This is a genomic window from Shewanella oncorhynchi, assembly GCF_030848765.1.
Taxonomy (GTDB): domain Bacteria; phylum Pseudomonadota; class Gammaproteobacteria; order Enterobacterales; family Shewanellaceae; genus Shewanella; species Shewanella oncorhynchi.
The window spans coordinates 3,806,314-3,863,984 of sequence record NZ_CP132914.1 but is presented as its reverse complement, the minus strand read 5'-3'; the positions used below and the strand labels follow the sequence as shown (position 1 = coordinate 3,863,984).

Genomic DNA, 57,671 nt, shown 5'->3' with positions numbered 1-57,671 from the left:
ACATAACAACAAGGGCCAAGTCAGCACGCCAAGCTGAGTCTGTAGGGTTGAAAAATCAGTTACGGGCATTAAGCCTCTCCAATCTATTAAAAAAGTAGTTTTATATGTAATTTAGTAAAACAAAAATCAAGCTAGTTGTGCGGTGGCTAACATTCCACGAGCTAACTTCCCACTGGCTAACTTTTCAGTGGCAACATTGGGCCTGTTAATTGAGCGCGAAGCGAATAGGCACTCTGACCTTATAATGACTCGCTAGCCTTTGCGCTGGCGCCGCAAATTGCCAGTTTTCAACTGCATCTAACGCGGCTTGATCTAACAGACTGAACCCTGAGCTTTTTACTAACGTCAGTGCCAGTTGCTCACCAAGTTCGTTAAACATCACTTCTATGGTTGCGGTGCCTTCTAGCCCTTTTTTACGCGCTATCTTTGGATAAGTCGGTTGCGGTGGTGCTGCAGCGAACAGCGGTTTGGCTAATTCCACTATGTTAGTTTGGGCACTGTCAGCTGTTGCACTGGCCACATTTGGGGTCGCTTTTGCATCAACTTCGGCTGCGTTAGCGATTAAATCCATTTGTGCAGTTTGGGGTTCTGTTTGTTGTTCAACTTGTTCGAGTCGCTTATGTGCTAAAGCACTTGGGTTTAAAGCACTTGGGTTTAAAGCACTTGGTTCTAAAGCGTTCGTCGCTAAAGGGTCTGTATTCGGATGATTGTTAGCCGTGGGTTTTGTTGCTGAAGATTTTTTGGCGAGTTGGCTGTCAATTCGTTGATCAGCTTTAGTTTTCGGGATAACCGCCTTATCGACAGATTCTGCTGTTGATACTTTTTGCGCTGTACTGTTTTTTTGCACTGTACTGTTCACTGTTGCTACTTTGGCGTCTGCTTGATTGATGGGCTCTGCATTCGTGTTGCTTGTAGCGCTAGTCGCGGTAGAAAAATTAAGGGTGACAGTATTTGCGCTGGGAGTGAGTGATGCTTGGTTTACGCTCGATGATTGGGCGCTTGGCTGCATAGTCATAGCGGGTTGGGAGGCGATAACACCCGTCTGGATGGCAACCGTTAACGCGCCAAAGGCAAGATATCGTTTTGGTGTCACAGCAACCTCTTTTTTCTAATGAAAGCCATTTTCCTAATTAAGATATCTCAATATAAACAAGATCGCAAATGATAATGATTTGCATTTGATCTATTTTGTTATCTCAGGTAGAGTGCCTGCAATAGCTCGAATGAGCGCTTAAAAAAACAGCTAAACCGACAATTTATCCTACTTTATGGGGACTGATTGCCTTGGGCTCGATCTGGAAGAGGCTCAATCTCGAAAGAGCCAAATCTGGAATTGAGCATCTGGAACAGACTCAATCTCGAAAGGATTGACGTCTGGAAGAGAGTCTAGGCTCAGTAATAAATTGTACGGAAACAGCTGAATATCACTTGAGGATGAAGAGATGAAAAAAAAGCCGTTAGTGATCGCCATGGCGATAGCACTGAGTGGTACGGCCCTAAGTTTTACGTTAGCGGCAGAGGAAAGTGTTAAGCCTGTTGTTCAACAGGATGCGAATAAAAAACTAGTCACAACAGAATTTGATGAAGTATTGGTGAGTGCAACACGCATCAGTGAAAAAGCCTCCGAAACCAGCCGTAGCGTGGCAGTGGTGGATGAAGAGCAGCTTACGGTCGCTCAAGCATCATCAGTTGCCAATGCCCTTAAAAATGAGGCGAATATTACGCTGACCAATGGCCCAAGAGCTTCATCTCAAGGGGTTGAAATCCGTGGTTTAAGTGGCGATCGTGTGTTGCAAACAATTGACGGCGCAAGACAAAATACCAGCTCTGGTCACAGAGGGTCCTACTTTATGGACCCTGAGTTGCTCAAATCCATCGAAGTGCTGCGCGGCCCTGCCAGTAGCTTGTGGGGCAGTGGTGCCCTCGGTGGCGTCGTAGCGCAGAATACTAAGTCGGCACAAGATTTTTTAGCACCAGACGAGACCTTTGGTGGCTATTTCAAACAAGGTTATGAGACCAGTGGCTCCCGCACTAAAACCAGTGGCGCTATCTATGGTCAACAAGACAGCATCGATTGGTTACTCAATGGTGCCTATTACGATTCAAACAATATAAAAACCGGTAATGACGAAACTCTAAATAACAGTGCATCCCAAGGCAGCAGTGGTTTAGCTAAATTCGGTTGGCAAGCCGACGAGGCATCACGGTTAGAGTTATCTGCAAGAGCCAGCAAAAACAATGAATTAGTACCTAGCAATCCTTCTGCTGCTGTGAGTAGTTCAGTGCCTTTGGTGCGCCGCAAGACTGACGATCAAAACCTGACCCTAAACTATAGTCTCAATCCTGCTAATAACCCGTATCTGGATACTAAGATGCAAGTGTATTGGAACAGTACCGACTACGATGAAGACCGTATTACGAAAGGTCAGCAAGACAGTACTGAGTTCCGCACTGTGGGGATTAACCTTAATAACAGTTCGCGTTTAGGCAATACTCTGTTGACCTACGGGGTCGATGGTTTTCGCGATACCATAGAAACGACGCGTGATGATTCGGGCCAAGTGGGCCAGCGTCCAGAGAATATCGATGGCGAAACCACAGTATGGGGCGCTTTTACGCGTGCGGATATCGAGCTGACTCAGACGTTAAATCTTGATGCGGGTCTGCGTTATGACAGCTTTAAAAATGACAGCCATAATCTCAACTTATCCTCAGATGACAATGAGTTATCACCATCGCTTGGCTTGGTGTGGCAGACTCAGCCTTGGTTGACCTTAAGTGCCCGTTACGATCAAGCCTTCCGCGCACCTACGGTAGAGGAAATGTTCTCCAGCGGCACCCACTATTGCATCCCGCCAATCCCCGGATTTTTACCCCAAGGTTTATGTAACACCTTCGCGGTGAATTCGGATCTAAAAGCAGAGACTGCGCGCAATAAAGAAATCAAAGCGGACTTACGTTTCAGTGAGTTAGCGGGTGATGATGAACTGGCGCTAACGTTTAACGTTTTCCGTAACGATGTGGACGATTTTATCGTGCAGCAAGTGTCTAATCCTTGGCGTGGCATTCCTGGATTCGAGCAAACGACCTCATGGAATAACGTTGAAGATGCACGTTTAACAGGTTTTGAAATTAGCGGTCGTTACCGTATTGGCCAAACTCGTTTAGCGATGAATTACGGCCAAACCCATGGCGAAGATCGTCAAACGGGCGATGATATAGAAAATATACCTGCCAATAAGTTCAATGTCGATTTATCCCAAGGCATTATGGAAGGCGACATGAAACTGGGCACTCGCGTCACTTATGTGGCGACTCAGTCGAATACGCCTGATGGCTTTAAAGTGGCGAAATACGACGATTACACCCTATGGGATGTGTATGTTGCGTGGGAGCCGACTATGGGCGCGATGGCGGGTGTGAGAGTGGATTTCGCAATCGAAAATATCGGTGATGAGAAGTATCAACAAGCGTGGCAAACCTTGTATCAACCGGGTCGTAATATGAAGTTATCGGCGCGCTATATGTTCTAAGCCACTCAATAGTCACTACCGCTGGAGACAGTAAAATGAAGATGACACTCGATACCGAGCTCGATGTCGTGCCAGATTTAAACTCTGAGCAACGTCAGCTAAGTGAGCAACAGGCGCAATTGCGACAACGATTTGAGCAACAAGCTGATTTAATGCCGGCGCAGCTCGCCAGTGAATTAGGCATTGCCGAGCTTGAAGTGGTCGCTGCATTGCCGCCCGAACAAGTGGTGTTTGTTCCGTTAACTCAGCTCGATACCTTACTGCAAGCCTTACCCAAATGGGGAAAGTTAACCACTATTGTGATGTTATCTGGCAGCGTATTTGAATTTAAAGGGGATTTCCCCGAGGGAAAATACGCCCACGGTTATTACAACCTCTACAGCAAGGGTGACGGTTTGCATGGTCATCTCAAATTAGATGCCATGAGTGGTATCGCCTTGATCAGCAGACCTTTTAGAGGCAGCGAGAGCCATTCGATTAACTTTTTCGGCAGTGAAGGTGAGGTAGTGTTCAAAGTGTATTTAGGCCGTGATAAACAAAGAGCACTGTTTCCTGAGCAAGTTCGCCAATTTAAAGCGCTCGCGACTGCCTTTGCCTCGGTGCAATCACACCTCTGAATTGAGCATTAACAAAAGTATTAAGGAAAACAGTAAATGAAGTCTGAAATTACCGAACAAGAACAGCGTTTAAGAGACAAACTCTTACCCGAAATCGAAGCCTTTAAACAGCAGCGCGAAACTCTGCAACTGGCCACCATTGGTACAGATGGCCAGCCGAATGCGAGCTATGCGCCCTTCGCTCTGGCTGATGATGGTTTTTATATTTTGGTGAGTGACTTAGCCCGTCACGGTCATAATTTAAAGCACTCATCTAAGATCTCTGTGATGTTAGTTGAAGACGAAACTGCGGCCAAATCGGTTTTTGCCCGCAAGCGTTTAACCTTCGATGCGATTGCCGAGGCAGTGCCTCGCGATACGCCCGCCTTCAGTAAAGGTGTTGGTGTGTTATCGGCACGTTTTGGCGAAATGTCCGATAACCTTGCGGCATTAACCGATTTTAACTTATACAAGCTCGCGCCCCATCAAGGTCTTTACGTGAAAGGTTTTGGCCAAGCATTTAGCCTTAGCGGCGCAGAGTTGTTAGATGTGGATTGGAAACGCGATGGCCACCACGGCACGCCAAAAACGCCGGAAAACAAGCAAGTCGCTTAAGCCGCGCTAAGCGATGGCAATAAAACAAACCCGCACTCGCTGCGGGTTTGTTTTATGCTTTTCTTTTGAGTAAAACCACACAGCCCTTGAATTCCACTGCAAGAGGTAGCATCTCACTTATATGCTTTAAGTCATGCTGCGCGGTTAACGGCTGCAGATGATCCCATTCATGCTGATGTTATATTTGAATTGCCTTACCTACCTCAAGGATGCCACCCGTGACCGAGCCGACAGCCGAACTAGCCAAATCATCTGAACCCATTAAAGCGGGGGCTGAGCCATTGCCCGAAAAGTTAATTCCAGTCATGCCTACAACAAGCGCTGATGCATCAAAGGCTAAATGGACCTCGGCGCAGCAAAGATCGGTATTGCCTTGGATTATGGGTTTTCTTAAACCCTACAAACTGAAAGTTGTCGCGGCGATTATCTGCTTGATGATAGGGTCGCTCGCTTGGTTATCATTGGGCCAAGGTGTGCGCTTGATGGTCGATGAAGGCTTTGTAAGGGATAATGCGCAGCGGCTGAATGAAATCATACTGTTAGTGCTCGGAATTACCGCCGTCAGTGGCACAGCGGTGTTTTGCCGCTTCTACTTGATGACTTGGCTTGGCGAGCGGGTCAGCGCCGATATTCGTCTAACGGTTTACAATCAACTGCTTAAACTCTCTCCCGCCTTTTACGCTAAGGTACGCACTGGTGAAGTTATCTCCCGTTTTACCGCCGATTCTACTTTGCTACAAACTGTGGTGGGTTCGAGTCTGTCCATGGCGCTGCGCTCTAGCGTAACTGTTCTTGGTGGTTTAGTCATGATGGGTATCACTAGCGTTAAGATGACATTGCTGGTGTTGTTGGCTGTGCCCTTAGTGTTAGGGCCGGTGATCTTTTTCGGCCGTAAAGTCCGTACGCTGGCGCGAGAAAGCCAAGATAGGGTTGCCGATCTCGGCGCTTATGTTGATGAAACGCTTCATGAAATCCATACGGTGCAAGCCTATGGGCATGAAGATAAAGACCGTAGCTTGTTCAATCGCCGCGTCGAAGATGTCATGTCTGCGGCCAGTGGCCGGATCCGTTACCGTGCCTTGCTGATCTCAACTGTGATGTTTTTAAGTATCGCCGCGATTGCTATGGTGACTTGGGTTGGTGCCCACGATGTGATGGTGGGTAAGATGACGGGCGGTGAGTTATCTGCCTTTATGTTTTACGCTGTGATGGTCGCGGGCGCAGTGGCGACGATTAGCGAAGTGATAGGCGAAATTCAGCGGGCTTCTGGCGCCGCCGAACGTTTAATCGAACTGGCTGAAACACAAGTGGATATTCCCGTTGCAACTCATCCTGTGACTTTGCCCGCCAAGGTCAGTGGCGAGTTAATGATTGAAGGACTCAATTTTGCCTATCCAGAGCATGATGCCTTAGTGCTAAAACAGCTCAATATGGCTATTGCCGCGGGTGAGCGGGTTGCCTTAGTCGGGCCAAGTGGTGCGGGTAAAAGTACCTTGTTCCAGTTATTGCAACGCTTTTATGTGCCTAGCGCTGGCAGTATTCGACTGGAAGGTATTGATATTGCCAATCTTCTGCCACAGGAGTTGCGGTCGCAGTTTGCTCTAGTGCCGCAGGACTCGGTGATTTTTGCGACTAGCGTACTTGAAAACGTGCGTTATGGTCGAGTCGATGCCACCGAGCAAGAAGTGATAGATGCCTGTATTGCGGCCCGTGCCCACGAGTTTATTAGCGAGTTTACTGAAGGTTATCAAACCTATTTAGGTGAGCGTGGTGTGCGGCTTTCTGGTGGACAAAAGCAGCGTATTGCCATTGCGCGGGCGATTTTAGCCAACAGACCGATATTGTTACTCGATGAAGCGACCAGCGCCTTAGATGCGGTGAGCGAGCAGAAAGTGAAGCAAGCGCTGGATGTATTGATGGCGGGTAAAACGACTTTGATTATTGCTCACCGTCTATCGACAGTAATCAATGCCGATAGGATTTTTGTGTTTGATAAGGGTGAGATTGTTGCCTGCGGTCGCCACCAAGAGTTGATGCAATCCAATGCGTTATATCGTGAATTTGCCAGTTTGCAATTGTTAACCGAAGAGGCCAATGCTAGCGCCTTGAATGAGACCGTGTAGGTAAAATAAAAACCAGTCGCTAGCTTAACGCTTAAGCTAGCGACTGGTTTTCTATTGTGCTTTTGTTGCTAAGCTCTGTTACTCAGCTTTGTCTTTAAGTACTGCACTTTAAGTGCGGTCTCTAAGCTTTATCTTTTAGCTCGCGGCGCAGAATTTTGCCTACGGTACTTTTAGGTAATTGCGCCATAAATTCAATCACTTTTGGCAATTTATAGGCGGTTAACTGCTCGCGGCAATAGGCTAGAATGGCCTCTTTTGCCTGTTGATGATCTTGGCTATCATCCTTTAGCACGATAAAGGCTTTAACCGCTTCGCCCGAGTGTTCATCTTTTACTCCCACCACGGCGCATTCGATCACACTTGGATGGCTCGCCAGCACGTTTTCCACCTCGTTGGGATAGACATTAAAACCTGAGACTATGATCATATCTTTTTTACGATCAACTATTTGGTGGAAACCTTCCGCCGTTGCTATGGCAATATCCCCAGTTTTGAAGAAGCCATCTTGAGTCATGGCATTAGCGGTTTCCTGCGGATTATTCCAATATCCCCGCATGACTTGTGGGCCGCGTGCGGCTAATTCTCCGGCCTTACCTAAGGGCACTTCAATGTCGTTTTCATCTAAGAGTTTAACCTCAGTGCCAATCACAGGTTTACCAATAGTGCCTAGTTTTTGATAACCGGGTGCATTGAGTGAAATCACCGGCGAAGTTTCAGATAGCCCATAACCTTCGCTGATCATATTGCCTGTCGTCTGTTGCCAAATGTTGGCCGCCGCTGCCGTCAGTGCTGTGCCGCCCGAGATGGTGATTTTTAAATGGCTAAAGTCGAGTGCTTTAAACTCGGGTTGATGGCATAGGGCGACAAACAGAGTATTGAGTCCTGCAAATCCAGTGAAGGGATATTTGGCAAGTGTCTTAATTAAGCCGCTAATATCCCGTGGATTTGGAATTAATACCGAGCAGCCGCCACACTCGAAATACAGCACTAAGTTCACCATAAACGCATAAATATGGTAAATCGGTAGCGGTGCAACGAAGATATCTTCCCCTTCGGTGATCACGCTCGCGATGCGGGATTTTACCTGCGCCGCATTAGCGAGCATATTGCCGTGGGTCAACATAGCACCTTTAGATAATCCAGTGGTGCCGCCCGTATATTGCAACGCCGAGAGGTCGTCGAGATTTGAGATAAATCGGCTAAAGGGGAGTTCTGCGCCTTGTTTTAAAATTTGGCAAAACTCCACATTCTTCAGGCCTGTCTTAGGCTGTACGTGCGGATCGATCAAATCTAATGGGTGGGTTGAAATGACATATTCTATTTTGGTGCTGTCGATGACTTTGGCTAAGGTCGGTAATAGATCGGATAAAACCACGATCGCTTTGGCACCAGAATCATTGAACTGATGGATGAGCTCACGCTCGGTATATAGGGGATTAGTGTTAACTAAAATAAGCCCAGCCCTGATTGCGCCGTAGGCCGCGATGACAAATTGGGTGATATTAGGCAATTGAATGGCGATGCGATCGCCAGGTTTGAGTGTGGTCTTATTTTGTAAATAGGCGGCAAAGTAACGAGAATCGCGTTCTATCTCGTTAAAACTGCTGGTTTTACCGAGACAGGCATAGGCGGGTTTATCACCGTAACGCAAGCTGGTTTTCTCGATCAGATCGACCAGTGATGAGTAGTTTAGTTTGAGTTGAGAATCTTGATCGTATGCCATGCTGAACTACCTCAAAGATGATGTTTATTAGTTGTTATTATTTTGGAGTTAAACAGGTGTTTAGATTAGAGGGTGTTAGCACCAGAGGTCAATGCTTATCGCGAAAAACATCTTTATGCCAATAACGGTATCTTTATGTAACAAATAGTATTTTTACTCTAAAGCTGAGTGCTTAACTATAGCTTAGTTATCTTAGAAGCTTAGTTATCTAATGAAACACAAAACCTAAATAAGAGTTGAAGGAAAGACAATTTAAAATTTGTAACCGTTATGTTTCTAAGGATTGAGATTGAATGTGCTCAATTTGCTTTGTCTATGCGCCGTTTAACGGGGAAATTTTCAGATTTGTAGGTGTTTAAGGTTTTATTCCGATGTATGAGACGTTAAAGATATGGTTGTCTTTGGGGATGAATTCCTGCCTTTAACCGGCGCTTGAGTTGATTCCTCAAGCGCCGATTGGGTAGTTAATCTGATGATGACCAATGTTACGGTAACTCATATTAAGCGCTAAAAGCCCAGTGCTAAGGACTGAAGAATCCGGTTTCTTGGCTCACTTGTTGTGTTGGTTGTTTAACATCCGTCACCGAGAATTGGATAATTTTGCGCCCCGAGGGGATAGCATCCTTATCGGCTAATACAGTGACGGGATAGTCGACTTGTTCACCCGCTGCCAAGGTAATAATAGGATCGGCAATCAAGCTAAAGGGCATTTCACTGTCGACGGCGAGTTGATATTGCTTAGTATCTTGTGTCTTGTTGCGGATCTTCAGCTGATAGGTATTTTCAACTTTATTATCCGAGGTTTCACGGTACAAGCTTTGGCGATCACGGATCACGTTAAGCTGGATCTCGCTGCGGCTATTTAAGTCTAACCCTATGACGATAAACATGATAATGACCGCTGCACCGTAGCCTAAGAAACGCGGCGAGCGCCAATAGGAGTAATTTACTCCCTTAAGATCATTTTCACTCATATAGCCGATAAGATTCTGCTTGTAATCGAACTTCAACATAGTCTCATTACAGGCATCGACACAGGCGCCGCAGTTGATGCACTCATATTGCAAGCCGTTACGAATATCTATCCCTGTTGGGCAAACTTCGACACACAAATTACAGTCAACACAGTCACCTAAAGTATGGTCATCTTGATTGTTCTCTTGTTTACGTTTGCGAGGGCCACGGGCTTCACCGCGCTGTGCATCATAGGTCACGGTTTTAGTGTTGGCATCGAACATCACAGCTTGGAAACGTGAATAGGGGCAGCAATGTAAGCACATTTGCTCGCGCATCCAGCCCGCATTGAGATAAGTACAAATGGCGAAAAACCACACCCAGCTTGTCACCCAGAAGCTGGCATTACTCGTCAAGATGTCCACATAAAGTTCGCGGGCGGGAATAAAATAACCGATAAAACCACAGCCAGTGAGCAGAGCTGTTAGACCCCAAAGTAAGTGCTTTGCACTTCTTTTACCGATTTTACTGCTAGTCCAAGGGGCTTTATCGAGCTGCTTACGTTTATTACTGCTGCCTTCGATGCGTGTTTCTATCCACACATAGATAAAGGTCCACGCCGTTTGTGGGCAAAGGTAACCGCACCAAACACGGCCCCAAAATACGGTAATGAAAAACAGACCGAAGGCGGCGGCGATAAAAATCCATGCCAGCAAGGTAAAGTCCTGTGGCCAGAGCGTGATACCAAAGAAAAAAAACTGTTGTTGGCTGATATCTAACAGTATTGCTTGGCGGCCATCAATAGAGATAAACGGCAGGGCGAAAAACATCACGATCAATAGGCTATTCATCATGGTTCGCAGGCGCTGAAAATCACCTTTTTGCTCACGAAAATGGATATTGCCAGAGGGGAGACGACTCTTTGCTGCGGTTTCAGTAGAGAGATTTTTAACCGGAATGTGTAGCTCTACTGAGGCAGGTTTTGCGCCCACACTCTTATTTACACTTGGAGAATTTGGGGTAACTTCGCTCTTGGGCATAAAGGGTCCTAACGGCTTAAATAAGATTCGCCTCCCTATAGCAAGCACTAGGCCAAGTTTTAATTAGCTCAACATCATGATATTTATAATTATTTTGTGATTGGAACTAGATGAAGAACACGATATATCACACATTGGCGATATATCGCGTTTTTAGTGTGCTCGTTTTGAATTAGATTTCACTCGATTGACGCTGGATCCCCAGTTTTTTCATTCGTGATCTCAGTGTACTTGCGGGCACACCGAGGACATTCGCTGCGCCGAGTGGGCCGGATATGCGCCAGTTTAAGCGCTTAAGGGTTTGTTCTATATGCAGCGCTTCCGCTTCCGCTAAGGTTTGCCCTTGGGTTTGAGCTAAGGGATTATTGCTCGGCATAGCGTGGATCTGCAGAATATCTCCTTGGGATAGAATGGCTTCGCGTTCGAGGATATTTTGCAGTTCGCGCACATTGCCGGGCCAAGTATAAGCCATGAGTTTTTGTAGCCCTTTTTGGCTCACTCCACGGATTTTTTTACCTAGCTTACGATTCAAGTTGTGCAGAATATGGCTGACGAGTTCGGGAATATCTTCGATTCTTGCGCGCAGTGGTGGTACTTGAATAGGGAATACATTCAAACGGTAATAGAGATCCATCCTAAATAATCCCTGTTCGACTCGCTTGAGTAAATCGTGGTGACTGGCGGCGACTAAGCGAATATCCACTTGAATGGTTTCACTGCCACCGAGACGTTCGAAGGATTGTTCTTGGATGACTCGCAGTAGCTTTGATTGGGCTTCTAAACTGAGTTCAGCGACTTCGTCGAGGAACAGTGTGCCTTGATGAGCAAGTTCGAAGCGACCTTTACGGCGGCTTGTGGCGCCAGTAAATGCTCCCTTCTCGTGACCAAAGAGTTCACTTTCTAGTAAAGATGCCGAAAACGCGGCACAGTTGACACTGATCATGGGTTTATCTTTGCGGCGACTGAGCTGATGTAAGTTACGGGCAACGAGTTCTTTTCCTGTGCCATTTTCACCACAAATGAGCACAGTACTGTCGGTATTGGCCACCATGTGCAATTGCTGGATCATATGGCGGATCACTGTACTGGCACCCGAAATATCCACATCACCCGTTTTATCTGCCAGCTCTGCCTGTAGATAATGATTTTCAGAGGCGAGTCGCTCCGAGAGTGCTTGTACTTGGGCTAGGGCTTGGCGTAATGACTGCTCTGTTTGTTTTTGAATACTAATGTCGCGAAATATCGCGACTACGCCAATCAGTTGATTGTCACGGTAAACAGGGGTGGAACTGTAATGAACGGGGAAGCTACTGCCATCTTTACGCCAAAATACATCGTGGGTAATTTCTCGGGTGATACCATCCTTTAAGGTGTTGTAAATTGGACAATCCTCTTGGGGATAATGACTGCCATCTGCATGGCTGTGATGATGGCAGTTATGGATGTTTTTACCGAGTAGCTCTTCATTCTTCCAACCCGTCATGCGTTCGGCTGCCGGATTGATAAACACCGCATTACCGCTTAAATCAAATCCATAAATACCTTCGCCGACAGCGTTGAGCAGTAACTGGTTTTCCGGTAAGAAATGCTTATCTATCGATTTTTCATTATTGACTGAAATCTTATTGGTCATCTGTCTTACTCTGGTTTTGGCGGTATTTTCTGAGTATACCTTAAGTACTGTGACGCGATATATCGTGTTTTTGATTATGCCCTTTAAGCATTTTTTCTTTGGTAATTTTTCTGCTCACACTTTTTGCCGTTCGAGTACATTTTACTTGATGCCATCCTCTAAAAAATATTTTCATCTAAGAAATTGATATAAAAGATAAATGACTAATATTCATTCAAAAGTCTGATTTAATATTGGATATTGTTTAATTTATGTTATAAAAATGTTTATGTAATGTGATTTTGTGTTGGCCGTGGTAGCAAGGTTTAGGGACGAGAATCGCACAAAGCAGGTCAGGTATTCTAAAAATAATAAGCAGTTGGGATGAATATGATGACCTCAAAGAAGCAGAAGTTTGGATTAAGTGCAGTGAGTTTGGCGATTACTCTAGCCTTGTCTGGTAGTTTAATCAGTCCGCAGGCAATAGCAGAAGAAGATGAGACGGCTGTTAAAAATGAGAACGTTGAAAAAATTGCAGTTGTAGGGTCCCGTGCTGCGCCACGCTCAATCGGCGATTCCCCCGTTCCTATTGATATTATTAGTAGTGACGACCTTAAAAAAAATGGTTCGACTGACATGATTGATATGTTAGTGACTTCGGTGCCATCGTTTAACTCACGCGCTCAACCCATTAGTGATGCAGCAACCTTAGTTCGTCCCGTTAATTTACGGGGTTTGCCATCAGACAGTACGCTAGTGCTAGTTAACGGTAAGCGTCGTCACCGTGCATCTGTGATTGCGTTCCAAGGTGGTGGTATTAACGATGGCGCTCAAGGTCCTGATATTTCGGTTATTCCTGGCTCGGCATTGAAGCAAGTCGAAGTGTTGCGCGACGGTGCTGCTGCGCAGTATGGATCGGATGCGATTGCAGGAGTCATGAACTTTGTTTTAAAAGATAATTCCGAGGGTGGTTCCATCACTGTGACCCAAGGAGAATATTACGAGGGTGATGGTGCTACGACTACGGTAGAAGGTGATGTTGGTTTACCTGTGACTGAAAATGGCTTCGTTAATTTAAGCTTCCAGTATAAAAATGCTGACTCCACTAGCCGTAGTGTGCAGCGTCCTGATGCGGCTAACTTAGCCGAGCAGGGTAATACCGCGATTAATGACCCCGCACAAGTGTGGGGTAATCCTGAGATTAATGATGACTATTCAGTGTTCATCAACTCAGGCTTAGACATTAATGCCAACATGCACGCCTATGCCTTTGGTAATCTGTCTTCCCGTGATGCCGTGGGGGGCTTCTATTATCGTTATCCACAAAATCGTAGCAACGTGTATTCCAATGATGGTGGCCAGAATTTACTTGTGGGCGCTGTAAATGGTGATCCATCAACATGTGGACTCGTACCTATCCCTAAAAATGCTGATGGAAGTGACGGCAACGTACTCGACACAGATGCATACAAGGCGATGGTTGCCGACCCAAATTGCTTTGCTATGAACCAGATATTTCCAGGTGGCTATACGCCACAGTTCACTGGCACCATTGAAGATATGTCCTTCTTCGCAGGTGTAAAAGGCGATATCGGTGAATGGAATTATGATTTCAGTGCTGGTACTGGGGCGAACAAAGCCAGTTTTGGTCTTAAAAATTCGTTGAATCCATCACTGGGATTAGATACCCCGACGGATTTCGATACGGGAGCTTATGAGCAAGTTGAAACCACAGTTAACTTAGATTTCTCGCGCTTCATAACCTTAGGAGGCATTGAAGACATTAGTTTTGCTTCTGGTTTTGAATGGCGAAATGAGTCGTTTGAGATTTCTCAAGGTGATGAAGCCTCGTGGATTGCAGGCCCTTATGCTAGCCAAGGTTTCAACATTGGTGCGCACGGTTTTAAAGGCTTCGGCCCAGAATCTGCGGGTAAAAACTCTCGTCATAACATAGGTATTTATACTGATTTAGAAGCTTATTTAAGTGATGACTGGTTACTCGGTTTAGCACTGCGCTACGAAGACTTTTCAACCTTTGGTGATACGTTAAATTACAAATTGACGTTGCAGTATTCTGCAACGGATGAATTGTCGTTTCGCGCCTCACACAGCACCGGCTTTCGTGCACCAACGGTTGGCCAAGAAAACGTGGTGAATACCCAGACATCGATCATCGATGGTGAACTGATCCAGACCTTTATTGCGCCCCCAACCGATCCGCTTGCGGCATTTTACGGTGGTGAAGTGTTAAAGCCTGAAGAGTCGATTAGTTATGCGATTGGAGCTGTATATGAGTATGAAAGCTTCTTCTTAACTGTCGATTACTACAACATTGGCGTAGAGGGCCGTATTGCGCAGTCGAGTAAGATTGATGTTGAAGCTAAAGATTATGATGCGCTACGTGCAGCTGGCGTTGAGTTCCCTGAGTTGATCCAAGGCGTGAGCTATTACACCAATGACTTTGATACTACGACTCAAGGTATCGATATCGTCGCTTCCTATGATGCGGAAATCCTGTCGGGTAATGCTAAGTTCAGTCTTGCCTATGGTTGGACCGATACCAGCGTTGATAAATACGATCCCGAAACCACTGATGAAGGTAAAGTTCGTCGGTTAGAAGATGGTATTCCTGCACATCGTGCCACCTTAACTTGGGCGCAGTCATGGGATCAATTAAGCATATCATTACGTGGTAACTACTTCGGTGAGTACTATGCCACTCATGCTGACGATACCTCTGATTGGGGCTCTGAAATGGCCGATGCCGCAGTTACCATAGATCTGGAAGTGAGCTATGAGTTATTTGATGGCTTAACACTGGCGGTAGGGGCTAATAATCTATTTGACCAAGAAGCGCAAAAGCTTAAAGAAGGAACCTTGGGTGAACTCGGTGGCGTTTATTATGAAAGTGGGCCATTCGATTACAACGGCGGTTTCTACTATGGCCGAGTGAATTACCGTTTTTAATGAGTAAGCCAATTTATAGAAGCGATTTCTAACCCACCTTTCAAGAAATTTGGCTTTTATAAATAGAAGTGAAGTAAGCAAAAAGGCTGCAATGCAGCCTTTTTTATTCGTATTTGACTCGTCCTAAATATAGTTTAGTGCTTAGTTACGATTCGTTTGCGCGGCAACTAAACCATTTAACACATCACTCATACTGAGTTTTGGCGGCAAGAGAATTCCATTGGGGGCGCTTGGACCATAAATTTTATTGTAGGGCGTGCCGGGCACTCCTTCGTGGCGCATATAGGTTTCAATCGTTTTATTCGCCTCACTCCAGTTTCCTTGCATCAGAATGATATTGTCGGCCATCAAGGCATTTACAATTTGCTCCCTGTGGGTGACTTCCGCTTTATTCGTTTGGCAGATGGTGCACCAATCAGAGGTAATATCGACAAAGACGGTATAGCCTTGGGCAACCAGAGGCGCGATTTTCTCTGGGGCTAAGGTGTGCCATTGTAGTTTTTGATAGGCTTGGTAATCCTCGCTTTTGTGCACAAATCCAATAATAGCACTGAGTCCTAAGGCGAAAAATCCCAGCACAAAAATCACCGTCAGCGGTATGGTTTTACCTTTTTGTCTTTGCCAAAGCAGTAATAAGATCGCACCTATTAATAGGCAAAGAATAAAAATACTGATCAGCGTTATAGTGTTCATAAAATGTCCTGATTGAGAATCGCCTTTGTGGTGATTGCGATGAAGGCTTAGGTATTAAGGTTTGGCTATAAAGATTAGGTTAGCGCTAATCTTAGCGGTTAACGGCTTAAATCAGTGTGAATTTATGGGATTATCGCGTTTGGGGTTCTCTTAAATGACTGTTCATTTATTGAAAATGGATTTATTAGCGTTAACGCCTTGATGGCGCGATGCTAGAATGGCAAGCAAGTTTAAGGCCCAGCAGTGGGCTTTTTTATTCGGCGAAAGGTGTCATCAATGAGTTGGAGTACTTGGTTAGGTTTATTGGCTATTTGTTGTTTGGGGGCTATGTCGCCGGGCCCAAGTTTGACTATGGTAGTACGTCATACTTTAGGTGGTGGGCGGGGAAAGGGGATCGTCTGTGCTTGGGCACACTCGATAGGGATTGGGATCTATGCGCTGGTGACGTTACTGGGCTTAGCCGTAGTCCTTAAAAAGGCGCCCTTAGTCTTTAATGGCATTGCGATTCTCGGTGCCTTATACCTTGCTTGGATGGGAGTTCAAGCGCTGCGTTCTAATGGCGGTATGCAAGCTAAATTGGCTGATGGGGAGGCGACAGATACCTTAACTGCAGCCCGTGATGGTATCGCAATTTCTTTATTCAACCCTAAGATAATGCTATTTTTTCTTGCGTTATTCAGCCAATTTGTGATGGTCGCCGACAGCATGACGGCTAAAGCATTAATTGTTTTTACACCGTTAGTGGTCGATGGTCTTTGGTACACCTTGATAGCCTTATTGCTATCCCACTCGAGTGTGTTGCCTAAATTGAGAGAGAAAGCGGGGTTAATTGATAAGTTGTCCGGCGTAGTATTGATATTGCTGGCGATCCGTGTGGTGTACACGCTTTAGTGATCTATCTAAAATCATTGGTTTTAAATAACAAACACGCCATCAATCGATGGCGTGTTTGTTTATGGCTATGCATTTAAATCAAGGCGTGATTAGCCTTTAAACATTTGCACAGAATTATCAGCTTCTTCTGCCACACTTTCTTGGATAATGGGTGGATTGGCAATGTGGTCGTCTAAGTTGTCACTCAGCATTTCTTTGAATTCACTGCTAAACCATTCTAATGCGCTCTCTTTTTCTGCACCGAGATCCGCTGATTTAATCGCGGCTTCGAAGGCATTAAAACGTGCTGCGGCAAAACGGAGTGCTGTGCCAACTTTACCTACATCTGCTTCTTGTTGGCTTAGCTGATTGGCTAAGGCAATAAACTGATCGGCAAGTTCGTAAATGGTGGTGCTGCTCGTGTCGGTCATGGCGTTCACTCTAAAAAAGTAACAGATTAAAGTTCGATTCTAACTTAATTGGTGTAAGAAGGAATCGTCAGGCATTAACTATTGGGATCTGTGTCGGTAATGACGACTCCTGTATGGGAGTCATAATTAATCGACAGTTTATCGTTTGTTCGATACAAATAAGTGCACTGGCCAGGATTGGTATAACTGGCTTTATAGTCGGTTTCAGTCGCATCAATATTCAAGCGCGAGACACTTGGCTGGGCATTTTGGAATAATACTTCCCATACCGATATACAGTCTTCGACATTATCGAGTGCCGGAGAGGCCTCATTGCCATGGATATAGTGTTGTGCTGGCCAACCGAAGGCGTTGAAATCTATTTGTTCGGATTGTGCCGTACCAAATACGGGTAAATCCTCTTTTGGACCTGAGCCCACTTTTACAGCCCATACGGAACGTGCCAGATTGATGGCTGATTTAAAGCCTCCGCCTGCCGCTTTAACGGTTGCAATTTGTGCATCTTGTTGCACATTGATAAATTTTGGCAGGGCCACTACGGCTAAAATACCGAGCACTATGATGACCACCACAAGTTCAATTAAGGTGAAACCCGTTTGATGTCTTTGAATTGATTTATCAGAATGTTGGATCATCATTACGTATCAGAGTGTGCGAGAATGGGCGCACTATATCACTTAATTTCGAATGTTTTAAATTGAAAGTCTTAACGTGAGACCTAGCAGGTTTAGTGGTATGACTTAGCGGCAGGTAAGGTCTGCAAACTTGCCATACCACTACAGGACTTTTAAGCTAACCCGATTATAGAATTAAGGAAGTAAAATAGTGACTCAGGCGACATGGCAAACATTTATCGATGAGCAAAGAGCTTTGCCTTATTTTCAGCAACTAAGCGCATTTGTTGACAATGAGCGCAGGGCTGGGAAAGTGGTTTATCCATCTGAGGCTAATGTTTTCAATGCTTTTAGTATGACGCCCCTTGAACAAGTCAGAGTGGTTTTGATTGGCCAAGATCCCTATCACGGCCCAGATCAAGCCCATGGTTTATGTTTTTCGGTTAAACGCGGGATAAAACCACCGCCATCTTTAGCCAATATGTACAAAGAATTAGCGACGGATATTGAAGGTTTTGTTGTGCCATCCCATGGCGATTTATCCGCATGGGCGGAGCAGGGGATATTGATGCTCAATACGGTGCTGACGGTTGAGCAAGGCAAGGCGCATTCCCATGCCAAAGCCGGGTGGGAAGTCTTTACGACTGCGGTGCTGGAATTATTAAATCGGCAGACTCAGCCGATTATTTTCGTGCTTTGGGGCAGTCATGCCATCAAAAAAGGTCAAGTCGTTAACGCACCGCAACATCAAGTGCTCACAGGACCACATCCTTCACCTTTATCGGCTTATCGCGGTTTCTTTGGTTGTGGGCATTTCTCTCAAGTGAATCAATTATTGCTTGAGCGAGGCGAAACGCCGATCCTTTGGCAGGTTTGATTTTAGGATTGCGGTTAAAGCAATAAAAAAGGTCTTACTGAGTAAGACCTTTATTTTGGGGGTGAAACTACATTAGTTAGCAATCAGTGGTTTCTGTCGACCGAAATCTTAGCTAGCGTTACTAAGGCTTGCTTATAGTCGCTATCGGGTAAAGCAGATAATGCCGCGATCGCTTTCTCTGATTCTTCAATTGCTTTTTGTTGGGTGTAGTTTAACGCGCCGCAATGGTGCAGTGCTGCTACGATTTTATCTATGGCCTGAGTACCATCACCTTGCTCAATTGCTTGACGTATGAGCTGTTTCTCTTCGTCTGTGCCATGGGCAATGGCATAGATGAGTGGCAGAGTCGGTTTACCTTCGGCAAGGTCATCACCGATATTCTTACCTAGCTCGTCACTGTCGGCGGTATAGTCGAGTAAGTCGTCGGTAAGCTGAAAGGCAGTGCCGAGATACTTACCATAGTTGCCTAAGGCGGTTTCTTGCTCAGGCGTTGCACCTGCTAGCACGCCCGCGAGTAGCGTAGCGGCTTCAAATAACTTGGCTGTTTTGCAATAAATGACCCGCATATAGCTTTCTTCAGTGGTGTCTGGGTCATTACAATTCATCAGCTGTAAGACTTCGCCCTCGGCCAACACGTTAGTCGTATCAGCTAACACTCTGAGCACTTTCATGTTGTCAAGTTCAGTCATCATCTGGAATGAGCGGGTATAAAGGAAATCCCCGACTAGCACACTGGCACTATTGCCAAACAGTGCATTGGCGGTTTCTCGTCCGCGGCGTAACGTCGATTCATCAACTACATCATCGTGGAGCAATGAGGCTGTATGGATAAACTCAATAATCGCCGCTAGCTTAAGATGTGCTTCGCCTTCGTAGCTCACTGCACGTGCGGCTAAAACCGACAGCAGAGGACGAAGACGTTTACCACCACCATTAATAATGTAAAAACCTAATTGATTAATTAGGGCGACATCTGATTCAAGCTGTTTATATATCAGCTGATTGACTGCTTGCATATCAGTGTCAGCCAGTTGACGAATAGCGTTTAAATCCATAATAGACTCTGGTTGTGGGGTCATTACGTACCCGGCCCCTGTTTAGGCTCACGTGTTATAATGAAATGAATTTTACCTAAAATTCTGACATATGACAGCACTAGCTCAACTAATGTGAGAGTTAATCCGGTCTTTTTTTATTCTTTCCTAATTAGGGCTTGCCAGAGTTGGATTCTTCGCGTAAACTCCGCGCCCATTGTCAATAAAGTTTTTGTAGCACCCTGCCTCATCCAAGAATGAGCCCGCGTGTTAGGAATTGGAGTAAAATAGCTATGTACGCTGTTTTTCAAAGTGGTGGTAAACAACACCGTGTAGCTGAAGGCCACACAGTACGTTTAGAAAAGTTAGAAGTTGCAACTGGCGAAACTATCGAGTTCGATCAAGTTCTTTTGATCGCTGATGGCGAAACAGTGCATGTTGGTGCTCCTTTAGTAGCTGGCGGTAAAGTCGTTGCTGAAGTTGTAAGTCACGGTCGTGGCGATAAAGTTACTATCGTTAAGTTCCGTCGTCGTAAGCACCACGACAAGAAAATGGGCCACCGTCAGTGGTTCACTGAAGTTAAAATTACTGCTATCAACGCATAATAGGAGTCTAACTCATGGCACATAAAAAAGCTGGCGGTTCTACTCGTAACGGCCGCGATTCAGAAAGTAAACGTCTAGGTGTTAAGCGCTTTGGCGGTGAATCAGTTCTAGCTGGTAACATTATTGTTCGTCAACGTGGTACTAAATTCCACGCTGGTGTAAACGTAGGTATTGGTCGTGACCATACTCTGTTTGCTCTGACTGACGGTAAAGTTAAATTCGAAGTTAAAGGCGCTAATAACCGTAAGTTTATTAGCATCGAAGCTTAACTTTCGAACCTAGCTTATACTGTTAAAGCCCCGCCATTGGTGGGGCTTTCTGTTTTTTGTGCTTCTATTTACGCCGTGTAGATGCTTGAGTTGGTAAATGATTACCAAGAATGAGCATTGACAGGTAAGATTGGGAGCAAAGTATCTCGAGTTTTTTGGCGACCAATGAAGTTAGACGGTATAATTGCTTCATTCAGTGGTGCCAGGAGTAAGTATGAAGTTTGTCGATGAGGCAGTAATTAGGGTCGAAGCAGGCGACGGCGGTAGCGGTTGTGTTAGCTTTAGGCGCGAAAAGTATGTACCTGATGGTGGTCCTGATGGTGGTGATGGTGGCGACGGTGGCAGTGTTTTTCTGCAGGCTGACGAAAACTTCAACACTTTGATCGAGTTCCGTTTTGAACGTTTTCACATGGCTGAACGTGGCGAAAATGGTCGTGGCCGTGATTGTACTGGTCATAGCGGTAAAGATTTGATCTTAAAAGTTCCTGTTGGTACTCGCGCGGTCGATCATGATACTGAAGAAGTCCTTGGGGATTTAACAACCCACGGTCAAAAGCTATTGGTTGCCAAAGGTGGTTTCCATGGTTTAGGTAACACCCGTTTTAAGAGCAGTACTAACCGTGCCCCACGTCAAAAGACGTTAGGCACACCCGGTGAAGTTCGTAGCCTTAAATTAGAGTTGTTACTGCTGGCTGACGTTGGTTTGCTTGGCATGCCTAACGCGGGTAAGTCGACATTCATTCGTGCGGTTTCCCGTGCAACGCCGAAAGTGGCTGATTATCCGTTTACTACACTAGTGCCTAACTTAGGTGTGGTTAATCCACGTCCTGGACAAAGCTTTGTGATTGCGGATATTCCTGGTCTCATCGAAGGCGCTGCCGATGGTGCGGGTTTAGGTATTCGCTTCTTAAAGCATCTTGAGCGTTGTCGTATTCTGCTGCACATCATAGATATTGAGCCGATTGACGGAACCGATCCGGTTGAGTCTGCGCGCGCTATCGTAGGTGAGCTTGAGAAATATTCTCCAAAGTTGGCGAGTAAGCCGCGTTGGTTAGTCTTTAACAAAACCGATCTGCTGCTTGAAGAAGAGCTGCAAGAGAAGGTTGATCGTATCGTTAAAGAAATGGGTTGGGAAGGCGATGTTTACACTATCTCCGCCTATAACCGCGACGGTACCAGTGAGTTGGCATTAAAACTCCTCGATTATATTGCGAGTCTTCCACCTGAAGACAATGAAGTCGACCCAGATAGTGAAGTTGAGTTCAAGTGGGATAATTATCATCAAGCAAACCTTGATTCATTGAATGAAGATTATGTTGATGAAGATGATGACGACGACTTTGATGATGACGACTACGACGTAGAAGTTATTTACCAAAGATAATAGTAATCTTTGAGTTTTGAGAGTTCTGTGTACGCTGATACTCAAAATGATATTACTCGGCAAGTTGTGCGTGCTGCACAATTGCTACTGGCCTACGGCGCGGAATCTGATTTAGTTGAAGAAATCAGCCAGCGTCTAGGTCAGGCTTTAGGTCTTGCCAGCGTAGAACTCTCTATTTCCTCTAATTCCCTCGTGTTAACCAGTTTGGTTCATGGTCGCTGTATCACAACTACTCGTCGTATTCGTGAGCATGGCATTAACATGACAGTCGTCTGTGAATTGCAACGTATCTGTTTACTCGCCGAAAAGGGGTTGTATGGCCCAAATGAAGTGCGTAAACGCTTGGCGCGGATTGAACCTAAAACCTATCCTCCTAGCTTAGTGGTATTCATGATTGGCCTGTCGTGCGCTAGCTTCTGTCATTTATTTAATGGCGATCTCACTGCATGCGTGATTACTTTTTTTGCCGCGGCAGTGGGTATGTCGGTACGTTTAGCAATTGCTAAGCGGCATTTTAATTTATTAGTCAATTTTGCCATCACAGCTTTCGTCACCAGTATGCTGGCTCAAACGGGTTATTTGTTTGAGTTAAGTGAAACTCCTAAGGCTGCTATGGCCGCGAGTGTGCTGATGTTAGTGCCGGGTTTTCCGATGATTAATGCGATTTCCGACATGGTAAAAGGGCACATGAATGTCGGTATATCCCGCTGGGGTCATGCTACTTTGCTGACCGTTTCTTCTGTGATTGGCATTACGATTGCGATGCAGAACGGCGGAATTTTCCTATGATGGAATTACTGATAACGCTGCTGCACGATGCTTTTTTCTCAGCAATTCCCGCCGTAGGATTTGCTATGGTATTTAATGTTCCTAAACGATTTCTTCCTTACTGCGCTTTAGCGGGAGCCATTGGCCATAGTTCCCGTACTTTAATGTTACAGTTTGGTCTGCCAATCGAGTGGGCAACCTTCGCCGCCGCGGCATTAGTAGGGATTATTACCATAGGGTTTGGTAAGCGCCACTTAGCGCCACCTTTAATGTATGCTGTCGCTGCGATTATTCCTATGATCCCAGGCACTTATGCATTTAATACTGTAATTGCCTTAGTGCAATTGACCGCTCAATCTCAAGTCAGTCCTGAACTGACGGGGCAAGTGATTAGTAATGGCCTCAAAACCGTCTTTATTCTAGGGGCGTTAGCCGTGGGTTTGGCCATGCCGAGTTTGCTGTATTTCAGGACCCGCCCCGTCATTCAATAATTCTATTTCTATAAAACAGGAGTGAGCATGCGCATTGCTATGATAGCCGCGATGGCAAACAATCGAGTCATCGGAAAAGATAATAAAATGCCATGGCATCTTCCAGAAGATCTACGTCACTTTAAAGCGATGACCCTAGGCAAGCCTGTTGTGATGGGACGTAAGACCTTTGAGTCAATCGGTAGGCCCCTTCCTGGTCGACATAACATAGTGATTTCACGCCAAACGGATCTTGTGATTGAGGGCGTGACCTGTGTGACCTCGTTTGATGCAGCCAAACAAGCTGCTGGTGAGTGTGAAGAGTTAGTGGTTATAGGTGGTGGCCAGCTTTATGCCGAGTTATTGCCCTGCGCCGATATCTTATATTTGACGCAAATCAATCTTGAGGTGGAAGGCGATACATTTTTCCCCCACTGGGACGATGGGACTTGGAAGGAAACTGAATCTTTGGCGAGTATAAATGCTGCTGGTTTGGAATATCGCTTTATCAATTTGGTAAAAAAATGTTAAATTGCAGCTTCTGTTGTGTACCCTGTGTGTATGGGACGTCAGTTTATCTAACGTATTGCATCATATCGGACATTTAGTTTTCACGGAAAGAGATAGCCTATTTCGTTATCCTAGATTTCGAACGAGAGCTAAAGCCAAGAGGTCAATATCATTTAGACAATAGATGCAGCCCATACAGAATTGATAATAAAACTATAAGAAAGTATTAAGGAGTATCGGATGCGTCTTATGCCTGTGGCCTTGGCTGCGTTGATTGGATTTAGTTCTATTGCTGTACCAACCTCTGCCGTTGCGGGGGAAGATCCACTCGTAGCGAGTCTTTGTGATTATGTAAAAGCTAATGACAAAAACCGCTTACGTAAAAAGTTAAAAGAAAGCCGCGTTAAGTTACGTCAGATTTACAGTGGTATCAGTTGCGATGGTGCAAGTCTATTGCGCACCGCTTACGGTGCGAGTGCGAACGATACCGGTGAGTTTGTGGCTAAGCGTTTGTCGGCGACTGAATTGAGTGTTGCTGAAGCTGATGGGATGACTATCCAAGCTTGGGCTGAAGCAAACGGTCATGGTGCTAGCCCAATTACCGCTGCAGTGAAAGAGCGTCTTGGCGCTGCTGCTGGCGGTGAAGAAGAGTAATGCGGATTTGAACTTAGCGGCACTTTAGCTCTATTTGCTGCTACGTTATATTAAGCGTCTAATATCAAGTATCTAGCATTAAGCTAGATAAAAATGCCAAACTTAAGTTTGGCATTTTTTATGGCCTTAATTTGTGCAAAGGCCGGACAGTTCGAGTCGTCAGTAAGATAGGCAAGTGAATTCGTCTCAAAAGAAAGGGCCGCTAAGCGACCCTAGGTTTTAGTGGTGATAAACATTAGACTCTAAATTCACCGACCGAAGCTTGGAGTTCTTCGGCTAATTTGGCGACTTGATGGCTAGACTGAGCCGTTTGATCTGCACCGATAGCGGTTTCTTCTGAAATTGCTGCAATATGCTCTAGTTTTTCAGAAACTTGCTGGCTTACTAAATTCTGTTCCTGCGCAGCATGGGCGATATGGGTGCCAGAATCATAGGCCTTATGCACAGATTGGCTAATGGTCTCGAGGGCAATGTTGGCTTGCTCCGTTTTTTCAACACAGGCGTTGGCTTGAGCACGCCCCATATCCATGGCGGCAACGGCTTGCTCTGCACCTTGCTGCAACACTTCGATCATCTGTTGGATCTCTCGGGTCGACACTTGAGTGCGTGAGGCTAAACTACGCACTTCATCGGCAACTACCGCAAAACCACGACCTTGTTCACCCGCTCGGGCGGCTTCAATAGCGGCGTTAAGGGCGAGTAGGTTAGTCTGCTCAGCAATACCACGGATCACATCCAAAATTGAGCCAATAGAGGCGCTGTCCGACTGCACTTTATTGATCACAATACCCGCTTTGGCCACTTCATCGGCTAAAGCCAAAATAGTCAGTTTGTTCTCTTGTGCAATGGCACGCATATGCTGAGTTTCTTGATCAGCCTGTTTGATTTGCTCAAGGGCTTGATTGGCACTTAAAGACACCTGCTGAGCACTAGAGCTAAGTTCAGTTGTCGCAGTAGCCACTTGGTCAACTTGGCTTTTTTGTTCTTGTATGCCTGAGGTGGTTTGTGCTGTGATTGCCGATGTTTGTTCGGCTGCCGCGGCAAGTTGATTTGACCTATCTAGAATACCTATGATTAAACTGCGTAAGCTATCGACGAGACGATTACAGTTTTTTGCTAGTTCGGCAAATTCATCGTGTCCAGAATCATCTAGTTTATGGGTAAGGTTGCCTGAGGCTAAGACGTTAAGGGCATTGTTCACTTGGCTGAGTGAGCGTTTTAGTGGATTCACCACAGCAAAACTCACAATCACTGCGACAACGATTGCTATTAACACGACAATCATGGTTTGTATGCTGGCAGAGTCAATCTTGGCTATGGTGTCATTGCTCATGTTCGCGGCAACAAGTTCGATGTTATCGCTGACATCATTCATGTTGGAATTGATGACTTTCACATCTTTTTCGATAATGCCTAGTTTTATCACAGCTTCTTTGGAGTGGGAGAGCTGACTCGATTTTAGCTGCAACATAGATTGCGGACCGGTGACGAGCGCTAATACTTTTTCGATATCTTTAGTGACCGAGCTTAAGGTATCCGCTTCGACGATACCTTGACCGTGACGATTCACATATTCAAGTTTGTTCTTGGTTTCGCTGATAATGTAGTCAAGTTCCTTTGAGATCAGTTCGTGCTTACTGTCTTCGTCATTTGTTACTAAATCTGCAATAGTGGTGATGATATTTCCGAGACTAGTATCAATAGCGCTGGCTGATGCAGCAAGACTCTGCTCATCGGGATTCTGACTGCTTTCTAAATCAACAATATCGAGCAGTTCTGATGAGGCATCATCGGCGGCATTTTCGAGCTTTTTCTTTAGTTCAACGAGCTGTTCTTGCTTGCTCAATGAGGCCTCACGTTCGGCGATCATGGCAATACTATCTCGCTCAAAGGTGGCAAAGCTGCCGCTTAATTGGGCAATTAAAGAAGATAGATTCTGCTGGCTCTTGACTAACTGAGTGAGGGTGGCAATTTCGTTTTTGAACTGAGTCCCATGGTCTTCGAACACTTTACGAATATTCGGGATATTTGCCGATCTAGGGGTGTTATAGGCAATGAGGATTTGTCTTTGTTGCTCACCCAATGCTTCACTAAGGTGGTTTGTTGATTTCAGCGCGGGCAAGCTTAATTCTTGCATCATAGCAGAGCTGGCTTTTAGGCTATTGTTGGTTAAATAAGATGTAAATCCTAGCAACACGAGTAAAAGTGTGACAATACCAAATCCGCCAATCACTCTGGTGGCTACATTAAATTTCATAGGATACTCCGATTTTTATTATATTTTTCCAAATGAAAACAGGGTGATATTTAGGGTTAGGCGGCTCAGTCTGTTATCGACTTTAAGCTGTTTTAGTTTAACTCTTTTTTAACTTTTTTTGCGTAATTTTTTGGTCTTTTTCAAGATGCCATAAGGTTAAGTGCTCACCCCAGCAACAGCCTGTATCTAAAGCCTTTAATTTAGTATCGTCGACCTTGCCCATCAACGCAGCCCAATGGCCAAATACTAAGGTATGACTCTGGCGCAGCGGCGAAGCAAACTCAAACCAAGGTTTGAGTTGTGGATTAGTACAGTTTTCAGGAGGTTGTTTGCAATCAAAATCAAGTCGGCCATCGACATAAAGATAGCGCATGCGTGTTAATGCATTGATGCAATAACGTAAGCGCTCTATGCCAATTGCACTTGGATCCCATTGCTCGGCGGTATCTGAATACATTTGGCTTATTAATGTCTCAAGATAATCATCGTGCTTGAGGGCGCGACTGACGAGTGCGGATTCTTCTCTTAATACCTCCAGCGACCACTGAGGTGGTACACCCGCATGACTCATAATGAGTTGGTGTTCAGGTAATTCACGCATAAGAGGTTGTTGTCTCAGCCAGTCAATGGAGGCTGAGATATCGGGGGATTCTAGAATTTCAGTGAGATTATCGCTGGGTTTAGCGCGCTTGAGCTTACCGTGTAATGCCATTAGATGGAGATCGTGGTTACCCAAAACCGTTTTAGCGGAATCACCTAAAGAGCGAAAAAAACGTAGGGTAGCTAAGGAGTCAGGTCCGCGTGCAACAAGATCACCTACAGCCCAGAGTTCATCGCGGGAAGGATTAAAATCGACCTTAGCTAGTAATTTTTGTAACTCAGCGAAACAGCCTTGAATATCACCAACAAAATAATGCGCCACAGTACCCCTTTCCTAACGATATTAATGTAGTAAGCCTGGGGTCGCTAAACGGAAGGGACGGATTGTCGCCTGGAAACGCTCACCCGATTCGCTGACCATACCATAAGTGCCGTGCATTATGCCAAGTGGCGTATCGAGCACAGTACCACTGGTGTATTGATAGGCAGTATTCGGCGCTATGGTTGGTGTTTCACCGACAACACCAGCACCTTGGACTTCACTGGTGTTGCCATTGGCATCAGTGATTATCCAGTGACGAGTTTCAAGTTTAGCCGCTTGCTCACCTAAATTAATGATAGTGATGGTGTAACTGAAGAGGTACTTTTTATCCTCGGGCGAGGACTGCTGCTCTATATACTCAGTTTTGACTTCGACCCGAATGGAGGTGTCCAATGCGCTCATTCTTGTTCCTAGGCTCTGGTCTAAGGGCACCTAAGTGCCCTGACATATTTATGCTTTCTTATCGCAAACCATGTTAGCCATAGCAACATACTGCTGCACGCTAATCTGTTCTGGGCGTTGACTTGAGTCAATCCCTAACTGCTCGAACTCATCGTCAGATAACATGTGCTTTAAGTTATTACGCAGAGTCTTACGACGCATGTTGAATGCGGTAGTACAAAGGTGGCGTAGTACGGTCACATCTTTACAAGGGAACGGCTTTACGGCGTATGGCAATAAGCGTACGACTGCTGAGTCCACTTTAGGGGCAGGGGTAAAGCTGTGGGGCGGCACTTCGAGAACCGGAACCACTTGGCAGAAGTATTGTGCCATGACCGTTAAACGGCCATAGGCTTTACAGCCTGGGCTTGCCGATAAGCGCAGTACCACTTCTTTTTGTAGCATAAAGTGCATGGTTTCAATCTGTTCGGCAAATTCGAACAGGTGGAACATCAGCGGCGTTGAAATGTTGTAAGGTAAGTTACCAAATACTTTCATCTTTTTGCCAGGCACACTCAGTTGGCTAAAATCAAACTGCAGTGCATCACCTTGGTGAATAGTCAGTTTATTTTTAAGGACTGGGTGTTGATGTAAGCGTTCAACCAGATCGCGGTCGAGTTCGACGACAGTCAGATTATCCACAGCATCGGCTACAGGTTCTGTTAAGGCACCAAGGCCAGGGCCGATTTCGACCATCACATGGTGATTATCGGGTGCAATTGCACCCACAATGCGGTCAATCACATTGCCGTCGGTAAGGAAGTTTTGTCCGAAACGCTTTCTGGCCGTGTGGCCTAAATGTACTTTGTTGCTCATTAATAATGTAATCGTTTAGTTCTTTGAGGATAACTCAATGGCTTTATTCAGAGCACAGACAAAACTGCCAATATCGGCCTTGCCTGTACCCGCGAGATCGAGCGCCGTACCGTGGTCAACCGAGGTACGAATATAAGGTAAACCTAAGGTGATGTTTACCGATTTGCCAAATCCTTGTGACTTGAGAACGGGAAGTCCTTGGTCATGGTACATGGCCAAGACGACATCGGCGTCCTGTAAATATTTAGGTTGGAACAGAGTATCGGCCGGTAATGGGCCGACAATATTCATCTGGAACTCTTCTCGCAACTCGTTGAGTGCAGGAATAATCACGTCGATTTCTTCACGCCCTAAATGGCCGTCTTCACCTGCGTGTGGATTGAGACCACAGACATAAATTTTCGGTGAAACTATGCCAAATTTACTGATGAGATCGGCATGTAGAATCTTGATAATATGCTGTAAGCGTTGGCGTGTTATGGCTTTTGCAACATAGGCCAGAGGAATATGGGTGGTCACGAGTGCCACTTGCAAACCCGGCGTTGCCAGCATCATCACTACATCGGGGCAATTTGCTTGATGGGCAAAAAACTCAGTATGGCCACTAAAGGAAATACCTGCTTGATTGATAATGCCTTTATGCACTGGGCCTGTCACGACAGCATCAAACTCGCCGCTCATGTTTTTCTCGCCCGCATAACGCAAGGTTTCAACTACATAAGTGCTGTTTTGCTCATCGAGCTGACCGCAAATCGATTCGCTCACTAACTTAAAGGGCGCTATGGTTAATGTGCCCGCTTCTTGTGGCTTAGGAGCTTGATTTGGCTGGTAAGGGCGGAAAGTCACTTGCAAACCGAGTCGTTTCGCGCGGCTCGCAAGTAATTCTGGATCCGCACAAACGACTAACTCAGCAGGCCAAGCCTGCTGAGCGAGTTGTACGACTAAATCGGGGCCAATACCTGCGGGTTCGCCTGGGGTAACGGCAATACGTTTAGTGCTCAATTAGAATTAACCTCGATTGGTCTCTGGCTGGAAGATTTCAATGTATGCGTCTGAACGCATTTCGTCTAGCCAGTTTTGCAGTTCTTCGTTAAATTTGCGACGGAAGATCAACTGGTGCGCACGGTTGCTATTGAACTGATCCGTGGCGTCGGTTTTTCTGCGTTCTTCTAACTGAGTGATATGCCAACCGTGAGTCGTACGGAATGGCTCACTAATTTGGTCGTTTTTCAAACTGTTGAGCGTTTGAGCAAACTCTGGTACATAAATGCTTGGTTCTGCCCAACCTAATTCACCACCTTTTGTTGCCGAACCAGGGTCTTCTGAGTACTGACGCGCTAGGTCTTCAAACTTAGCTTCACCTGAGCGGATTTGCTTCAGGAATTGCTCAAGCATGGCTTTAGCGCGGTCTTCTGACAGGATCGGCGATGGCTTGAGCAAAATATGGCGCGCTCTAACTTCTTCGATTTCTTTGGTTTGTAGGCCGCGAGCATCCATGATCTTAATAATATGGAAACCTGCACCACTCTTAATCGGGCCGATAATGTCACCCATTTTCGCACCGTTAATCACTTCGGCGAACAGAGTTGGCATTTCGTTGATGTTCATATAATCCCAAATACCGCCTTCGAGTGCCTTAGGACCTGAAGAAGAAGCGATAGCGGTACGACGGAAATCTTCACCACTCTTCAAACGTTCTAATACGATATTGGCGCGTTTGCTTGATGCTTCGAGTTGTTCACTGGTGGGGTTATTAGGCACGTCAATCAGGATATGGCCAATTTGGTATTCCACATCTTTCATCCCTTGTTCCTGGATGAGTTTGACTAGGCTAGTAATTTCCTGTGGTGATACTTGAATACGGCGTTGTACTTGAATACGTTGAATTTCACCTAGAGTGATTTCTTCGCGCAATTGTTCGCGGTATTGGCTGAAACTTAAACCTTCGCTTTCAATTTTTTGTTGCATCTGCGCGACAGACATTTTTTGTTCGCGCGCGATGTTTTCAATCGCTTGGTCTAGTTGTAAGTCACCAATATTCAGCCCTATACGACTGGCCATTTGCAATTGTAGGCGAGTTAAGATTAAACGCTCAATCACCTGAGTGCGCAGGGCACTGTCAGAAGGTAACGATTGGTTTGCTGCTTTGGCATTCGCTTTAACAGTGTCAATCATGTTAGTGATTTCACTTTCGAGCACTATGCCGTCGTTAATTTGGACTGCAACGCGGTCGAGCGGCTGGGGTGCGGCCAATGTAGGTTGGCTGATCGCGAGTGCAAATAAAGCAAAAATCAGATGTTTACTGGGTTTCATCCACAAAATCCTTGGCACGTTCTAAGGTCAGGTTCGACGGCTTAATTGAAATAACTTTACCATTTATATCGAAATTACAGTGAGTTGCCCTAATGTAATTTTTTGGCGACGCATTTGAGTGCAAGGTTAGACCTTAAGATCCGTTTTTATTCGCTTTAGCAAAAGGTGAACGGTAAAGCACTCATTAATCTGTTTGGACTCTTAGTCCTTGTTGAGGTTCAGCAATCTATCACAATTCTTTGCTAATTCCTCAGATAAAGCGGTTTTCTGTAGTTAAACAGGCCGTCATTGAGCATATCGGATACGCCTAATGGGCCAGAGCCACCGAGTCCCTTAATGATTAAGTTCAGGTAGATACCACTATCAAACTGTTCGCGAGGATCAATTGTGGCAGAACCTATGTTGTCGTCATAGTTGGTTTTAATGCGGTAATGATAACTAAGTCTTACTGCGTAACAGCATGATTCGTACTGGATACCTGTGTAAGTTTCAATACTGCGACTTTCGTTAAGGTCATAATACCAATTACCAACAAAGTAGAGGTCGTCACTGATTGGCCAAGCGCCACGAACGCCCGCTTGGGAGATGTTCACTGTATCATTGGTATTTGAGTTCAATAAATCAGGGACATAGCGATAGCTAAATTGCAGTAATTTATTCGCTTCAGGTCTGAAATCTAAGGTGACTTCAGATTTTTTATTGTCACTGGTGTTGGTATCGTACTGAATCGCAGCCCCCATATACCAATCATGGGACAAGCGGGTATCTAACTCTGCAGCAAGTACTGAAGTTGATTGATTAGACTCAAAAATACTGTCTTCGTAACCGACTTTACTGTCTTGCAGGTAAAAAATTTGTCCTAGGCTGAATTTAGTGGCTTCTTGGTTGTGACTATCAAACAGGCGTGTAGTAACACCTAGAGTGACTTGATTTGCATCGGAAATCCGATCCAGACCCGAGAAGCGACGATCACGGAATAGACCAAAGTAGTCGTCCTGTAATTGAGCCGTATCATAAATGCCTATGTTGCGTTGATCTTCGTAGCCGACATAAAGATATTGAAATTGTGGCTCGAGCGTTTGGCGGTAGTTTTGATCGAAAAGCTCAGTAAAACGTTCGAAGTTGATTTGACCATTAATCCGTACCTGCGGGATGGTGCGATTCACTGTGTCGTCAACAACTATATCTGGATCTTCGTTATGCTGCCAATAATTGGTCTGCATCAACTTAACTTGACTGGTGAGCGAGCCTGAAGGCCCATGTATTGGCAGAGTTACGCTTGGTGACATGTACAAACGAGTCGCCGTATTAACATTGTTGTCCTGATGGGCAAAATTCGTTAGCTCCGAATTGAAACCAAAATCTAAATTGTTCCAAAAATCAGCAGCGCGATAGTTAAAGTTAACCTGAGGCATGACTTGATATGGTTTTTCATCCTCACCCAGTACTTTAATATCTTGTACTCGGGTGCTTAGATCCCAGTTACTTTCGAAGTAGCTGATTTCACCTATGCGTGATAACTGGTTATCGGTTGCACGGTTAACATCTGACTTTAAGTCATTGAAATAATTGTTATCTGATACATCGGTAAAATTCGCTAATACGCGCCAATTTTTGTCGATCGCTCCTTGATGCTGCCAGTTATATAAGTAGCGATTCGGGCTACCATCGATCAATTTGTCATTGCCTAGATATTCTAAATTGACTCGGCCATTTTGGGCCTCACCCGCCAGATAACCAAACTCTGTTTTAGTGAATAAACCACGGTTTGACATATAGCTAGGTGTAAATGTTAAATCGTACTCTGGGGCAATATTCCAATAATAGGGTGCGGAAATTTCGACACCATCAGTAGTGCTAGTGCTAAAACTAGGGTAGAGAAAGCCAGATTTACGTTTGTCTGAAACGGGGACTGTCATGTAGGGGATATAGAATACAGGTACACCACCAATTCTTAGTTTGGCATTCCAAATTTCGCCCCATTCTTCTTCACTGTTGATCTTGATCTTTTCGGCCTCGAGTAGCCAAGACACATTGTCAGGAGGGCAAGTAGTGAAGTTGGTATTCGTTAAAATTAAATTGTTATTGATAGTAATTTGCAGTTTTTCGGCATCACCGTGAACTTGTTGGCCATGGATCCAATATTGTGCGCCTTTAAGGGTGGCACGGTTTGTCCGCATTTGAGCTTGTAAGGATTCGGCTGTAACGGTGAAGTTACTGTCTTGAAAGACTAAATTACCATTGGCATCAAACTGTTCAGTAGCTTGATCTAAAATCGCCTCATCGGCTGCTATGTGCCTATCTCCTTGGCTAAAAACCACATCGCCACGGAAAATCGCCTGCTTACCCATTTCGGCATTGGTGTTATCAGACGCAATACGAATTTTGTTGAGTTCAGCCGCACTCATCCCTTGGGTTTGAGATACGATACGGGGTACTGGCGGTTCGATTAAGCATTGGGATGCCGAAGCGGTTAGAGAGTCGTCTGCCAGGACTAATTGCGGTAACAGGCTCAGGGCCAGAAGGTATCGGATCTGCATCTTTAGGTCAGTAATTATGATTTCTTATTCTGGACAAGTATGGATGGGGAAAGTTGCAATTGACAAACGCAACATCGCTTAATAAATCTCTCAATTTCTTAGCTGTTTCCAAATTCTATGCCAGCTATAATAAAGCAATTTTTCTTTAAGAGCCATGAAATGACTTTATCCGATCCGAGATTTCTTTCCCTTAATCAGTGGCTGAATGCTTATTTTTCCTGTGAGGTGATGCCTGTGTTGATTTCCGGAGACGCAAGTTTTAGGCGTTACTTTCGGATTTCGATGCCTGATGCTACCTTTATCGCCGCCGATTCACCACCTCAGTTAGTGCCTATCGCCCCCTTTATTGCCCTGTCGAATGCTTATTCAGCCGTGGGACTGACAGTTCCAAAAGTAATCCACGCCGATGCCGATTTGGGTTTTATGTTGATGAGTGATTTGGGCGATACCCAACTCTTATCTGTATTGACGGTACAAAATGTGGAACGGTTTTACCGTCAGGCGCTCGATTTATTACCGCAAGTGGCCGCTGTAATTGAGTGCAAGAATCTTGATAGCGATTTAGTTCAGGCATTACCTAACTACGATGAAGCCTTTGTGCGCCGTGAATTACACATCTTTACTGAGTGGCTGTTAGGAACACATCTTAATTTGTCTTTGGACGCTGCAGAGTTGCAGTTGCTGAATGATACTTTTGATCGCCTCGTCGGCAATGCGCTATCTCAACCTAGTGTGGGAATGCATAGGGATTTCCATAGCCGTAATCTTATGCTGCAAGCGGACAAGCTGTGCGTGATTGATTTTCAGGATGCTGTCATTGGTCCTGTGACTTACGATGCGGTATCACTACTACGCGATTGTTATATTCGTTGGCCACAGCCGTTAGTCGCTGACTTGATGCGGTATCATTATCAGCAAGCATTAGCGCTTGGTTTTATTCCCGCACAGACTCCTTTTGAGCAATATCAAACTTGGTTTGATCTCATGGGCTTACAGCGTCACATTAAGGCGGTAGGGATTTTTGCACGGTTAAACTATCGCGATAGTAAACCTGCGTATATGGCGGATATTCCACTGACATTAACGTATATTGTCGACATCTCGCTGCAGTATCCCGAACTCGTGCCATTTGCACACTGGTTAACTCGTCGTGTGTTACCTGCGTTTACTGTTAGTCAGTCTTCATCTGAGGTTAAGCAATGAAAGCCATGATCTTGGCCGCTGGACGAGGGGAAAGGTTACGGCCGTTAACGGATAGTTTGCCTAAACCTATGGTGCCAGTGTTAGGTAAGCCGCTGATTGTTTATCATATTGAAAAACTTGCCGCGATAGGCATAGTCGATATCGTCATCAACCATGCTTGGCTAGGGCATAAGTTAGTCGAAGCACTGGGCGATGGTAGCGCTTTTGGGGTGCGCATTCGGTATAGCGCAGAAGAGAGCGCGTTAGAAACCGGCGGCGGCATTAAACGCGCTTTGCCTTTATTGTGTGAGGACGGAAGCGACGAACCTTTTTTAGTGATTAATGGTGATGTGTTTATTGATGATTTACCGCCAATCACGCAACTGGCTGCGGATAGGCTCGCTCACCTATGGTTAGTGCCTAATCCTGAGCAGCATCCAAATGGCGATTTTGCTTTGAATGATCATCAAGTGCAGGAGCGTGGCGATGTTAAGTACACGTTTTCGGGCATTGGCATTTATCACCCTGCGCTATTTCATGAAACGCCGCAGGGCGCCTTTGCACTGGGTCCGTTGCTCCGATCGCAAATGGCTCAAGGCAGAGTTAGTGGTGCCTTGTTTAATGGATTTTGGTGTGATGTCGGTACCATTGCACGATTGCAAGCGCTTGAACTAAGGTTAAAAAGTAACAAGTAAATTTCGGTGCTGGCATATCCATAGGATTAAGCTAGTGCATCAAATACATAATAGAAATCAGGAAATAAGATGCGGCTTTGGGGTAAGTTTTTTGGATTTGTCATTGGCTTTATGTTCGGCCGTATTTTTGGTGCACTGCTAGGTTTGTGGCTCGGTCATCTTTACGATAAGCGTACAGCATCGGGCGTGGGTTTTCGACAGATTCTAGGGCAGGCTAAGAATCGCCAAGCCATTTTCTTTAATACCACATTTGCAGTAATGGGGCATGTGGCGAAAGCATCAGGACATGTTACCGAAACCGATATTCGCATTGCGACCTTATTAATGGATCAAATGCGTTTAACGGGGGAAGCCCGTAAAGAGGCGCAACAGGCATTTCGTGAGGGTAAATCGGCGGATTTTGATCTGCGCAGCAGCTTACAAGCTTTCCGTGTTATTACGATGGGACGCAAAGAGTTAGTGCAGATGTTCATCGAAATCCAGATCCAAACGGCACTGTCTGACGGTGAATTGGATCCTGCTGAGCACGCTATCTTGATGACGATTGCTCAAGAGTTAGGTTATGGTCGAGCGCAGTTAGATGAATTACTTAAACGCTGGCAGGCGGAGTTTCGTTTCCATCAAACATCGAGTGGCAATAAAACATCGATTACTGATGCCTACAGTTTACTTGGCATTACGAACGAAGCTAGCGACCAAGAAGTTAAGCGGGCTTACCGTAAATTGATGAATGAACATCATCCCGATAAGTTAGTGGCGAAAGGGTTGCCACCGGAAATGATGGAGCTCGCTAATCGTAAGGCTCAGGATATTCAAGCAGCCTATGACAGAGTCAAGTCTGAGCGCGGTATGCGTTAGCCTTGATTAAATTGGTTTTTGTAAAAGATAAGGAATTCATTATGAAAAACACTTACCGTTTGTTGCTGTTGGCGAGTTTGTTACCTGTGGTTATGTCTACGCGGGCCGAGGTATTTGTCGCACCTTTTGGCGGTTATAGTCTTGGGGGCGGTCAATTTGATGTGAATCAATATGAGGTCAACACAGATCAAACGGGTGATAAGGCTGATGTGAAGGTCGAGGAGTCGAGCCATTACGGTTTGATGGTGGGTATTGGTACGAATGATCCCGGTAATATTTATCTTTTATATAGTCATCAAGCCTCTGAACTGAAAAGTGGCGGCTTGTTTACGCCAGACTTTCTTACCTCGTTAGATTTAGATTACATCCACTTGGGTGGCACTTTATATTTCCCCCGTGGCGATATCCAGCCCTATGTCACCGCCAGCGCGGGGATCACCCGCATGCTGCCTAGCGGTTGGTCGAGCGAAACGCGCTTCTCCATGGGGATTGGTGGCGGGGTAGAGTATCAAGTGACGCCACACTTTGGCCTGTTTGCGGATATTCGGGGTTATGCGACTTTTATTAACAGTGACACTTCGCTGTTTTGCAATGAAGATGAATGCCTATGGCACATTACGTCGGATGTGATGTGGCAGGCTCAGGCTAACCTTGGGCTCAAAGTCAGTTTTTAGATCTAACGCATCGTCTTAAAAGGAGATTTAGTGGCATGAAAATAGTCGTACTTGATGGTGAAACCTTAAATCCTGGCGATCTCAGTTGGCAATCCTTAAATGAATTAGGCGAGTTTGCGTGTTTTTCCCGCACAAGTGGCGCTGATATTGTCGCGCGAGCCCAAGGTGCTGAAGTCATTCTCACCAATAAAACGCCGTTGACTGCAAAGACGCTAGCACAACTTCCTAGTCTCAAATACATAGGCGTATTGGCCACGGGCACGAACGTTGTCGATATCGCGGCAGCTAAAGCGCAAGGTATAGTGGTCACTAATGTGCCCGCTTATGCGCCTGATGCCGTTGCGCAAATGGTGTTTGCCCATATTCTGCATCACACCCAAGCCGTGGCCGCCCATCATCAAGCTGTGGTCGATGGTCTGTGGGTGAACTGCCAAGATTTTTGTTTTACTTTAATGCCGTTGCAATCTTTAAAAGGCAAGACTTTAGGCTTAATAGGTTATGGCGATATCGGTCAGCAGGTGGGAACACTCGCCCTCGCATTCGGGATGAAAGTTCTTGTCAATACTCGCTCAGTTATCAAGGATTTACCCCAAGGCGTGACGTGGGCGCAACGTGATACTGTGCTTAGCGAATCAGATATTATTTCGCTCCATTGTCCGCTTACTCCAGAAACTGAGCAATTTATCAATCAACAAACCCTCGCCTTGATGAAGCCTAATGCGTTGCTGATTAATACAGCGCGCGGTGGATTAATTGATGAAGCCGCGCTTGCTGCTGCGCTGGCTCAAGGCAAGTTATTTGCCGGCGTGGATGTGTTATCGACTGAGCCGCCCACTGCAGATAATCCCTTATTGCGTGCGCCTAATATCAGCATCAGCCCCCATAATGCGTGGGCGACGAAGGAAGCAAGACAAAGTCTACTCAATATCGCAGTGGCGAATTTGAACGGTTATTTGAAGGGGGAAGTGATTAACTGCGTGAACAAGTAAAGCGGTATGCGTCTTCCTCTCTTTTCATCATATCGACGTTGAGAGAGAAAGACGTAAATGGTTATTTATTATTGAGTCTTTCTTCTACGCATCCACCACACACCCAATAAGCCTGCGATGGCTAATATGCCAAATACGACGGGCTTTTTCAGCTTGTGGTACAGGGCGTTCCATTCTGCCATTTCATTCGCCTGCGCTCGTTTTACTGCACTGTCAAAATCGGGCGCTTCACATTGCAAACCAAAGTTCTCGGCCCAAGGCACAAAGGGGCCGTTGGCGACGTATTTTTTGTAGTAACGCAGGGCAAGCTCTTGATCTCGATACAATACCCAACCTGTGGCTTGGCAGAGTAGCGCTGCATAGGCTTGGCTGTTGTGGGGCACATGATCCGATGCCTTGTTGGCTAGTTCTGCCGCCGTGTAGCGATAATGGAAGCGTTTATCGGGAATTGCTTGGCTGGCGCTGATCCGCAGCTGTTCTTTCTCAGCCAGTTTGCTCGGTTCATTCCAATCACTTAGATCGAAGACACCTTGGTAGATAGTGTAATCCGGGGCTAATTCAAATCCTAAGAGTTCCATGCCTTGGTGGCGGGCAAGTTCGGCAACAGCCCAATAGGCTTTCGCGCTATCAATGCCTTTTGTTTTTTTTGCTGCATTCAGCTCTGTGCCGTAGGCAAGGGCGCTGGCATTCAGTTTAGGATTAGGGAAGTAAACCGGCGCTTCAGCTATCGCGCCTTCGCGTAATAGCCTGCGACCTAACAAGTAGCGCAAGCGGTTGTTAATTGGCTCAATATTATCGTACCAGTCGCTGTCTTTAGGGTATTCAAAGGCGATAAATGGCACATGTTCGTCAACAAATAGCTTAAGTTCAGCCGTGGTGAGTACGCGCTCCGCCACATAGGCGATGTCTTGCCAGTACTCATCACCGCTGGCGAGTAAGTGATTGAGCGCATCGACATATTCGCCACGCTCTAGTGACAATACCCCTTGCTCGGCACGAATACGGCAGTAAGTGGCTGTATCTTCATCGGCATTAATGGCTTGTTGCTGAGTTTCTTTAGCGTCAACTGTGGCCGAGATCTTATTGAGCTGCTCAGGGAAGTGACGCGCTGCCTGAGCATAGGCCTTGGCCGCTTCTGCTTGATCGCCCTTTTGTAGCATTAATTTTGCGTTGAGCCACCAAGTGAGGCCGCTCGGTTTCGCTAGCGTTAATAGGCGCTCAGCACTGGCATAATCCCCTAATTGGTAATAAATCGCCGCTAATTTATCGCCATGGTTGAGCTGTAAGCCATCGGTTGGAAATACTTTAAGGAGCTCTGCAACCTTTAATCCCATTTCTGAAAGCTGGCCATTGTAGGCGAATTCATTAGTGCTGCTTTGCCAATAGGCAATCAATAACTGCTGCACGCTCGCCTGTTGCAGTAGCGGCTTAAGTTCAGCAATCTCTTTACCCATCAAAGTGCGGCTTAACATCAATAAGGAATCATAACCGCTGCTATCGCCCTGTACTGATTGGGTGGCGTAGAGCTCAATAGCTTTATTCAGTGCATCAGGGGTGAGAGTCATTTGCAGCTCTGACTCAGTTTCACCTGCCCCTTGATTGGTCAATTGCGGGATCGGCTGGCCTTGGTGTAGCAGGATATAGGCTTGCTCACCTAAGCTCGCTAAACTCAAACGCAGGGGATCGGCGGCGCCTTGTGTGACTTCGGTTTGTAATTGTGTCAGGTAAGCATTGGCACGATTAAAATGTTCAGGATCAGCCGAAGTCTTGCTTAAGATAAGCTCAATACGCGACAGCGAATAGAGTGCCCACAGGCTACGAGATGCGCGTTCACTTTGTGGTAATTTAATGATTTTGCTGAAATAGTTACTCGCCCTCTCATAATCTTTTGCTTCAAACGCTACGGCACCTAAGGTGTACCAAGTTAGCGCTTGTGGTAGATCTTTGTCTAACTTAGCGGCCATTTGCTCGGCTTCAATGGGGCCAGTTGCATCCCGCAAAGTGTTCACTAAAGCTAAATGGGCGTCACTTAACTCGCTGTTTTCAAAGGCGCGAGTTTGTGAAAGATAACGGCTATGCACTTCATCCCAGAGATATTCCTGTGCAGCGGGTGCATCTTGATACTGCCAAGGTAAAGGCTTGGCGAGGGCGGTGAGCTGTTGGCTAAAGGAGGTTTGCGGTAAATAACTGAGATTGCTCTGCCTATCCTGAGTGAGTTGCAAAGGAAAATCGGGGCCGCAGGCCAATAGCATAGGGGAAAATAAGCTTAAACAAATGAGCGTGGTCTTTTTAAGCATAAAAGCCCGATTGGGTGTTGCCATGGTAAACGATAGTTTTGGCTTATGGCGCATAAATTCCCTGTAAATATAATGACTCACAACGTGCCCAGCCTATCACTTTTTGGCCGCCAGGGTTGAGCATGTGTGTTTGAATGTCTTTGTTTGATTGCGGCATAGGCATGATTGCAGTGAGTGAAACTGTTTTGGTTGGTGTCAACGCTGCTGTATTCTCAGCTCGCCATTGCCACGTTAACAGCCCATCTTTTTGTATTACGCTATAGCCATTTTGCGCATCATACCCGCTGCAAGCTTGTCCCGCTAGCGACAAAAGAGGAGGAATTTCACCTGCAATATTACCGTGATTCATTAAGCTCAGTTGAAATAGCTGTGGCCTGTGGATTTCCAGATTTTTTGGCTTATTTTCAGCGGCTAATGTCGTTTGGGTTGTGGCCTTGTTATCGCTTGAGATCACTAATTCAATCTTGGCGGCAAGTTCACCTTGCTGTGCAACGGCGATTAAGGTGTTGAGTGGCCAAACCCTTTTATCCCCTTCCAGCGGCAGCCGAAACCAGATAATGCCTTTGAGCTTGGTATCCGTGTGGCTTTGCAGTTTTTGCACAAAAGTCTGCAATACTTGCGGATCGGCCATCAGTTCCTGTACTGCATTGGCTGATTTTAGTTGATCGCGCAGCGGTGTTTCACTTTCAACTTTATAACCTGAAACTGTACTGATGACCGCCGAACCATAGGCGGGGAGTGCAATAAGGTAAGGCACAGTGCTGATATTTGAAAGTTGCTGCACCCACTGCCAACCTTGAGTCGCATCGAATAGCCCGAGGCGTGGATCGCTTACGCTGTGAATTTGTAGCACGAGTTCATCAATACTGGTGAGTAATGCGGGGAAATTGGCACTATTGAGCCAAGCGGGCAGTGCAGTAATGCTGAGTTTGAGTTCTGTGGGTAGCTGCGCTTTAAGCTTTGTAAGAAAATCCCGATAGGCTGGCAGTTTACTGTTGGCACTGTCGTGGTCGATTTCAACCCCCGCGATGTGCGTGCCTTTTGCCTGCCAAGTTGCTAGTACTTGGTTGATTTTATTGATCACTTGTTCATCATTTAAATGCACGAACTGACCATCTAAGCGAATCACGGCAATTTTTGGCCTAGGATCGGCCTGCAACCAAGCATGATTGACCGCAACTTCAAACCAAATGTCTGCGCCATTGGGTTTTGGATGCGCTTGCAGCGCTAAAATACGTAATCCTTGGAATGCACCTTGGCTTTGCACTAATGCCGTTTGATTGGCGGGGCGCCATTGGCGCTGCCAGATATAGACTTGCTGCGAAAGTGGCGCTCGAAGCGTTGTTGCTTCTGTAGCGGCTTTTACTGCGACACTGGTATTTGGGCTAGCCGTGGTTTCATTAGCGTTCGATGCCGGCTGGCAGGCGCTCATAAATACTGAAGCGCACAACAAAGCGCATAATAACCACTTATTTTGCTTAATTTTTTTAACCAAATTTCCCATGCTACTGCTATGAATTCCATGTTGAATGAGGCATTACTATGCCTGAAAAATGTCGCTTGTACATTGTGGTCAAAGATCCTGCATTAAACATCAAATCTTAAACTTCAATCATCTGATATCACATCTTAAGCTTGGTTTTCTTGTAAGGTAAAAATCAGAATTCGGGATCGACTTGAAAGCGCATCTGTTCACGGGTGACGGGATGTTGAAGCATCAATAAATCTGCATGCAGATGCAGGCGATCGGCGCGAGTGCCGTACAGATCGTCACCCACAATGGGCGTATTTAGCCCTTCTGAGTGGGCGCAGTGAACTCTGAGTTGATGGGTTCGGCCCGTTTTTGGGGATAGATATACGCGGGCTGTACGTGCCATTTCATCGATATGGCTTAATTCCCAATAGGTTTGGGCCGCTTTGCCAAACTCATGGCAAACGAGTTGCCTCGGTCTATCGTCTAAATCGCCACGCAGGGGTAAAGAGATTTGTCCGGCTGCCTGCTTATCTGCCATTGCTGTAGGGATCCCTGCTAAAAGTGCCACATAACGTTTAGTCACTGTGCGCTGGATAAACTGTTTTTGCAGTTGTTTATGGGCGTCTTTTGTCAATGCGATCACCATTAATCCCGAGGTCGACATATCGAGCCTGTGGACGATAAGTGGTCCAGTGGCATTGGGAAACGTTTGCCGCATGCGCAAATGCACTGAGTCTTCAATCTCTTTTCCAGGCACGGATAAAAACTCGGCGGGTTTATTCACAATCGCCATAGCCTCGTCTTGGTAGAGGATTGTCACGTTTTTACCCTCGGCGGGATTGATAAGCAGAGGATTATCATCGACGACGAGCCCTTCGAGCATATGCCCCAAGATAGGCTGGCATTTGCGCAGACAGGCGGGATAGAACTGTTTGTGTTGGCGAATTTCCGATTTTGGCGGCGCCCCCCACCAAAACTCGGCAATCGCCAATGGTTTAAGACCATGTTTAAAGGCGTAATGTAATAATTTTGGCGCGGCACATTCACCCGAGCCTGCGGGCGGGGTTAACTCAACCGTCCCGTTAAATATGCCGTTAAGGCTTTTTTCTGCGCCGCGAGTATTCAAAAAACGATACTGCTCAAACAGCTTTTGCTGCAGCGCCGCCGAGAGCTGTTTACGCTGTAGTCTTAATGCGTCGCGTTTATCTGTGAGTTGGCTTAGGGCTTGGCTAACGGCATTAATGCGTTCATCCCAATAGTGTTTAATATCTCTTAACTGATTCTTTTCATTGATACTTTCTTGGCTGAGATTGGCTTCAGTTACTGCGTTTTCACGCAATGTCTCATCAGTTGGATTGGCAGCCCATTGCACTGCGAGTTGATTGCGCTGCGTCTTGCGGGATTGGCGACCATCGATCATCACTTGCCTGTGGGCGGCAAGCTTGGCTTGTGCTTGAGCTTGCTCAGCGTTGAGTTCGCTCGATAGCCGAGGAATATCGGGGTGATTTTCTACTGCAAGTAGCTGCTCGTTAATTTGGTTGATTTGCAGATTTTCGACGTGGAAAAAATTATCCTTAACCAGCATATCAAACACAGGTGGGACGAAGCGTGGCCAATGGTTTTGCTCGGCTAACTTACCCGAAAATGCCGACAAATAGCCTACTTCGCCCTGCGGATCTTGTACTAAAAGCACACCAAACATTTTACCAATGGCACCGGTTAACTCCCCCGTGAGGCCAAAGTTATGTTGCCAATCGTTTTGAGTCTCAAGGTGGCGTTGTAATTCGTTGGCAGCGATCACGCACAGTGGATGCGGTTCGTAATAGAAAGGAAAGGTAAAACGCTGCGGTAGGGCATAGGCATCAATGGCTTGTGAGAAAGAGGTAAAGCAAGAAGGCTGAAGATGCATATTGGGGTCTACTGTTGGTTTTACTTATCTGGGTTAATTATCGGAGTTAATTATCTGAGTTAAGCCACAACTTAAGATGAGGGCTAGTAAGAAAGGGCGTTAGTTTACTCTGTCGATTTGGGACTGTCGATTTTGGGCCGTCACTTTTTATTAGTGTGGCTCTGTGTTGAAAAAGGGAAATGGCAGTAAAGCGCATTTCCCTTTGATGTGTCGCTTGTGCTTAAAGCCAATTTTAAACGGTTAAACCCGCTTAAAAGATGACTTTCACTTTACTGGCGCTATCGAGTGCTTTGCTGATTGCGCTGTCGATATCGATATCACGGGCAAGCGCGACCCCTAAACGGCGGCGACCATCAATATCGGGTTTGGCGAATAATCTAAGCTGAGTGTTGACCGCTTCTAATGCCGCACCAATCCCTTGGTAGCGGATATTGCTTGAGGTGCCTTCGGCCAAAATTACCGCTGAGGCACTTGGACCATGCTGATGGATATTGGGAATAGGTAGGCCGAGAATCGCTCTAACATGCAGGGCAAATTCCGATAAATCTTGGCTGATAAGTGTGACTAAGCCTGTGTCATGTGGTCTTGGCGAGACTTCAGAGAAATACACTTCATTGCCTTTAACAAACAGTTCTACGCCAAATAGTCCATAACCGCCAAGGGCTTCGACGACTTTGCTCGCAATCGCTTGGGATTTTGCTAACACTTCATCGGACATGGCTTGTGGCTGCCATGACTCGCGATAATCGCCATCTTCTTGCCTGTGGCCAATGGGCGCACAAAAATGAATGCCGTTGACTGCGCTGATGGTTAACAGGGTGATTTCATAATCGAAGGGAATAAAGCCTTCGACTATCACGCGACCGCCGCCGGCGCGTCCGCCTTCTTGGGCGTATTGCCATGCTTTATGGCTGAGGGCTATATCGCGAATAACGCTTTGGCCTTTGCCCGAGGAACTCATGACTGGCTTAACCACACAGGGCACACCAATTTCACTAATCGCTTGATTAAATTCGGTTTCGGTATCACAGAAAAAATACGGAGAAGTCGGTAAACCTAAGGTTTCAGCAGCGAGACGACGAATACCTTCCCTGTCCATAGTGAGCTTTGTTGCCCGAGCAGTCGGGATAATATTCACCCCTTCGGCTTCCATGTCCACTAAGGTTTGGGTGGCGATGGCTTCAATCTCTGGGATGACTAAGTGCGGTTTTTCTAACTCGATAACCGCACGCAGGGCGTTGGCATCGAGCATATTGATCACATGGGAGCGATGCGCGACTTGCATGGCGGGGGCGTTGGCGTAACGGTCAACGCCAATCACTTCAACGCCTAAGCGTTGTAGTTCAATGGCCACTTCTTTGCCAAGTTCACCGCAGCCGAGCAACATGGCGCGTCGTGCGCCCTCAGTGTAGGGAGTGCCTATCATGTGTGGGTACCTTTGAGATTGTAGGGATGATGAGTTTTATGCTTGCGTTCTATGCCGCAATGATGTGGCTAGTTTAGCCTGAACAGGCTTTAGGATCATTGAGTAAATCGACAAGTGTGTCCCGGATCACTGGGGGCAAAAACGAAACAGCATATCTTTGGTTAATATTGGGGCTGAGGTTGAGAGCAAACTCAAATGTTAATTTAATGTTGGTGGCATGTTTGGAGACCATCCACTAATCTTTGGGATGGAATACATATTATTAATACAAGGAGATGCGGATGTTCTTAGATTACTTTGCGTTAGGTATTTTATTTTTCGTCATCATTATCATGTTTTATGGTGTCATTGCCATTCATGATATCCCCTATGAAATAGCCAAAAAGCGTAATCATCCCCAGCAAGATGCATTGCATATCGCCGGGTGGGTGAGTCTATTCACCCTACATGCAATTTGGCCATTTTTATGGATCTGGGCGACTTTATACCGTGAAGATCGCGGTTGGGGGTTCAATACTGTAATGAAGCGAGAATTAGTTTTAGAGGAGGATGTGAATTCATTGCGCGAGACGGTCAGAGGGCTTCAGACTCGGCTTGAACAGTTAGAGCAAATAACTCCCATGAATATAGCGCCTGCTGTGGATGCGATAAAAACAGACAAAGTTGAGGTATAACATGGATTTATTACTCATACTCACCTATGCGGCCGTGTGTATTGCTATCTTTAAAGTCTTTAAAATTCCGATGAATAAATGGACTGTTCCCACCGCAGTGCTGGGTGGGGTGTTCATTATTGGTACCTTATTGCTCGTGATGAATTACAACCATCCTTATTCTCGTTTTGCCCGTGAATATTTTGTCACTATCCCTATCACACCCGCAGTAAAAGGCTTAGTGACTTCGGTGGAAGTGCAACCTAATATGCCTGTTAAACAAGGGGATGTGTTATTTCGTCTCGATCCTATTCCCTTCGAGGCCGTTGTTAAACGTAAACGCGCAGCTTTGATGGAAGCAGAGCTCCAAGTGCCACAACTCGCCGCGGCGTGGGAGTCGGCTAAGGCTAATGTAGAGCGCGCTAGGGCCGATAAAGACCGTAATAAATCTGCCTTCGAGCGTTATGAGTTAGGCCGCAAGAAAGGGGGCGCGAATTCGCCTTTTACTGAACTAGAACTCGATAATAGGCGTCAATTGTACTTGGCCTCAGAGGCACAACTGACCGTCGCGAATGCTGAAGAACTGCGTGTCAGGCTGGCCTATGAATCTAATATTGATGGTGTTAATACCAAAGTGGCTGGCTTGCAAGCTGATTTAGCCAGTGCACTCTACGATTTAGAACAGACAGTCGTGCGGGCACCTGCAGATGGTGTGGTAACGCAAATGGCACTTCGTGCGGGAGCGATGGCAGTGCCTTTACCATTACGTCCAGTAATGAGCTTTATTCCCGACGAGCAACGCTACTTTGCGGGGGCATTCTGGCAAAACTCGTTAATGCGTTTGCAGGAAGGTGATGAAGCTGAAGTGATATTGGATGCCGCTCCAGGACAAATCTTTAAGGGAAAAGTGGCGAAAATATTACCCGCTATGGCTGAAGGTGAAGTTCAAATGGGCGGCGCGCTGCAGTCATCGGCTCGTTTATTTCAAAATGGTCGCGTTATTGTGCTGATTGATATCGAAGATGATGCTATCCGTACGCAATTTCCTGCGGGTGTTTCTGGGCAGGTTGCAATTTATACTGAACATTTCCATCATGTCGCTGTGATGCGTAAAGTATTGCTGAGGATGCAAGGTTGGCTGAATTACTTGTTTTTTGATGGACATTAACCCTTAATCGGTTAACTTTTGTCTGTTGTATCAAGTCCAGTTCGCTGGACTTTTTTGTGACACATTTTGGGGTGAATAAAAAGGAATTTGAAAGCATGCAAGATATTCACGATTTAACCTCAGTGCTGCGCTCCAATACGCCAATTGTAGTGATTGAAACCTATGAAGAATATCGCGTGGTTGAGCTGCTTAAGCGGGTCGCAAGTGTGCTCTATCAACCTGTGTTTACATGGAGCATCACCCAAGGCCTAGCACGGGTCGATAAGCCCTTGGCGGCGCAAAAGTTTAATAGCGAACCCACAGATCTGCTCGGGCAAATTAAATCAACCTCGCAGCAGGGAATTTATGTGCTGTGCGATTTTCATCCCTTTGTGGTTGACGCGCCAAAGAACGTACGCTTACTCAAAGAGATAGCCCTTGAGTATGAGACGCTGCAGCACACCTTAGTGCTGGTGAGCCACGCCTTTGAAATCCCGCCTGAAATCAAACGTTATTGCGCATATTTTCACTTAACTTTGCCAAGTACAGTGCAATTGCAAAATCTGATTTATCTTGAAGTTGATAAAATTCGTCACCAAGGTACGCCGCTACAGGTCGATGATGATGCTGTGGTCAAATTAGCCGATAATCTGCGGGGCGTGACTTTAGACGATGCCCGTCGTCTTGTACGCAAAGCCATAGTCAATGACGGTGCTATTACCTTGTCAGATATCGACGCCATCAATAAAGCCAAGTTTCAGCTACTCGATCTTAATGGTGTGCTGCAATTTGAATACGACACCAGTGATTTTTCACAGGTCGCAGGACTACATAATCTTAAAAAATGGCTCAAGCAGCGCTCGCCCATAGTGGCTGTCAGCGCCATTGACCAAGGCGGCCAGCCGACTCCAGTTCAGCACGTCAAAGCGCTCGATGCGCCCAAGGGGATTTTACTGCTGGGCGTTCAGGGCAGTGGTAAGAGCCTCGCGGCTAAGGCGGTTGCGGGCGTTTGGCAACGACCTTTGCTTAGGCTCGATATGGCAGCCTTATATAACAAATACATAGGCGAAACCGAGAAGAACCTGCGTAATGCACTGGATCTGGCTGACATGATGTCGCCCTGTGTGCTTTGGATAGATGAAATTGAAAAAGGCTTAAGCGGGAGTAGCAGTGATGAGGGAACATCGACGCGGATACTCGGCACCTTACTCACTTGGATGGCGGAGCGTAAATCTGAAGTGTTTGTGGTGGCTACCGCTAATGATATTCAAGCTCTGCCGCCAGAGTTGATGCGAAAGGGCAGGATGGATGAAATCTTTTTTGTCGATTTACCCGACGAAGCCATACGCAAAGCCATCTTCTTAATCCACTGTAAGCGCCGTGGAATCGATGTGGCGAGCTTAGATCTCGCCCTTTTATCAGCTCGTAGCCAAGGATTTTCCGGCGCCGAAATCGAACAAGCGGTAATTGCTGCCATGTATACCGCAAGAAGCGTTGAGCGCAGTGTCGACCAAGTGCTATTGCTTGAAGAACTTAGTAAGACACGGCCTTTATCTGTGGTCATGAGCGATAAAATCAATGCGCTACGACAATGGGCTGCAGGCCGAACCGTGAATGCCCATGAGTAAGATTTTTGCTTAGTACCATGAGTGCTAACTAGCATTTTTAAACGCTATATTGGCTTAGTTATTTTCGAGATTCCCAAGGTACCGTTATGAATGATGAGTCGTTTTGCTGGATATTAGTGATATAAGGATAAGAGATTGAAAAGTATATATGAACTGATTGATATCGAAGACTCTGGCATAAAAGTAGTCAATGAAATGGTTGCTGGTGCTGAGCATTGTGTAGAGATACTGCCGCCTTCAAAGGATCGGGTTGAAGTACTTGAATCCCTTCAGGTATCGACTCGTTCGGTATTAGGGGCAATTGCCTACGAAACCGGTGGGATTTTGATCGACAATGGATGGATTCGTTTTTTCGGCTCTGGACATGAAAGATTGTCTAGAAAGCTTACTGATTGGAATAGAAGTGCACATTATCTTTTAGTGGCGAATGACGTAGTTGGTGGATTTTTTGCTATCAACGGCGGCGGTTTAGGCGCAGATGTTGGGAATATATACTATTGGTCGCCAGACTCAATTCATTGGGAAGGGTTAGAAATCGGGTTCACAGATTTTTTTCAATGGTCAGCTACTAAGAGAATCAATGAGTTTTATGCGAGTTTAGGTAAAGATCGCTTTCAAAAAACCTATTCACAGATAGCTACAGATAAATGCCTGAGCTTTTATCCATTTTTATGGGCGAAAGAAGGTTCTATTGAAATAAGCAGCGTGAAAGTGGTGTCAGTTGATGAAATGTATAGGCTGAAATTGGAATTATTAACCTCGGTTAGTTAATTCGTTTACCCGCTGATTTTATGAGTACTTCTGCAATAATTATTTGTTATAAACATCTAATATATTGATTGTTAGATGTAAATCTGCTTATCAGCTCTATTGATTCAACATGGATGGGCTGTATATGTCATCCATGATTAATCACTTCTTCGGAGGGGACAGCACCAAGATCTAGCTGACGTTTTTGGCGGTATCTTGGGATTTCTCGTTACCGCTTGCATCAAAAATCAAAGCTGTCGCTATCACCAAAAGCTGTCGCGGCAATGCCTAATGAGTGCTTTAGTGTTGGCGTGACAATATCTCTTTAAATGGTTTGAATCTTAGCGGTATCCACTCCCTGTGGTACCGCTAATACTGTTTATTCCTATCATGATGACATTAGATATCAAAGGCGAGGCTGCCCGGAGTCAGGAATGGCCAACTTAGACGCGTTGGTGAACTCTCACCCTGCGCACCAAAGAAGTAAGCTGTTCTTGGGGTGGCGTAAACCACACTGCCTTTTTGCAACCCGAGTTCCTGCAGATTATGGTGGGTGAATTTGGCTTCCCACAGCTCTTCGCTATGCCAGCCATGTGGGGCTAATTCCAGTCTTACTTCGGCGCCGATGGGGGTCATGGCGACAATATTGAACGGCAAATTGGCCTGACTATTGGGCTTATTTGACAGCGCTAATTCGTGACTGCGTACATAGAGAACACCATCTTGCTGCAGTGTTTGCTGTTCTGGAGGTGTTAAAAATGCTTGACCGTTTTCCCAACGTTTTTGTTGCCAACTGGCTTCAAAGACATTGACGTTACCAAGAAAATCAAACACAAAGCGACTATTGGGGTGCGAGTATAGCTCAGCAGGTGTATTAATCTGTTCTATATGACCATTACTCATCACTACCACTCTATCTGAGAGCTCAAGCGCCTCATCCTGATCGTGGGTCACAAACACGCTGGTGAATTTCAATTCATCATGCAGGCTGCGTAGCCAGCGGCGTAGTTCTTTACGCACTTTAGCATCTAAGGCGCCAAAGGGTTCATCCAGTAGCAAGACTTCTGGTTGGGTTGCGAGTGCACGGGCCAACGCAATGCGCTGTTTTTGTCCTCCCGAGAGTTGTTCAGGATAGCGCTGTGCGAGGTGGCCTAGTTGTACTGTTTCTAGCAGTTGTGTCACTCGCTTATGAATTTCTGCCGCCGAAGGCCTTTGTTTTTTCGGCATGACTTCGAGTCCAAAGGCGACGTTATCGGCGACCGTCATATGGCGAAACAGCGCGTAGTTTTGAAACACAAAACCCACGCGTCTTTCACGCACATGCACTTGGGTGACATCTCGGTTGCCGAATTGAATTTGGCCGCTATCGGCTCCTTCAAGACCGGCAATAATCCGCAGCAGTGTGGTTTTGCCTGAACCCGATGGTCCCAGCAGACCAATCATTTCCCCTTCTTGAATATCGAGATTAAGTGGGGAAAGCGCCTGAAATTGGCCAAATTTCTTGGAAATATTAGTAAGACGAATACTCATAGTTGGCTCTGCTCTTTATTGTCATTGGCGGTTAAACTGCGTTGTTGCCGCCATTCCACTACGGCTTTTAACATTAGGGTAAATAGGGCGATCAGGGCCAGTAATGACGCGCTCGCGAAGGCGGCTTCGGCCTGATAATCTTCGTACAATAATTGCACATGTAAAGGTAAGGTATTGGTTTCGCCTCGAATGTTGCCAGACACGACAGCAACGGCACCAAATTCTCCTACGGCTCTGGCATTGGTGAGGATCACACCGTAAATCAGTGCCCATTTGATGTTGGGCAGGGTCACGCGGCGAAAGAGTTGCCACCATGACGCTCCGAGGATCACTGCAGCTTCTTCTTCCGATGCGCCCTGTTGTTGCATCAATGGGATCAGTTCTCTGGCTACAAAGGGGCAAGTGACAAAAATGGTCACTAATAGTATTCCCGGCCAAGCAAACATGATCTGCAGATCGTGCTCATATAGCCATTCGCCCAGCCAGCCACTGTTGCCATAGAGCAGCAAATAGAGCAAACCTGCGACGACAGGGGAGACCGCAAATGGAATATCAATTAGCGTGATCAGTAACTTGCGGCCGGGGAATTCAAAGCGAGTCACGCTCCAGGCCAGCATGATTCCGAACACTAAATTGATCGGTACTGTGAGTGCTGCCACCATCAGTGTTAAGCCAATCGCATGCAGCGAATCCGGTTGAGTTAAGTGTCCAATATAACGCTCCCAACCTCCGACAAACGCCTGCTGAAAAATACTCACCAGCGGCAATAGCAACAATAGCAAGCCTAAGAGCACGGCGAGGGTAATAAGGCTCCATTTGATCAGGGGCGCTTCACCGACTCTTAAGGGTTTAAATGAGTTCATATTCGCTCCTTATCGTCCATGAATGCGGCGCAGATAACGCGCCTGCCACAGGTTTATCAGCAGTAATAGCAGTAACGAGGTCATCAGAACCACTGAGGCAATGGCGCTGGCACCTGCAAAATCAAATTCTTGCAGGCGGACAAAGATCATTAACGAAGTGATTTCACTGATATAAGGCATATTGCCAGCGATAAAGATCACTGCACCAAACTCACCCAGACTGCGGGTAAAAGACAGTGCCGTTCCAATCATTAATGCTGGCCAAAGAGAGGGCAAAATAACCCGCCAGAATACCGAACGATCCGAGGCGCCAAGCGTCATTCCCGCTTCTTCTTCCTCGTGGGATAACTCTTCGAGAACGGGTTGTACCGTACGAACCACAAAGGGAATACTGGTGAAAATCATCGCGACCACTATGCCTAGCGGGGTGTAGGCGACTTTTATGCCCCATTCAGCTAATAGACTACCGATTTGGCCGTTTTCCGCATAAAGGGTGGCTAAGGTGATACCGGCAACGGCGGTCGGCAAGGCAAAGGGCAAATCTACCAAGGCATCTAAAATGCGTTTGCCGGGAAATTCATAACGCACGAGTACCCATGCGAGTAATAATCCGAAAAGGCAGTTAAATAATGATGCCGCGAGCGCCGATAGTATAGTGACTCGGTAACTGGCAACCACTCTGGGATCGGCAATCACGCCCCAGTATTCGGACCAGCTCATTGAACTGGTCTGCATGATTAGGCCTGTGGTTGGCAATAATAGGATTAGGCTGACAAACAGCAGGGACACACCTAAGCTGATGGTAAAACCGGGAAGAACCCGCTTATGGCGTAAACGCCCGTTATTAAAAATCACAGAATAATCACCCGATCAGGTTAATTGCGTTAAACCAATACTATTTATAAGGTTCGCTCGTTGTTGGCTCAAGCCATTTGTAGGATGCAATCTTTACGGCTAACACTGATTGATAAATGCCAATTAGCGATAAACCCGAGACTTTGCTCGGGTTCAATGTTGATATCTTACTACATTAAGGACGATATCAGCGCTTTAATAGCTCATCTAGTTTTGCACCGTTAGCAAACTGCGTTTTCATCGCATTATCCCAACCACCGATGATTTGCTCAACAGTCAGCAGGTCAACGGTAGGGAACTGCTTAGCAAACTCAGCTTTTACCTTTTCGTTGTGTACACGATAGCTGAATCCTGCCAGTAGACGTTGCGCTTCTTCGCTGTAGAGATAATTCAAATACTCAGTTGCGAGTTCCTGTGTACCGTTACGCTTAGCATTTTTCTCAACCACAGCGACGGGAAACTCTGCCAGAATCGAGGTTTTTGGTACAACCACTTGGTAATCGTCCGTACCATACTGCTGGCGGATATTGTTCACTTCCGATTCAAAGGTAATTAACACATCACCGATCCCACGTTCAACAAAGGAGGTGGTCGCACCGCGGCCGCCAGTATCAAATACTGCGACATTACCGAGGAATTTTTTCAGGAATTGATCCAGTTTAGCCTGATTATCCTTCCCATAGTTTTTCTGAGCATAACCTAATGCGGCTAAATACGTGTAGCGAGCATTACCAGAGGTTTTTGGGTTAGGAAAGACCAGTTTAACGTCATCTCTCGCTAAATCGCCCCAGTCGCTGATTTGCTTTGGGTTACCCTTACGCACCAAAAATGCAATGGTGGAATAGTAAGGTGAACTGGCGTTAGGCAGTAATTGTTGCCAATTTTCTGGGATCAATTTACCGCGATCGTGCAGAACTTGTACGTCTGTCACTTGATTAAACGTTACCACATCTGCGGGTAATCCCTGCAGAATCGAGCGTGCCTGTGCAGATGATCCTGCATGGGATTGTTTAATTTCGACGGTTTTACCTGTTTTCTCTTCCCAATGTTTGGCAAAAACGGGGTTGTAGGCATTGAATAATTCCCGTGCGATATCATAAGAGGAATTAAGCAGGGTTTGATCTGCGGCAGTCACATTGAGTGAGGTTCCCAGAATGAGGGTTCCTAGCAGGGCCTTTATCAATTTTACGGACATTTTTAACTCCTTAATCTGGCAATTTTGTCAGCGTTATGGCACCTAGAGTAATAGAATTAATTGTTTATAAAAAGCCAGTTGAATAGAACTTTTTTGAATAACTATGAGCGATTTATTTTATGTTATAAGCAGTATTCACCGTGTTTGTCAGTGGTAACCGACTTAGAATAGGCTATCGCTTAGTTGTTTTTATCAAGTAAAGGATAATCCTAGTGTCTGACTTTCCGACAATTGAAGCCTGCATCGGGCAAACTCCGCTGGTTCGCTTGCAGCGCCTTAACTGTGGTACTTCCACTGTACTATTAAAATTGGAAGGCAATAACCCCGCGGGTTCAGTAAAAGATCGTCCTGCACTCAATATGATTATTCAGGCCGAACTTCGCCAAGAAATAAGCCCTGGTGATACGCTTATTGAGGCAACGAGTGGCAATACTGGGATTGCGCTGGCGATGGCGGCGGCAATCAAAGGATACAAGATGATCCTGATTATGCCGAATAATTCGACTCAGGAGCGTAAGGATGCGATGCAAGCCTATGGCGCAGAGCTCATGCTAGTGGATAACATGGAGACTGCGCGGGATTTGGCGCTGCAGTTACAAAGCGAAGGCAAAGGTAAGGTGCTGGATCAATTTAATAACCAAGATAACGCTAATGCCCATTTCCTCACGACAGGCCCTGAGATCTGGCTACAGAGTCTAGGCAAAATTACCCACTTTGTGTCAAGTATGGGGACGACAGGTACCATAATGGGTGTGTCAAAATACCTTAAAAGTTGTAATCCCGACATCACTATTGTCGGCCTTCAGCCCGCAGATGGCAGTGCTATTCCTGGGATTCGGCGTTGGCCGCAGGCATATTTGCCTGGGATTTTTGATGCTTCTTGGGTTGATTTAGTTATGGATATTGAAGAGCAAGATGCAAAAGCCATGGCGAGAACCTTAGCGCGAGAGGAAGGGATTTGTGCAGGAGTCAGTTCGGGCGGTGCCGTGTTTGCTGCGCTGGAGATTGCTAAACAATATCCGGGTTCTGTGGTCGTGGCGATTGTCTGTGATAGGGGCGATCGTTACCTTTCGTCAGGGCTTTTTTCCTGAGTCCTAGATTTTTACTTTAAGCATATTGAGCGATATGAATGTTTGATGGGTAAAAATGGGCGAGACACGCCCATTTTTACCCTTTTAAACGTGATCATTTTTTCGGTGGGAATTGCGCCAAAATTCGGTTGACGGCTTTGGCGGTATCTTGGGCTTTCTCGTTACCGCCTGCATCGAAATCATAGCTGTCGCTGCCACGCCAAATAAGAGCTTTGGTCTTAGGATCGACAATATCTATCTGAATGGTTTGAATTTTAGCGGTATCACTCCCCAGCGGCACGCCAACACTGGTGCCTATTCCAATCCCGCCCGAATTTCCGAATGTGCCTGTGCCTAATCCAATGGATAGCCCTGAATCTTTGGGCTTATCTTGGGTGAGTAAGGCGTAGGCGACGTTAAAGTCGGGCGACGCTGTATTTTCTACAAACCCTTTTTGAGTCAATTGGTTGTTAATTTCTACTTGAATACGCTGGGCGCTTAACGGGTCATCCGTCGGCTGTGGTGTTAACTGGGTAAAGCTGCGTAGTGCGGTGAAGTCGTAATTGAGATCATAATCGTTTTTCGGTTTACTGCTGCAAGCGCTTAATAAGGCAACAGCGACGAGCAGACTGGCAAAGTGACGGTATCCCATGATAGTGCTCCAAGTTGTACAAACTCTGTTCAATGTGCCTTGATTAAGGTTGTTTCTGCAAGTACTTTAGATGAGCGTGTTGTATTTGAATCGCTTTGAATGCAATCCAACGGTATCTTTTTTAGCGCGGGTCGTTTTGAGTATGGTTCATTTTTAGATAGGAATAGCGGCGGGTTATGGAACAGTTAGCCTTTTTTGATATCCCGAGTCCTTGTATCGGTGTGTGTGTTACCGATGCGCGCGGTTACTGTAATGGTTGCCTGCGAAGCCGTGACGAAAGATTCAATTGGTTAACGTTTTCAGATGCGCAAAAGTATGATGTCATTCGCCTGTGCACTCAACGTAAACGTCGTCGCCAGTTAGCGATGATGAAAGCAAGGCAAGCACAAATAGAGCAAGAAAGGGCAGCGTTAAACCCACAGTTGAATTTTGAGCCTGAGCCCGAAGCCGATCTGGATTTTGGTGGCTTCGAGCTAGACTAATAGGTTGAATTGACTTGTTTAACTCGCTTTTTGCATTCGCGAGTGGGATTCATGACTGACTTGCAATAGTCTCATCTCGATTCCTATTACAGCTTACGTTTTTTCGGCCAGATTAAACTAAATCGAGTATGTTGTGCATCACTTGTAACACTCACATTCCCTTGATGTCGTTGCATAATCCGTTTGATGATCGCAAGGCCTAAACCATGTCCTTTATTGCCATTCTGTACCGATTGGCTGCGATAAAATGGCTCGAACACTTTCGGTAAATCCACCGCAGGGATAGGTTCGCCGTCGTTACTCACACTTAAATTGACCCTATGCTGGGTCTGCTTAACCTCAATGATGATTTCAGTGCGGGCAAAGCGTTGTGCATTGGTCAGTAAATTCTGTAGCGCCCGTTCGATTAATGCGGGTTCTCCGAATAAGGGCAGTTTTTCGACTTCGGCCTTGAGCGTTATAGGCGTTGGACTTAAGGTTTCTAGGCGCTTAATACTTTGATTGATGAGATTAATTAAATCGTACTCATCCAACTGGATACCTTCTCGCTGTGACTCTAAGCTGGCGTAGGTCAGCAGTTCTTGAAGTAAGTCTTCCATTTCTTTGATGTCGAGCTGCATTTCATCGAGAAAGTCTTGTCGCTTCTGTTCGTCCGAATCTGGCTGACAATACATAGGCATTAGTGCAAGAGCGAATTTGAGCCTCGCCAGTGGCGTGCGGATCTCATGGGATACCGCATTAGATAGGTGTTTCTGGTTCTCAATCAAGGCACTGATATGTCGCGCCATTTCGTTAAACGTATTGGCTAAGGGCTTAACTTGGGAACGATTTGACAGGGTAATCCGCGTGTTCCATTTGGCTTCGCCAAATTCTTTGGTGGCCTTACGCAGTATGCTCAAATCCCGTGAAAGCGGGCCGACCCAAATTAGCGCAACGAGGGCGAGCGATAAATAAAAGAACAGGGTGAACAGGCTGCGAAGGTTGGCTCTGGGATCTATGTCCAGCGGCCCTGCCATTAAGACTTGATCGTCTACTCGAATAAATTGCAGCAAGCTATCATCATTGGCCGTGGTGGTGAACACCTTGCTTGTGCTTAACGCTTGATTATCTGCCAGTGCGACTTGATCTGAATTGAGTAATTGCAGTGGCATCACAGGGTTCGCTGGGATCGCCTCCAGATACCGTTGGCGGGCATCGGGAGGTAATTCCGCTAATAATTGCGCCAATGCCACTAACGGCGCATCGAGGGCATTATTGTCATCAACATTCTTCTGCCACAGGCTGTCGAGTGTCCAGCCAATCCCAAGCACGCTGAGACTGAGTAGCAGATATAAACTGATAAAGAGACGTTTCACTGTATTTGTGCTTAGTTATTCCAAGCTTCAGGAGCAAAGAGATAACCTTGTCCCCAAACGGTTTTAATTCTGAAAGGTGTCTCAATATTATCGTTGAGTTTTTTACGTAATCTAGAGATCCGCACGTCAATTTTTCGATCTTTACCATCGAAATCAATATTGAGTAACAACTGATAAATATACTGACGGCTGAGCACTTGGCCTGCTTGCGAGGCCAGTAACCACAGCAATTCGAATTCATGGCTGGTGAGATCAATTTCAGTTTCATTAAGACGAATCGCATGGGTATGCGGGTCGATACTCAATTTACCGAAGGTTAGACAGTGTGATTCTGCCTGTGGTGGCTGATTCTG

52 protein-coding genes (2 of these 52 only partly in view) are annotated in these 57,671 nt (G+C 46.0%); 25 read left to right on the top strand and 27 right to left on the bottom strand.

All coding sequences use genetic code 11. The features are described 5' to 3' along the window. Both RA178_RS17230 and RA178_RS17225 read right to left on the bottom strand, forming a co-directional pair. Positions 1-69 carry the start of a MotA/TolQ/ExbB proton channel family protein gene (locus RA178_RS17230; RefSeq protein ID WP_263222599.1) on the bottom strand. It extends 687 nt beyond the left edge of the window, so 69 of the gene's 756 nt are visible here — the first part of the coding sequence; it begins with the start codon at positions 67-69; the stop codon falls past the left edge of the window. Positions 70-205: 136 nt separating this feature from the next. Further along, positions 206-1,093, bottom strand: a complete 888-nt coding sequence (locus tag RA178_RS17225; protein ID WP_306682996.1) for an energy transducer TonB — start codon at positions 1,091-1,093, stop codon at positions 206-208. A 349-nt stretch (positions 1,094-1,442) separates the two neighbouring features. Between RA178_RS17225 and RA178_RS17220 the strand changes: the two genes are divergently transcribed. The 4 genes from RA178_RS17220 (at position 1,443) to RA178_RS17205 (ending at position 6,867) form a co-directional block, all read left to right on the top strand. Further along, complete coding sequence (locus RA178_RS17220) at positions 1,443-3,533, top strand: TonB-dependent hemoglobin/transferrin/lactoferrin family receptor (protein WP_306682994.1); 2,091 nt, start codon at positions 1,443-1,445, stop codon at positions 3,531-3,533. 35 nt (positions 3,534-3,568) lie between these two features. Further along, the gene (gene hutX, locus RA178_RS17215) at positions 3,569-4,150 is read left to right on the top strand and encodes a heme utilization cystosolic carrier protein HutX (RefSeq protein WP_173496942.1); all 582 of its coding nucleotides are present in this window, start codon (positions 3,569-3,571) and stop codon (positions 4,148-4,150) included. Between the two features lie 36 nt (positions 4,151-4,186). Then, the gene (gene hutZ / locus RA178_RS17210) at positions 4,187-4,744 is read left to right on the top strand and encodes a heme utilization protein HutZ (RefSeq protein ID WP_173496943.1); all 558 of its coding nucleotides are present in this window, start codon (positions 4,187-4,189) and stop codon (positions 4,742-4,744) included. 218 nt (positions 4,745-4,962) lie between these two features. Continuing rightward, a complete protein-coding gene (locus RA178_RS17205) occupies positions 4,963-6,867 on the top strand; it encodes an ABC transporter transmembrane domain-containing protein (protein ID WP_306682992.1) in 1,905 nt (634 codons plus the stop codon). A 121-nt stretch (positions 6,868-6,988) separates the two neighbouring features. Here the strand turns inward: RA178_RS17205 and RA178_RS17200 are convergent, their stop codons facing one another. The 3 genes from RA178_RS17200 to RA178_RS17190 all read right to left on the bottom strand — a co-directional run bounded on the left by RA178_RS17200 (position 6,989) and on the right by RA178_RS17190 (position 12,217). Further along, positions 6,989-8,590 (bottom strand): AMP-binding protein, encoded by a 1,602-nt coding sequence (locus RA178_RS17200; RefSeq protein ID WP_306682990.1) that lies wholly within the window; start codon positions 8,588-8,590, stop codon positions 6,989-6,991. 521 nt (positions 8,591-9,111) lie between these two features. Continuing rightward, the gene (gene ccoG / locus RA178_RS17195) at positions 9,112-10,584 is read right to left on the bottom strand and encodes a cytochrome c oxidase accessory protein CcoG (RefSeq protein ID WP_306682986.1); all 1,473 of its coding nucleotides are present in this window, start codon (positions 10,582-10,584) and stop codon (positions 9,112-9,114) included. 172 nt (positions 10,585-10,756) lie between these two features. Then, positions 10,757-12,217, bottom strand: a complete 1,461-nt coding sequence (locus RA178_RS17190) for a sigma-54 interaction domain-containing protein (RefSeq protein WP_105250005.1) — start codon at positions 12,215-12,217, stop codon at positions 10,757-10,759. 369 nt (positions 12,218-12,586) lie between these two features. Between RA178_RS17190 and RA178_RS17185 the strand changes: the two genes are divergently transcribed. Next, positions 12,587-15,163: a TonB-dependent receptor plug domain-containing protein gene (locus tag RA178_RS17185; protein ID WP_306685420.1), complete on the top strand. Its 2,577-nt coding sequence runs from the start codon at positions 12,587-12,589 to the stop codon at positions 15,161-15,163. Positions 15,164-15,304: 141 nt separating this feature from the next. On the opposite strand, the gene RA178_RS17180 is transcribed toward RA178_RS17185, so the two are convergent. Beyond that, a complete protein-coding gene (locus RA178_RS17180) occupies positions 15,305-15,856 on the bottom strand; it encodes a thioredoxin family protein (protein ID WP_306682985.1) in 552 nt (183 codons plus the stop codon). 276 nt (positions 15,857-16,132) lie between these two features. Here RA178_RS17180 and RA178_RS17175 point away from each other — a divergent pair, with 276 nt between their 5' ends. Then, positions 16,133-16,747, top strand: a complete 615-nt coding sequence (locus RA178_RS17175; RefSeq protein WP_306682983.1) for a LysE family translocator — start codon at positions 16,133-16,135, stop codon at positions 16,745-16,747. 92 nt (positions 16,748-16,839) lie between these two features. Here RA178_RS17175 and RA178_RS17170 read toward each other — a convergent pair whose 3' ends face one another. Both RA178_RS17170 and RA178_RS17165 read right to left on the bottom strand, forming a co-directional pair. After that, positions 16,840-17,160, bottom strand: a complete 321-nt coding sequence (locus tag RA178_RS17170; RefSeq protein WP_105250001.1) for a DUF3144 domain-containing protein — start codon at positions 17,158-17,160, stop codon at positions 16,840-16,842. A gap of 74 nt (positions 17,161-17,234) precedes the next feature. Next, entirely contained in the window at positions 17,235-17,798 is a 564-nt protein-coding gene (locus RA178_RS17165) for a pilus assembly FimT family protein (RefSeq protein WP_306682981.1), read from the bottom strand. Between the two features lie 187 nt (positions 17,799-17,985). On the opposite strand from RA178_RS17165, the gene ung reads away from it, so the two are divergent. Beyond that, positions 17,986-18,651 (top strand): uracil-DNA glycosylase, encoded by a 666-nt coding sequence (gene ung / locus RA178_RS17160; protein WP_306682978.1) that lies wholly within the window; start codon positions 17,986-17,988, stop codon positions 18,649-18,651. An 83-nt stretch (positions 18,652-18,734) separates the two neighbouring features. Here the strand turns inward: ung and ispB are convergent, their stop codons facing one another. Further along, a complete protein-coding gene (gene ispB / locus RA178_RS17155) occupies positions 18,735-19,706 on the bottom strand; it encodes an octaprenyl diphosphate synthase (RefSeq protein WP_049821790.1) in 972 nt (323 codons plus the stop codon). 272 nt (positions 19,707-19,978) lie between these two features. Here ispB and rplU point away from each other — a divergent pair, with 272 nt between their 5' ends. From rplU to RA178_RS17120, 7 genes are all read left to right on the top strand, one after another. Further along, positions 19,979-20,290 carry a 50S ribosomal protein L21 gene (gene rplU, locus RA178_RS17150; RefSeq protein ID WP_006080526.1) on the top strand — a complete coding sequence of 104 codons (312 nt, stop codon included), beginning with the start codon at positions 19,979-19,981 and terminating at the stop codon, positions 20,288-20,290. A 14-nt stretch (positions 20,291-20,304) separates the two neighbouring features. Continuing rightward, complete coding sequence (rpmA, locus tag RA178_RS17145) at positions 20,305-20,559, top strand: 50S ribosomal protein L27 (RefSeq protein ID WP_006080527.1); 255 nt, start codon at positions 20,305-20,307, stop codon at positions 20,557-20,559. A gap of 214 nt (positions 20,560-20,773) precedes the next feature. Then, positions 20,774-21,943 (top strand): Obg family GTPase CgtA, encoded by a 1,170-nt coding sequence (cgtA, locus tag RA178_RS17140; RefSeq protein WP_105250000.1) that lies wholly within the window; start codon positions 20,774-20,776, stop codon positions 21,941-21,943. A gap of 27 nt (positions 21,944-21,970) precedes the next feature. Next, positions 21,971-22,732 (top strand): threonine/serine exporter family protein, encoded by a 762-nt coding sequence (locus tag RA178_RS17135; protein ID WP_306682974.1) that lies wholly within the window; start codon positions 21,971-21,973, stop codon positions 22,730-22,732. Then, a complete protein-coding gene (locus tag RA178_RS17130; RefSeq protein ID WP_113939894.1) occupies positions 22,729-23,202 on the top strand; it encodes a threonine/serine exporter family protein in 474 nt (157 codons plus the stop codon). Before RA178_RS17135 ends, RA178_RS17130 begins: the two co-directional genes overlap by 4 nt. Positions 23,203-23,229: 27 nt before the next feature. Continuing rightward, positions 23,230-23,712 carry a type 3 dihydrofolate reductase gene (gene folA / locus RA178_RS17125; RefSeq protein ID WP_028761532.1) on the top strand — a complete coding sequence of 161 codons (483 nt, stop codon included), beginning with the start codon at positions 23,230-23,232 and terminating at the stop codon, positions 23,710-23,712. A 219-nt stretch (positions 23,713-23,931) separates the two neighbouring features. Next, positions 23,932-24,345, top strand: a complete 414-nt coding sequence (locus RA178_RS17120) for a DUF3718 domain-containing protein (RefSeq protein WP_105249997.1) — start codon at positions 23,932-23,934, stop codon at positions 24,343-24,345. Between the two features lie 235 nt (positions 24,346-24,580). Here the strand turns inward: RA178_RS17120 and RA178_RS17115 are convergent, their stop codons facing one another. The 7 genes from RA178_RS17115 to lptD form a co-directional block, all read right to left on the bottom strand. Then, positions 24,581-26,602, bottom strand: coding sequence for a methyl-accepting chemotaxis protein (locus tag RA178_RS17115; protein WP_306682971.1), 2,022 nt, complete (start codon positions 26,600-26,602; stop codon positions 24,581-24,583). Positions 26,603-26,699: 97 nt separating this feature from the next. Continuing rightward, positions 26,700-27,524 (bottom strand): symmetrical bis(5'-nucleosyl)-tetraphosphatase, encoded by an 825-nt coding sequence (locus RA178_RS17110; RefSeq protein ID WP_113939897.1) that lies wholly within the window; start codon positions 27,522-27,524, stop codon positions 26,700-26,702. A gap of 21 nt (positions 27,525-27,545) precedes the next feature. Next, positions 27,546-27,926, bottom strand: a complete 381-nt coding sequence (gene apaG, locus RA178_RS17105; protein WP_212600377.1) for a Co2+/Mg2+ efflux facilitator ApaG/CorD — start codon at positions 27,924-27,926, stop codon at positions 27,546-27,548. A gap of 48 nt (positions 27,927-27,974) precedes the next feature. Next, positions 27,975-28,781 carry a 16S rRNA (adenine(1518)-N(6)/adenine(1519)-N(6))-dimethyltransferase RsmA gene (rsmA, locus tag RA178_RS17100; protein ID WP_306682969.1) on the bottom strand — a complete coding sequence of 269 codons (807 nt, stop codon included), beginning with the start codon at positions 28,779-28,781 and terminating at the stop codon, positions 27,975-27,977. A 15-nt stretch (positions 28,782-28,796) separates the two neighbouring features. Then, positions 28,797-29,783, bottom strand: coding sequence for a 4-hydroxythreonine-4-phosphate dehydrogenase PdxA (pdxA, locus tag RA178_RS17095; protein ID WP_105249994.1), 987 nt, complete (start codon positions 29,781-29,783; stop codon positions 28,797-28,799). Positions 29,784-29,789: 6 nt separating this feature from the next. Continuing rightward, complete coding sequence (surA, locus tag RA178_RS17090) at positions 29,790-31,094, bottom strand: peptidylprolyl isomerase SurA (RefSeq protein WP_105249993.1); 1,305 nt, start codon at positions 31,092-31,094, stop codon at positions 29,790-29,792. Positions 31,095-31,336: 242 nt separating this feature from the next. After that, positions 31,337-33,634, bottom strand: a complete 2,298-nt coding sequence (gene lptD, locus RA178_RS17085; RefSeq protein WP_219250293.1) for an LPS assembly protein LptD — start codon at positions 33,632-33,634, stop codon at positions 31,337-31,339. A 159-nt stretch (positions 33,635-33,793) separates the two neighbouring features. Between lptD and RA178_RS17080 the strand changes: the two genes are divergently transcribed. From RA178_RS17080 to RA178_RS17060, 5 genes are all read left to right on the top strand, one after another. Next, complete coding sequence (locus tag RA178_RS17080; protein WP_306682966.1) at positions 33,794-34,837, top strand: aminoglycoside phosphotransferase family protein; 1,044 nt, start codon at positions 33,794-33,796, stop codon at positions 34,835-34,837. Further along, complete coding sequence (gene murU / locus RA178_RS17075) at positions 34,834-35,511, top strand: N-acetylmuramate alpha-1-phosphate uridylyltransferase MurU (protein ID WP_306682965.1); 678 nt, start codon at positions 34,834-34,836, stop codon at positions 35,509-35,511. Before RA178_RS17080 ends, murU begins: the two co-directional genes overlap by 4 nt. 69 nt (positions 35,512-35,580) lie before the next feature. Next, positions 35,581-36,369, top strand: coding sequence for a co-chaperone DjlA (djlA, locus tag RA178_RS17070; protein WP_306682963.1), 789 nt, complete (start codon positions 35,581-35,583; stop codon positions 36,367-36,369). A gap of 41 nt (positions 36,370-36,410) precedes the next feature. Then, positions 36,411-37,043, top strand: a complete 633-nt coding sequence (locus tag RA178_RS17065) for an outer membrane beta-barrel protein (RefSeq protein ID WP_306682962.1) — start codon at positions 36,411-36,413, stop codon at positions 37,041-37,043. 35 nt (positions 37,044-37,078) lie between these two features. Further along, on the top strand, positions 37,079-38,032 hold the full coding sequence (locus RA178_RS17060; RefSeq protein ID WP_219250290.1) for a D-2-hydroxyacid dehydrogenase: 954 nt from the start codon (positions 37,079-37,081) through the stop codon (positions 38,030-38,032). Between the two features lie 68 nt (positions 38,033-38,100). On the opposite strand, the gene RA178_RS17055 is transcribed toward RA178_RS17060, so the two are convergent. The 4 genes from RA178_RS17055 to purT form a co-directional block, all read right to left on the bottom strand. Continuing rightward, positions 38,101-40,383 (bottom strand): hypothetical protein, encoded by a 2,283-nt coding sequence (locus tag RA178_RS17055; protein ID WP_306682960.1) that lies wholly within the window; start codon positions 40,381-40,383, stop codon positions 38,101-38,103. Continuing rightward, on the bottom strand, positions 40,373-41,833 hold the full coding sequence (locus RA178_RS17050; RefSeq protein WP_306682957.1) for a DUF3142 domain-containing protein: 1,461 nt from the start codon (positions 41,831-41,833) through the stop codon (positions 40,373-40,375). The genes RA178_RS17055 and RA178_RS17050 overlap by 11 nt, the downstream gene beginning before the upstream one ends. 154 nt (positions 41,834-41,987) lie before the next feature. Further along, positions 41,988-43,712 carry an RluA family pseudouridine synthase gene (locus RA178_RS17045; RefSeq protein ID WP_306682955.1) on the bottom strand — a complete coding sequence of 575 codons (1,725 nt, stop codon included), beginning with the start codon at positions 43,710-43,712 and terminating at the stop codon, positions 41,988-41,990. 250 nt (positions 43,713-43,962) lie between these two features. Beyond that, positions 43,963-45,138 carry a formate-dependent phosphoribosylglycinamide formyltransferase gene (purT, locus tag RA178_RS17040; RefSeq protein WP_263178460.1) on the bottom strand — a complete coding sequence of 392 codons (1,176 nt, stop codon included), beginning with the start codon at positions 45,136-45,138 and terminating at the stop codon, positions 43,963-43,965. Positions 45,139-45,419: 281 nt separating this feature from the next. Between purT and RA178_RS17035 the strand changes: the two genes are divergently transcribed. The 4 genes from RA178_RS17035 to RA178_RS17020 all read left to right on the top strand — a co-directional run bounded on the left by RA178_RS17035 (position 45,420) and on the right by RA178_RS17020 (position 49,337). Continuing rightward, complete coding sequence (locus RA178_RS17035; protein WP_028759246.1) at positions 45,420-45,812, top strand: DUF3302 domain-containing protein; 393 nt, start codon at positions 45,420-45,422, stop codon at positions 45,810-45,812. A 1-nt stretch (position 45,813) separates the two neighbouring features. Further along, positions 45,814-46,959 (top strand): HlyD family secretion protein, encoded by a 1,146-nt coding sequence (locus tag RA178_RS17030; protein ID WP_219250285.1) that lies wholly within the window; start codon positions 45,814-45,816, stop codon positions 46,957-46,959. Between the two features lie 95 nt (positions 46,960-47,054). Beyond that, a complete protein-coding gene (locus tag RA178_RS17025) occupies positions 47,055-48,566 on the top strand; it encodes an AAA family ATPase (protein ID WP_113939909.1) in 1,512 nt (503 codons plus the stop codon). A 135-nt stretch (positions 48,567-48,701) separates the two neighbouring features. Then, a complete protein-coding gene (locus RA178_RS17020; protein ID WP_219250283.1) occupies positions 48,702-49,337 on the top strand; it encodes a DUF2625 family protein in 636 nt (211 codons plus the stop codon). Positions 49,338-49,715: 378 nt separating this feature from the next. Here the strand turns inward: RA178_RS17020 and RA178_RS17015 are convergent, their stop codons facing one another. From RA178_RS17015 to cysP, 4 genes are all read right to left on the bottom strand, one after another. Continuing rightward, positions 49,716-50,846, bottom strand: a complete 1,131-nt coding sequence (locus RA178_RS17015) for a sulfate/molybdate ABC transporter ATP-binding protein (RefSeq protein ID WP_131523841.1) — start codon at positions 50,844-50,846, stop codon at positions 49,716-49,718. Next, positions 50,843-51,709, bottom strand: a complete 867-nt coding sequence (cysW, locus tag RA178_RS17010; protein ID WP_028759251.1) for a sulfate ABC transporter permease subunit CysW — start codon at positions 51,707-51,709, stop codon at positions 50,843-50,845. Before cysW ends, RA178_RS17015 begins: the two co-directional genes overlap by 4 nt. Before the next feature lie 9 nt (positions 51,710-51,718). Then, entirely contained in the window at positions 51,719-52,564 is an 846-nt protein-coding gene (cysT, locus tag RA178_RS17005; RefSeq protein ID WP_105249982.1) for a sulfate/thiosulfate ABC transporter permease CysT, read from the bottom strand. A gap of 187 nt (positions 52,565-52,751) precedes the next feature. After that, on the bottom strand, positions 52,752-53,759 hold the full coding sequence (gene cysP / locus RA178_RS17000; protein ID WP_028759253.1) for a thiosulfate ABC transporter substrate-binding protein CysP: 1,008 nt from the start codon (positions 53,757-53,759) through the stop codon (positions 52,752-52,754). A 212-nt stretch (positions 53,760-53,971) separates the two neighbouring features. Between cysP and cysM the strand changes: the two genes are divergently transcribed. Further along, positions 53,972-54,850 (top strand): cysteine synthase CysM, encoded by an 879-nt coding sequence (gene cysM, locus RA178_RS16995; protein ID WP_306682948.1) that lies wholly within the window; start codon positions 53,972-53,974, stop codon positions 54,848-54,850. 94 nt (positions 54,851-54,944) lie between these two features. Here the strand turns inward: cysM and RA178_RS16990 are convergent, their stop codons facing one another. Beyond that, complete coding sequence (locus RA178_RS16990) at positions 54,945-55,481, bottom strand: DUF4136 domain-containing protein (protein ID WP_219250280.1); 537 nt, start codon at positions 55,479-55,481, stop codon at positions 54,945-54,947. A gap of 176 nt (positions 55,482-55,657) precedes the next feature. Between RA178_RS16990 and RA178_RS16985 the strand changes: the two genes are divergently transcribed. After that, a complete protein-coding gene (locus RA178_RS16985) occupies positions 55,658-55,963 on the top strand; it encodes a DUF1289 domain-containing protein (RefSeq protein ID WP_028759256.1) in 306 nt (101 codons plus the stop codon). Between the two features lie 86 nt (positions 55,964-56,049). Here the strand turns inward: RA178_RS16985 and RA178_RS16980 are convergent, their stop codons facing one another. Continuing rightward, positions 56,050-57,318: an ATP-binding protein gene (locus RA178_RS16980; RefSeq protein ID WP_306682945.1), complete on the bottom strand. Its 1,269-nt coding sequence runs from the start codon at positions 57,316-57,318 to the stop codon at positions 56,050-56,052. Positions 57,319-57,329: 11 nt separating this feature from the next. Continuing rightward, positions 57,330-57,671, bottom strand: partial view of a response regulator gene (locus tag RA178_RS16975; protein WP_006080570.1) — the final stretch only. Its footprint extends 372 nt past the window's final position; 342 of the gene's 714 nt are visible here — the last part of the coding sequence; its start codon lies beyond the right edge, outside the window; it ends in the stop codon at positions 57,330-57,332.

What these genes read in the sequence shown, in the direction of transcription:
- hutZ (WP_173496943.1), top strand. Translation starts at nt 4,187, where the DNA reads ATGAAGTCTGAAATTACCGAACAAGAACAGCGTTTAAGAGACAAACTC.
- RA178_RS17165 (WP_306682981.1), bottom strand. Translation starts at nt 17,798, where the DNA reads ATGATGATCCAACATTCTGATAAATCAATTCAAAGACATCAAACGGGT.
- djlA (WP_306682963.1), top strand. Translation starts at nt 35,581, where the DNA reads ATGCGGCTTTGGGGTAAGTTTTTTGGATTTGTCATTGGCTTTATGTTC.
- RA178_RS17130 (WP_113939894.1), top strand. Translation starts at nt 22,729, where the DNA reads ATGATGGAATTACTGATAACGCTGCTGCACGATGCTTTTTTCTCAGCA.
- RA178_RS16985 (WP_028759256.1), top strand. Translation starts at nt 55,658, where the DNA reads ATGGAACAGTTAGCCTTTTTTGATATCCCGAGTCCTTGTATCGGTGTG.
- RA178_RS17045 (WP_306682955.1), bottom strand. Translation starts at nt 43,712, where the DNA reads ATGCATCTTCAGCCTTCTTGCTTTACCTCTTTCTCACAAGCCATTGAT.
- RA178_RS17190 (WP_105250005.1), bottom strand. Translation starts at nt 12,217, where the DNA reads ATGACCAATAAGATTTCAGTCAATAATGAAAAATCGATAGATAAGCAT.
- folA (WP_028761532.1), top strand. Translation starts at nt 23,230, where the DNA reads ATGCGCATTGCTATGATAGCCGCGATGGCAAACAATCGAGTCATCGGA.
- rsmA (WP_306682969.1), bottom strand. Translation starts at nt 28,781, where the DNA reads ATGAGCAACAAAGTACATTTAGGCCACACGGCCAGAAAGCGTTTCGGA.
- rplU (WP_006080526.1), top strand. Translation starts at nt 19,979, where the DNA reads ATGTACGCTGTTTTTCAAAGTGGTGGTAAACAACACCGTGTAGCTGAA.
- RA178_RS17200 (WP_306682990.1), bottom strand. Translation starts at nt 8,590, where the DNA reads ATGGCATACGATCAAGATTCTCAACTCAAACTAAACTACTCATCACTG.
- apaG (WP_212600377.1), bottom strand. Translation starts at nt 27,926, where the DNA reads ATGAGCGCATTGGACACCTCCATTCGGGTCGAAGTCAAAACTGAGTAT.
- RA178_RS17050 (WP_306682957.1), bottom strand. Translation starts at nt 41,833, where the DNA reads ATGGGAAATTTGGTTAAAAAAATTAAGCAAAATAAGTGGTTATTATGC.
- rpmA (WP_006080527.1), top strand. Translation starts at nt 20,305, where the DNA reads ATGGCACATAAAAAAGCTGGCGGTTCTACTCGTAACGGCCGCGATTCA.
- RA178_RS17170 (WP_105250001.1), bottom strand. Translation starts at nt 17,160, where the DNA reads ATGACCGACACGAGCAGCACCACCATTTACGAACTTGCCGATCAGTTT.
- RA178_RS17035 (WP_028759246.1), top strand. Translation starts at nt 45,420, where the DNA reads ATGTTCTTAGATTACTTTGCGTTAGGTATTTTATTTTTCGTCATCATT.
- RA178_RS17185 (WP_306685420.1), top strand. Translation starts at nt 12,587, where the DNA reads ATGATGACCTCAAAGAAGCAGAAGTTTGGATTAAGTGCAGTGAGTTTG.
- purT (WP_263178460.1), bottom strand. Translation starts at nt 45,138, where the DNA reads ATGATAGGCACTCCCTACACTGAGGGCGCACGACGCGCCATGTTGCTC.
- RA178_RS17120 (WP_105249997.1), top strand. Translation starts at nt 23,932, where the DNA reads ATGCGTCTTATGCCTGTGGCCTTGGCTGCGTTGATTGGATTTAGTTCT.
- surA (WP_105249993.1), bottom strand. Translation starts at nt 31,094, where the DNA reads ATGAAACCCAGTAAACATCTGATTTTTGCTTTATTTGCACTCGCGATC.
- lptD (WP_219250293.1), bottom strand. Translation starts at nt 33,634, where the DNA reads ATGCAGATCCGATACCTTCTGGCCCTGAGCCTGTTACCGCAATTAGTC.
- RA178_RS17015 (WP_131523841.1), bottom strand. Translation starts at nt 50,846, where the DNA reads ATGAGTATTCGTCTTACTAATATTTCCAAGAAATTTGGCCAATTTCAG.
- RA178_RS17055 (WP_306682960.1), bottom strand. Translation starts at nt 40,383, where the DNA reads ATGCGCCATAAGCCAAAACTATCGTTTACCATGGCAACACCCAATCGG.
- RA178_RS17115 (WP_306682971.1), bottom strand. Translation starts at nt 26,602, where the DNA reads ATGAAATTTAATGTAGCCACCAGAGTGATTGGCGGATTTGGTATTGTC.
- RA178_RS16990 (WP_219250280.1), bottom strand. Translation starts at nt 55,481, where the DNA reads ATGGGATACCGTCACTTTGCCAGTCTGCTCGTCGCTGTTGCCTTATTA.
- RA178_RS17220 (WP_306682994.1), top strand. Translation starts at nt 1,443, where the DNA reads ATGAAAAAAAAGCCGTTAGTGATCGCCATGGCGATAGCACTGAGTGGT.
- RA178_RS17180 (WP_306682985.1), bottom strand. Translation starts at nt 15,856, where the DNA reads ATGAACACTATAACGCTGATCAGTATTTTTATTCTTTGCCTATTAATA.
- RA178_RS17025 (WP_113939909.1), top strand. Translation starts at nt 47,055, where the DNA reads ATGCAAGATATTCACGATTTAACCTCAGTGCTGCGCTCCAATACGCCA.
- RA178_RS17175 (WP_306682983.1), top strand. Translation starts at nt 16,133, where the DNA reads ATGAGTTGGAGTACTTGGTTAGGTTTATTGGCTATTTGTTGTTTGGGG.
- RA178_RS17080 (WP_306682966.1), top strand. Translation starts at nt 33,794, where the DNA reads ATGACTTTATCCGATCCGAGATTTCTTTCCCTTAATCAGTGGCTGAAT.
- cysW (WP_028759251.1), bottom strand. Translation starts at nt 51,709, where the DNA reads ATGAACTCATTTAAACCCTTAAGAGTCGGTGAAGCGCCCCTGATCAAA.
- hutX (WP_173496942.1), top strand. Translation starts at nt 3,569, where the DNA reads ATGAAGATGACACTCGATACCGAGCTCGATGTCGTGCCAGATTTAAAC.
- cgtA (WP_105250000.1), top strand. Translation starts at nt 20,774, where the DNA reads ATGAAGTTTGTCGATGAGGCAGTAATTAGGGTCGAAGCAGGCGACGGC.
- cysP (WP_028759253.1), bottom strand. Translation starts at nt 53,759, where the DNA reads ATGTCCGTAAAATTGATAAAGGCCCTGCTAGGAACCCTCATTCTGGGA.
- ccoG (WP_306682986.1), bottom strand. Translation starts at nt 10,584, where the DNA reads ATGCCCAAGAGCGAAGTTACCCCAAATTCTCCAAGTGTAAATAAGAGT.
- RA178_RS17065 (WP_306682962.1), top strand. Translation starts at nt 36,411, where the DNA reads ATGAAAAACACTTACCGTTTGTTGCTGTTGGCGAGTTTGTTACCTGTG.
- RA178_RS17030 (WP_219250285.1), top strand. Translation starts at nt 45,814, where the DNA reads ATGGATTTATTACTCATACTCACCTATGCGGCCGTGTGTATTGCTATC.
- murU (WP_306682965.1), top strand. Translation starts at nt 34,834, where the DNA reads ATGAAAGCCATGATCTTGGCCGCTGGACGAGGGGAAAGGTTACGGCCG.
- RA178_RS17060 (WP_219250290.1), top strand. Translation starts at nt 37,079, where the DNA reads ATGAAAATAGTCGTACTTGATGGTGAAACCTTAAATCCTGGCGATCTC.
- ispB (WP_049821790.1), bottom strand. Translation starts at nt 19,706, where the DNA reads ATGGATTTAAACGCTATTCGTCAACTGGCTGACACTGATATGCAAGCA.